A 57,298-nucleotide genomic window follows, 5' to 3' on the forward strand; every position below is an offset into this window, starting at 1 on the left:
GTACGCACATAGACATGGTCATGACCCATAAGCACAAGGTCAACGCCCGCTTCATCAAAAGCATTAGTCCAAGAAGCGACTGGATTAGCCATTCGATATCCGAATAACGATTTATGCAAAACCGCAACACGCCATTTGGTCGGATTTTGTTTGACGACAGATTTCATCCAATCTTGCTGCGCCTTGATTTGGGCGGAACTGCTCTGGTCTTGGTAATCCATCATAAGGAACAAGGTATCTCCGTATACAAAATAATAATTGCCTGCTCCGAATTGCGCCTTGTCCAAGCCCGCGACCATCCGTTCCGTACCGTCGCCTCCGCCATAGTAGGCAGCTCCGTTCTGGGGCGGATTATATCTTCCGAACAGATTTCTTAATGTCGGGTCTACCGGCGCCCAGCTGTTATTCGGCGCCCAGCTGTTGCCCGCACCATCGTATTCATGGTTGCCCGTCACCATGTATAGCGGTACATGTGAATAAGTGTCCGCATTGGCTTCAAAAAAGGCATCCCATTCCCAGGTATCGAAGCCATAGTTGACTTGATCGCCAGAGCTCAGGACAAACGAGGCGTTGGGAGATTCCATAAGCGCTTGCTGGAGTGCCTTTCTTGCATAATCCGTATACTGCTTCAAGGTTGCTTCATAGCTGGAGCCATTCTGTTGCGCATCGGTAATCCATACAAAATCAAAGGTATCCAGATCCTCGGCCAGTGTCGCAAAGCTGGCTGGCGATTGAATGCTGGTTACATTCGTTGCACCGTCTCCAACGCTGTACACATATTCCGTGTCCGGCTCAAGTACTCCCGTCTCCGCTTTGTGGCTTTGAACAGGCGCTACCGAATAAGCGGTTCCAGCTCCGTTATAGTTAGCATTTGCAATCGCTTGGGATAGATCGATCGTGGAGTTGGTTCCCACGACTACATCCGTAAACTTGCCGCCGTTACTGTCGAAATCCGACTTTTTCGCATAATAAAGCTGGGTCGTCTTGGTGCTGGGAGGAGTGACCCAGTTAAACCGGGCAATAAACTTGCCAGCATCCTGCTGGAACGAATCCAACAAAAAGGTCACGGATGCCGGCTCGATCCCGCCGCCTATAGGCTGTGTAATCGTCTCACCCGATTTGGCAATCGTAAAGGAATCAATGACGCGGAAAGGACCATCTGCGCCCGTCGCTTTATAGTAGGCTTTATAAATAATAGCATTGCTTGTCACTTCTACCTTGCTGTAGACGCCAGGGGAATAGATGGCTCCTCCGCCCGTCCCAGACTTGTTAATCCGGAGATCGTAAAAATAATCGTTCCACGATGTGTCGCGGGTATCCAAACTATATGCATAATTGTATACCGAGCCCCCGATTACATAAGTAGGCGCTTCACCAAATCCGGTATTCTGAATGCTGCCTGTACCGCCAGCTGAAGAAGTAGTCTTGAGCGTTGATCTGGCATAAGCATGCTCATGGCCGGACAGTACTAGGTCGATGCCGGCGTCCGTCAATCTTTTGCCGGATATGTTATCGACTTGATAGTGACTGGCGCCTGGATCATAAGGGGAAGCATGAATATTGACAATTTTCCATGCCTTAGGGGTCGCTGCCGCTTCTTCTGCCAAAAATTGATATTGAATATTGTTGTCTGCGGTAGAGACGTTGGAGTTAAGAGATATAATTAGCGCATCGCCATATTCAAAGGCATATACAGTGCCGTCGGCAGCCGGAGACAATCCGCTAGGCTGGCGCAAAGAAGAATAATTAAATCGCGCGTTATACTGTTCGAAATTCCGGTCGTAGGATGCTCCATCATGATTGCCCGGGGTTGCCATGATGGGCAATGAATCCAATAAATGTTGCGCTTCATCAAAAAAGAACTGCCAGTGGTCTGAAAAACTGGCATCTTCGACTACATCGCCATTGTGCAGGAGAAAAGCAGCATCGGGCTCGTTCGCCTTGATATAATCATACAAGAGCCCTGTATTGGCAAAGGAGCTTGGCGAGGTGCCTTGTGTGTCAGGACTCACGACAAAAGAGAAAGGTTTTTTCTCATTGTGGTCCGAAGGGGCGGTAAAGCTGGCAATCTCGCTATAACCGCTGGTTGCGTTTCCGACTTTATAATAGTATTGGTGATCAGGCGCTAGATCTCGAAGGATGACATTAAAGGCGTTAACCGCTTTAAAATTAACCAGCTTGCTGTCGGGTATGCTTCCTTCAGCAACGGGAACCTTCAGCGACGCATTTTTTTGTAAACCTCCCGCTAGATCGGGCGAGGTGCTATAGATAATTTCGGAAGTATTCACGGACGGATCCGTCACCCAGTTAATAGCCATTGCCGTCTTGCCTTCATCCGCTCCTCCAGCGATACTAATGGCAATTTGAGACGGAACAGATGCCGGCACAGCAGCTGACGCTGGTTGCAACGGTGTCCCGAGCCCAGTAACAGCCATTAGAACCGCCAGCATGGCCACTATTGCCCTTTGTGTCTTTCTTGATGCGATGTACATTTTCGTTTCTCCTCCTCTGAAAATGATAGGACCCTGTACATTATGATCATCGAATGTTAATTTTCACCCTTCTTTCTGTTATCAAAGTGATAACCAGATATTTATTAATTGTAATAGTAAATATATTCATGAAAAATAAATATAACAATGATTATCATTGTCGTATTATTATCTGTTTTTTTATTTATTTCATATGAAAAACAATGACGATATTCATGACTTTGTTCTGATGAAACAACTAAAATTCATCAGAAAGTCCCATCTCCTCCCTACAGCTCATAAAAATGCAAGGCCTTCCTCTGTCGCCATTCCTATTTTTGGCCGGGCACTCATCACTTCTTTTCATATTGTCTATTTACAAACCGACGGTCTGTATTTATAATTTGCGTATACATTTATTAACATGCCAATGGAGGGGTGACCTTGAAGCAAGAGGAGCGCAGGCAACAGACGATACGAAGACTAATGGACACGACCAAGGAATTAATCGCGGAAAAAGGATGCCATTCCATCACCATGCAGGACATTATGATGAAGTCCGGTTTAACCAAGGGCGCAATCTTTCATTATGTAAAGAGTAAAAATGAAATTTTTATCTGGGTGCTGCAGGAGCGTCTAGAGGAAACAAACGGCAGTTTTATGAATGAAGTTGAACATGGCCGCCGAAATTTCGACGATCCGATGCAGGAAATCAAAAAAAGCATCCTTGCCTACGAAAATCCGCAGGACATAACGAACAAAGTGCTGCTGTACTTGCTCGGAAAAGAAGATGACCCTATGGTCGCAGAAGCACTGAACCAGTACTACAACCGGTCCGTATATTTATCCAAGCTATGGATTGAAACAGGCCAGAAGCACGGAGTCATTCCTGAAACGGTTGATGCGGAGAAAACGGGTGATATGTTCACGCTGATGACACTCGGATTAAGAATCCGCTCTAGCATTCCGCAGGCAAAGGCGGCTTTTAAGGCCCAGGATTTATCGGAATTTATTCGCGATATTCTAAATGGCGGCGAACGGAGAAAGGGTGAGGAGCTATGAATTTGTGGTTAACTTTGCATTTGGTCGGTGTTTTGTTGATGGTTGGCAATATCATTACTGCAGCCTTTTGGAAAATTCGGGCCGATCTGACCAAGAATCCGTCTATCATTCATCAAGCTGCCAAGAATGTCATGATTGCTGATTATTCATTTACATTGCCCGGTCTTATCCTCATCATTATCTCAGGCGCTGTGATGGCTGGACATTCGGGCGTCTCGCTGCTGGGACTAAACTGGCTTACGCTTTCCCTTCTCCTATTCGCGATTTCCGGTATTATTTGGCTAGCCATACTCCTTCCGCTGCAGTTCAGAATGATCCGATTCAGTGCGGATAGTGTACGGGCAGGCGCCATTTCTGCGGCATATCGGCGAGCTTCCCGCCAGTGGGCTATCTACGGCGTCGCCGCTACTTTCTTGCCGCTTGTCATTCTTTACTTCATGGTGATGAAAGGTTTCTGAATGGTTTGTATGATGCATATTGTTTTTCTAGCCGCGAGCCTTGCCATTATGATATTCTATCTCCGCAATCGGCCTGTGCGGAAAGCAATTCAGCATAGGACATATTCTCCCTGATTACCGATTGATATTATACATGATTGCACTGTAAAGAAAATCCGCTAAATCCTCATTGCCGTATTGATTAAAGTAGTTTTTGAATCGCACATCGAATTTGTAGGTATTGGCAATGCAAGCAAGCAATTCTTCATCACACGTCATGAATTGCATTAGATTTGGTTTCCACTGCTCAATTAATCGCTGAACTTCATCGGAGGCAGGGTCCTGGTCTCCGCAAGACGCAATTTGTTTGAAAATGACCTCCATTGATTCAAAACGTGCCTCTTTCTCATCTGGTGATATACTTTCCAATGTTTCATTAAACTCTTTATACGTTTCTGTTTCGCCATAAATGAATCTCGCTTCATTTTCATATTGTTGCTTTAGTGGCAAAGCAGAAGTGCTGTTGAAGAGTTGCAATTGGCTAATATCTTTCCCCGAAACGTATTCTTCAAGTGCTGCCATGATAGACTCTAGTCTTTGTTTTCTCGATAATAAGGTTTGTCTCTGCTGCTTTAATATTTGTTCCTGTTCTTGTCTGGACAGCTTTACAATGTCCGCAATTTCTTTCAAGGAAAAATCCAATTCCTTCAAAAACAAAATAGTTTGAAGTTTTGCCAAACTGCTTCGATCATAGAGGCGGTAGCCTTTTTCCGTCAGATGTGTCGGTTTATATAAATGAATTCTATCGTAATAATGCAGGGTCCGACTTGTAATGCCTGTAATCTGAACAATATCTTTAACTGCTAATAATGGTTTCTTCATCCCAAAATCCTTTTACTTCGTCTAGTATTTGAGCGGCAGGTGTTATGGTGGCCTCAAAAATCGTTTTTCCTGTCTTTCTTAAATAATATTGGATTAAATAATATCCGCAAGCGTAGCCAGCGCTATAAGGCATATTGACCGGTTCAAAGCCTTGAAGTTTTGCGATCTCGTCACCGTAAAGATACGGAGCAAATTGATCAAATCCGGTTAATTGCAACTGCTCTCTGAGCACAGGCTTTATGCGCCTGTTAAGTGTTTCCGCGTTGGTTTTCGTTACCCAAGGACCGAGCCATTCTTCTCCAAACATAAATGTAGCATAGTTTTCAGCCAATCCTTCACTCACAATTAGCTCACCCAAATTAACAGTGTGATCCCACTGAATAAATTGATATCGCACATTATGGTTGCATTCATGCGCCAATGACGCCTTCATTCGAGGAATCGTGTACTCATTCGGCAAGAGTGTACCCCAGATAAACCCAGGAATGCCCCCAAATCCGCTATATCCTTCGTTTATAACTAAGGCACGGCTTCCGGGATTCCCTAGTTGAATGGTGAACAAATATTCGGATACGGGGAGACTAATTCCATGTTCTATAAATGGACGGAGGCTTTTTCTTACAGCATGCTCACACTCTAGCCAAAAAGCATCTGACGAAATCAACTCTATCTCAGGTGAAATCTGCCCGGTAATCTGCTCAGGGGAGCGATGCATTATACTATTAAACGTAACAACGTCAAAACCATTCGCCTCGTCAGCCCTAAAAGGAATTTGTTGAATTTCCCATTGTTTCATAAAAGGAGCCATCATTTCATTTCTGAACAATTCAAGCTTTTCCTCGGGCGAAGCTTGGGCAACCTTTTGATAAATTTGATCTGAACGCAATGTTGTTATGTTCATGTTCTCTCACTCCTAGTCATGTATTCATAGAGTGAATTATCGACTATGACCTAACGTCATAGTCAAGTACTTTGAATCAAATACTGAAAATAAAGTGCAAGGAACTCGATGCCTATAATTTCGTTATCGTATATTCACCATTCTCTATGTAAATAGAAAAAAGCCAGCAGGATAAAGACATCTCAACCTGCTGGCTTCAGAAAAAAGGTTCAAAAATAGGCTGTCAAAACTGATCCACTATTAAATTTTATAAGCTTTCATCGCTTTGCGGATTTCTTTCCAGCTTGGGCGCTTGCCGTACATCAGGACGCCTGTGCGGTAGATTTTGGCCGATACGTACACTGCGATGTAGATCGTCACCAGCAGCAATCCGATCGACAGGGCTGCCTCCCAGAAAGGAACATCTGTCAGGCCGAGACGCAGAATCATCACGAATGGCGAGAACAGCGGGATAAACGATGTTACTTTGACCAGCATGCTGTCTGGCGCGCTCAGGCTGAAGATTGCAATGTAGAAGCCGGCAAGCGAGATAATGGTCATAGGCATAGTCGCTTGGCCCAGGTCCTCTGTGCGGCTTACGATCGAGCCGACTGCTGCATACAGCGTCGCGAACAGGAAGAAGCCAGTCAGGAAGAAGATAATCGCATATGCGAGCAGAAGCGGATCAATCTTCGTCAGATCAATGTCAAGACCTGCAAGCGCGTCTTTGTTGTGCGGCAGCGATACGTTAGCCAGAATGACGATTATGAAGAATGACACCTGGCTCAAAACTACCGTGAACATACCGAAGATTTTGCCGAACATGCCCTTCAGCGGCGATACGCTTGTGATCAGAATCTCCATGACACGGGAGCTCTTCTCTGCCGTAATCTCCGACGCAATCAACTGGCCGGAAGTAATGATCGCCATGAACAGGAAGATGATGATGAAGTAGATCAGACCCATATTCACACCTTGCTCAGCCGGCGTTCTGCCGCCCTCAGCAGAGGAGATTTGCACTGCTGCGATATTGATCGGCGCATTCAGCTGCGCCACCTGCTCATCCGTCAGTCCTGCATCCTGCAGAATCGTGGCTTGGCGAATCAATTGGAGTGCGCCCGTCAAGTTCTCAGTCAGCGAGAACTCCATCATCTTCTCGGACTTGTAGCTCATCTCCGGATAGCCACTTGGCGTCATCGCGCCAAACTCCAGATAACCTTTAATATCATTGTCTTTAATCGCTTGCTTCAGCTGCTTCTCATTTTCTTCGCTGCTGCCTTTGTCAGGGTAAGCAATAAGCTTAAGCTTCGCATTCTCTTGCTGCTCGTAGAAAGCTTTCAGGCTGTCGCCAGTCGCTGTTCCTGCAGCCGCTTCAACATTCGTGGACTGAATGTAACCGATATTCGTCGCTTTATCTCCGCCCTTATCAAACTGGGAGATAATATAAGGGAGATTGACCCCGATACTTAAAATAACTGCAATAATAAGCGTCGTGATAAGAAATGCTTTGCCTCTAAATTTGTTGCGCGCTGTAAATCCTACTACTGTCCAGAAACTATTCATGGCGATCACCTACCGTTTTAATAAAGATTTCATTCAATGTTGGTTCCTTAATCTCGAAACGAGTGACAGTTGACTGAGCCATCGCATGGCGCAGGATCTCGCCGCCTACCGCTTCATTCTGGATACCGATTTCATAGCCGTACTCCTGAAGCTTTACGCCTGTTACACCGCTAATGCTCTCAAGACCTGTTACGTCGTTCTCTGTGGTCAAGATGACGCGTTCACGCGGATACTGCTTTTTGATTTCCTTGATGCTGCCCTTCACCACTGTATTCGAGCGGTGCAAGATCGTAATATTGCGGCATAGCTCCTCGACATGCTCCATGCGGTGCGTCGAGAACAGGATGCTCGTGCCGGAGTCTCTCAGCTCCTTGACCGTCGACTTCAGAAGCTCGACATTGACCGGGTCAAGTCCGCTGAACGCTTCGTCCATAATGATGATGCTCGGACGGTGATTGACGGCAGCGATGAACTGGATTTTTTGCTGATTGCCCTTCGACAGCTCTTCGACGCGCTTGTTGTAGTATTCCGGCACCTCGAATCTCTCCAGCCAATATTTCAAGTTCGTGTCTGCATCCTTGCGGGACATGCCGCGCAGCTGGGACAAGTAGATGATCTGATCGCTGACGCGAATTTTCGGATACAGGCCTCTCTCCTCTGGCAAATAGCCGAGGCGGCTAAGCTGCTCATTGCTGTAAGGCTTGCCGTTGTACTTGATCGATCCGCCATCCGGATAGATCAAGCCCAGTACCATACGCATGGTCGTTGTTTTGCCCGCGCCGTTCGCGCCCAGCAGACCGTAGATTTCACCTTCGCTTACTTCAAAGCTGATGTTGTTGACCGCCGTTTTCTCGCCATACTGCTTCATGACTTGTTCTACTACTAATGGTTTCATCTCGCTTTTCCCCTCGCTTCATGTACTCGTTTGCTTATTCCATCTTGCAGCAGCAATGTGCTCATAATTTCATCAAGCTCCAGCGCTTGCTTGCTTAAGATCGTAATGCCTTCCGTCTCGCACCACTGCTCCGCCTGGTAGGCTTCGCTGGTCGTAATTCGGAACGACTGGCCGCCGACTGATTCAATGCCGCATTGTCCCGGCATTCGCGAAGCCATCTGGCTAGTCAATCCTTCTCCCGAGACGAAGAAAGTAAACCAGCTGCTGAACAGCTCATCCTTCTCATAGACCCCAAGCACCCGGCCCTGTGCCATAAATACGATATAATCTGCCAGCCGCTTTACTTCCTCCACGATGTGGGAGGTCATCAGAATCGTTCGATCGCCTGGATCCATATAGCGGTGGAGAATCTCGATCATCGACTTCCAAGCCAGCGGATCAAGTCCGGAGGATGGTTCATCGAGAAGCAGCAAATCTGGTGCATGGGCCAAAGCAATCGCGAATTCGCACTTGCGCCGCATCCCCTTCGACATCTTCCCTAGGGGCAGATTATCATTGACCTGCAACGCGAGCAGCAGCTCCTGATAGCGGTTCACATCCCAGTTCTTGTACCAGCAGCTGTTGAATCTGGCTTTCTCGAACGCTTTTAGCTTGTCGTCATGCGGCAGTGATTCCTCCGGTAGATAGCCTATCCGCTGCTTGATAGGAGCATCATCTCCCGTACCGATGGGATGATCCAGCACCGTCACCGTTCCGTCCTGCGGCTTCTCCAGGTCCAGGATCATACGGAATAGCGTACTCTTGCCGCTGCCGTTCGGTCCAACGATCGCTGTAATGAATCCCTTCGGGATATCGAGAGTTATGGGCCCCATCTTGAAGTTCGGCTTGCGCTGCACGATATCCCTGAACTGAATCGCCTGCTCCTCTTGCCAGTCGCTCATGATGTATTCCCTCCTTGCCTGTAGTGTTTCTGAATCACTTCATTGAAGAGCTCTATCAATTCTTCTTCCGGACATTGCATTCGCTTGCCAGCCGTTACGGCTTGATCAAGTGCTTCGATCACCGCTGAGAGCCGGTGCCGGTCACGCTCTTGCTCGCCGACCTTCGCGACGTAGGTACCGGTGCCCTGCCTTGTCCGAAGCAGTCCCTCGCTCTCAAGATCGCTATATACTCGCTTTACCGTAATCACACTGCATTTGACCGTCTGAGCCAGCTCGCGGATCGAAGGCAGCAGCGTGCCTTCCTCCAGCTGGCCGCTTACAATCAATGCCCTTAGCTGGACTTCGATCTGATGATAGAGCGGCTCTGCACTTTGTTCATTAATCTGTATAGGCAGCCGCATCGCTTCACCCGCTTTCTCTATTAACTGATAAAGCTCCTTGTTCTCAGTTTCTTCTCCATTGCCTTCCGTATGCCCAAGAAAGATAATACTCCTAACAAAATCCCGATCAGCGACAGCCACCAGCCGCCTTGTGCAATAGTCTCGTAGCTTAGAAGCACCAGACTGTCTCTAGTGGTGTAAGAGTAAAACGCCATCACCGCAAGTAAAAGCAGCGAAATTACTGTACAGAACCAGAAGTACTTGATTCCCGAATATCCTGTCTCGAAGTAGAGATACATAATTCCGATTGCAATTGATATCCCGATCCAGAACAAGGCATACAAGACAAAGTCCATCAGTCTCATATTGGCACCCAGCGATCTGGCGAATAAGTAGTAAATTGTGAAAAAGACTATCTTAGCTATTAGGCCATTAGTGAGGTATAATACGATCCGTCCCAGTGCGATTTGCTTAATCGTTATAGGCATCGTACGCCATGCCGCCAGCTTTCTCGTAAAGGAATCCATCTTCCAATAGATTCCTGAATTCTGTGTAGACATTAATCCCAGCATCGGAAGAAGCGTGACCGTAATGAAATCCATGGCCCAGAATGCGAATGTACTATTGTCCTCTCTCGAATCAGCGAACATCGGTACAAGAAAAATGAGCAAGTAACCGATAAAGATGAGGGTGATAATGTGCTTCCACCTGATTCGTCTTAGTTCTTCCTTCGCCAGACACCAAGCTCCTTGCCATGTGTTCATCTGGCAGCCTCCCTTCGGCAACCGTATATACTTATTTTTCACTGTGTATACTGTGCTGTGTTTATATACTGTATATATCTATATACACAGTATATGCACACCTCGAATAGCTGTCAATACTTCCAGAACATTTTTTTTATCTTTTTTCCATGGGCATTTCCTCGCACAAAAAAAGCCATCCGTTCTTCACGAATGACTTTCTTCAACCGGTTACCCGAATATGGCTTCAAATAATGGTTTGGCGTCTGCTGCCGGGTACAGCACGTACAAGATCGAATAGACCGCTACGCCTGTGATGGCTGTAATAAACCAGATGATCGACGTCAATCTGCCGAGCCTGCGGTGCTTCTTGAACTTCTTCTTGTAGCCCAGTGTTATCGTCGTAATGCCGAATACTGCAGCCACAGTTGCAAGCACAATATGGAACAATAAGAATACAAGGTAATACGGCTTAAGTCCATCCGGACCATTGTAAGGCGTGCTCCCGATAATGAATGTTCTGGACGCGTAGATAATAAAGAACAAAATTGCGGCAACAGCAGCGTAGACCATTACCTTCTGATGCTGCTCCAGCTTCCGCTGAACCGCCAGCCGCCAGCCGAACGCCACAAGTGTGGCGCTTAGCACGATAAAGAATGTGCTGACTGTCGGCATGAGAATATTCAAGTCCATGTTAATCCTCTCCAGGTATAAAGATATAAGCGTGAGTTCAATCAGCCGTTAGGCAGTGCCGGGATTCGTGCCTGGCGTTCCCGGATTCGGCAACTCGTCATCTGCATGGTGCTCCCGCTTAAACCATTGCTTGAAGATGTATGCGAGAATGATGCCGTACATAAGCTCCTGTACCAGCTTCATTATAATGCCGCCTAGCTGCTGATCATCGACTACCCCAAGCGTATTGAAAAACTGAGGACCGCCGAACTGTGCTATCAGAGCGCTGCTATCGCTGCCTGGCATACAATAGCCCATCGCCGTCGCCCATACTTGCGGATCATTATACGTTGCGTACATGCCAGCAGGCGAGAAGATGATCAGTGCGCAAGCCGGCGTGAGCAATACGCCGTTGGCGAATACATACGCCATCTTTTTCACATGCGTCAGCCTGTTCCATTCCGGGACCGGGCTTGCAATCTGCCACCACATCATGAATGCCGTAATGAACAATGCCACATAATAAATACGATGTACGGTAAAGTTAGTCATGACGTAATCATGCACCATCGGAACATGATAGATCGAGAATAGCATATTGAACGCTACTAGCGTAACGATGGGATGCATAAGAAATCGAAGCTTCCTCCAGAAGCCAGAAGAAAACGCCGCTCGCCATATAAAAGCCGGAATTCCCAGCAAAATCATCGGCGGAACGATGAGATAAGAAACCGACATATTGACCATATGGAACGTAAACATCAAGTGACCAAGCAAATTGAAAGGGCCGCCATGACAGAGATAGACCAGCACGATCGCCGATACAAAAAGCGTCTTCTGCATTAAAGTCGCTGGGGCTGCCTCAGGATGGCGCTTCTCGCGCCATGGGCCGATCAGATAGAAGTAGAGGATGACTATCGCAGCCATCGCAAATAGAAACATAGGCGTCCACAACTCAGTGAAGGAGAAATACTTGTTTAAATCTAACACTAGAGGAGGCTCCTTTCTCATGCACTCAAGCATTTGTTACGAAAGAAGAGGGACCCAAACCGGGACCCTCCTCTGTTCAGTTGCATGTGGCGGTATCTGATTACCACCAAACCCAATATTCTGCCATGATCACGCAGGTAAATACGACGAATACACCAGACAGAATGCCGATTAACGCGTACTTATGACCACGGTCTTTCATGTGCATCCAGAACGCCATCTGTACGAATACTTGAAGAACAGCCGTTCCGAGAAGAATGATATAGATAAAGTCTTTGTTGATCTCGCCGCTAATTACAGTTGCGAATGCAATGAAGGTAAGCAGGATCGAGAAGATAAAAGCGACGATATGTTTCTTTGGACCTTCTACCTTGTGACGTTTGGTGTTTTGCTCCGTGGCGGGCTGATTGCTTGCCATACGTTAAACCACCTTTCCCATCAGGTATACAACCGTGAAGATGAATACCCATACAACGTCGATAAAGTGCCAGTACATACCAGCTACATATACTTTCGGTGCAGTAACGACTGTCAGTCCTTTTCTCATTAGCTGAATAATAAGCAGCGTAATCCACAGAATACCGAACAATACGTGCGCTCCGTGGAAGCCAACCAGCGTATAGAAAGAGGAGCTGAATGCGCTTGTAGTGAAGCCATGGCCTTCGTGTACATAGTGTACGAACTCGTAAATCTCAAGGCCAAGGAAGCCGAGGCCAAGCAATACGGTAACGATAAGCCAGTTGATCAAGCTTTTTACTTTTTGCTGATGCATCGCTTGAATCGCGAATACGCTCGTTAAGCTGGATGTCAGCAGGATTGCGGTAGCATAAGCTACCAGCTTCAGATCGAACAAATGATTGGCGGTCGGACCGTCAAGCACTTGATGACGGAGGGCAAGGAACGCTGCGAACAGCGTACCGAACAATACCGTCTCGCCGCCTAGGAACAGCCAGAAGCCGAGGACTTTATTGCGTCCCTCAAGGGTCGCCTTTTCCGGCTCATGAGGCAATTGGCCTTCTACATGCGTGTGCGCGCTCATGCTTTCCCCCCTAGATCCTTCAGAATTTCTTCTTCCTCGATATGGAAGCCATGATCGTCAATCACCGAACGGAGCAGCATACAGATTAGTGTAATGGCAAGACCCACGATTCCGATGAAGTGACCCATCGTCAAGCTCGTTCCGAGGAATTGACCCCAATCTGGCGAATACATGAAGCCGAAGCCTGCAATGAACAAGCCCATGCCCATGAAAAACGGCAGAATCGAAGGTGACGGCATATGAATCGGACCAACCGGCTCAGCAGGCGTCATGCCGCTGTGGCCGTCTTGCTTCTCTTTCCAATATGCGTCATAACCGCGTACAAGCGGAGTTTGTGCAAAGTTGTACTCTGGCGGCGGAGATGCAATCGTCCACTCCAGCGTACGTCCGTCTTCCCAAGGATCGTTCGCGACGCCTTTAGGTTTAACGCTAGTGATAACAATGTTCATCAAGAACATAACCGTACCAATACCCATCATTAGGGCACCAACTGTACTAATCATGTTCATTTCATTAAAGCCAAGTCCGTCCAGGTACTGCCAGATACGGCGCGGCATACCCATCAGACCAAGGAAATGCTGTACGAAGAACGTCAGGTGGAAGCCGATATAGAACATCCAGAACGTCCATTTGCCAAGCGTTTCATTCAGAATGCGGCCGAACATCTTCGGCCACCAGTAGTGCAGACCTGAGAACAGGCCAAGCACCAGACCGCCTACGATAACGTAGTGGAAATGCGCTACGACGAAATACGAGTCATGATACTGGAAGTCAGCCGGCGCTGCAGCAAGCATGACGCCTGTTACGCCGCCCATTACGAATGTAGGGATGAAGCCGACTGCGAACAGGTTCGCGGTCGTAAACTTGATGGAACCGCCCCACATCGTGAACAACCAGTTAAAGATTTTGATACCTGTCGGTACCGCGATCAGCATCGTTGCGATGGAGAACAGCGCGTTCGCTACCGGGCCAAGGCCCGCTGTGAACATGTGATGCGCCCATACCATGAAGCCCAAGAAGCCGATCAGGATTGTAGCGAATACCATGGAGCTGTATCCGAACAGGCGCTTGCGCGAGAACGTGCTGATAACTTCGGAAATGATACCGAAGGCAGGCAGGATGAGGATATAAACCTCAGGATGCCCGAAGATCCAGAAAATATGCTCCCACAGAACAGCGTTGCCGCCTGCGGATGGATCGAAGAAGTTCGCATCGAACAAACGGTCGAACATCAGTGCCGCCAAACCTACAGTAAGAGCAGGGAAAGCGAACAGGATCAATGCCGATGTAATGAAAACAGTCCATGTGAACATTGGCATACGCATGAATGTCATGCCTGGAGCACGCATGTTGATGATGGTAACAAGGAAGTTGATACCGCCGACAAGCGTACCGATACCGGCTATCTGCAAGCCCAGTACATAATAATCGACGCCATGGTCGCCGCTGTACGTTGTACCTGCAAGAGGCGCATAGGACGTCCAGCCTGCATCAGGCACATCGCCGACAATCCAGCTCACGTTCAGCAGGAGTCCGCCGAAGAGGAACGTCCAGAAGCCAAGCGAGTTCAGGAAAGGAAAGGCAACGTCGCGCGCGCCGATCTGAAGCGGAATGACCGCGTTCATTAATGCAAATATCAATGGCATCGCTGCCAAAAAGATCATGGTCGTACCGTGCATCGTAAGCAGTTCGTTGTATGTATCTGCCGACACGAATGTTCCTTGCGGCTTCCACAGCTGGATCCGGATCAGAATGGCTTCCAGACCGCCTACAAGGAAGAAAAAGCCCCCTGCAATCAAATACAAAATACCGATTTTTTTATGGTCAACCGTTGTCAGCCAGTCCATTATGCCGCTGTAACGTTTGACCGCATGCGCGTGTGCATGAGCCAAGGTAGGTACCTCCTTCAATCACTGATGATCGTATTATTCGTAATTAAGCGTTAACTCAGAAAGATACTTCGCAATACCTTCAAGCTCTTCTTCAGTCAGATCATATTGATTGACCATATTATTTCCTGGTTTAATACTTTCAGGGTCTTTGATCCACTTGTAAAGGTTGTTGTATACCGTATCTTCGTGGTCATACTTCTTATCATCAGCGTCCACATTCACCAGAATGCCGCCAACGCTCTCGCGGCTGCCGATGCCTGTAAGGTTAGGATATGCTGGTCCACCCATATCGCCCACAGCGTGGCAAGTCAGACATTTGCTTTCGAATGCAGCAGCAATGGCCGGGTCGCTTGGAAGCGCTACAGGTTCTTGCAGTGCGGCAGCCCAACGATCGAAGGCATCCGGGTTAACCGATTTTACTTTAAAGTCCATGAGGCCATGGGAAGGTCCGCACAACTCGGCGCATTTGCCCAAGTAAACGCCTTCTTTTGGCGCGGAGAAGTACATGAAGTTTACGTTACCGCCTGGGTTCGTATCGATCTTGCCTGCAAGTGACGGAATCCAGAACGAGTGAAGCACGTCAGCCGTCTTCGCTTCGATGGAAATCGTCTTGCCTGTTGGAATAACCAGCTCTTGAGCTGTCTTGATTCCAAGCTCAGGATACTCGAATTCCCACCAGTACTGGTGCGAGGTCACGATAACTTTAACCGCCTCTGGATCATCGCGATAGTCCTTGGCTAGATTGAAGACCGATTGTACCGTTGGCACGCCAAGGATAATAAGAAGGATGATTGGAATAACTGTCCAAATAATCTCCAGCTTATGGCTTCCTTCAACTTGCTTTGGAATCGTCTTGTCGCCAGGACGTCTGCGGAAACGGATAATTACGTACAAAGAAATTGCAAATACGACAACAATTACGAGACCCATGATGATAATTGCTGTCTTCATCAGCCCGAATTGCTCTTCCGCTACTGGACCCTGGGGATTCAGCGTGGACAAGTCTTCCCGTCCGCAAGCGGCTAGCACTAATACCATTAAGGCCATTAGCGGCGCAAGCCGTTTTACAAATTGCCACCGATTCATCATTAATCAACCCCACTTTTGACGTTTTCGCAGCTGCCTAATTTTCACGTGGCAAGCGGCTTTGCTGCGTGTTTCACAGATGTTTTGACAACTCCTGCAACTTAAATCACTTTATTAAATATAAAGTTGGGAACCCTATTTGTCAATGTTCCACAGAGAGTTCACAAATTGTTCTCAAAGCTGTCAAAAACGCATATTTTAGCCGTTTTTCAGCTCTTGCACTCGCCGTTTGGAGGCCGCAAAGCTTGTCGAATCGCCTAGCAGCAGCTTGCCTCATCCCTCCTACATTGTGCACCAAACCCATGGTCAATTATGTATGTCCCTTAAAACGTATATTTACTCCGCCCGAACCTACACTAAAGGCAAGTCAACTATACCTGAAACGGGGGTCCGCGATCGATGATCAAACGTATGGCCTTTATCCTGCTGACCGTTGCGGTCTTGACCGTAATGTCGGGCTGCAACTATGAGCAGCTTGTGCAGCAAAGCGATTACGACTACGGAAGCCGGAAGCCGGGCGATCCCAAGATGATTGGCGCCAAGGCGTACGGCAGCATGACGGGCAATGCCCATCAGCATGACAATGCCTTCTTCGAATACAGTTCCATTCTTTCCAATAAGGTGAGCTCGTTAAACGGGGTTGCCTCATCTATTGTGATGCTCACCGACAAAAACGCCTACGTCGCCCTGATGCTGGATTGGACAGCTGTAGGGACCAAAGGCTCAAGCGGCACAGAGGAGCAGAACAATACTGGCGCCAATACAGGCGTATACAATTTCGACAACGGCAGCCCCTATGGCAATGGCCGCGTTCTGGTATCGCCTTATAATTCCTACTTCTCCGTCAACGACCATAATGAATTGTCGCCAGAGCTGAAGCAAACAGCAGCCAAGCTGGTTCGGAATTATGTGCCTTCCGTCCAGGAAGTTCATATCTCGGCCAATATGGAGTTCGTCAATTACTTCAATGAATATGCGAAGGAAGCTTGGGGCGGCCGCTCGCTTACGCCATGGATTGATTCATTCAATACCGTCGTGAAATATCATTTTGCAGGCGGCAAGGTAATGCCGGAGCCGATTACCAATCCAGGGCAGCAGCAGTTCCTGCCAGACTCTAATCAAGTGCGCAGATAATTTTTTTCTTCTATAATATATGCGTTTTGTTTGCAAAGGCGGGCAGGCATCCGGCCATTCTGTCGCCGGATGCCTGCTCGTTTAATTCTCGGTGCCTTTCTTAAGCCGCATTGCTTCTATGCCCTGATTCAAATGAAACAGCGCCGACTCGTATGCCTTGCGGTCCTTCTCGCTTTGGGACAATTGCCCGAGCCGTCTTAGCTCCTCTTGAAGCTGACCAGTGAGTGATATGACCCGGTCCTTCGGCTTAGTGGCTGAAGGCTCAGGATATGTCCTGCCGTCAGCCGTCTGGAAGGTCACTTGTCCGTCGCTGTCCAGCTGCGCAAGGAATACATCCTCAAGCTTCAGCTTGTAACGCTTCAGCTCATGGTTCAGCCAATCCTCCGAATGTCCCGACAGCTGCAGCTCTTCCGGAATGACATGCCCGTCCATAATGATGGAATACGGCTGGCTCTCTTTGCTCATTGTCCATCCCAGCATAGCCGGCGTCAGCGGCTGATGCTCCTTCTTCAGTTGAACGTTCAGTTCTCCGCTGGACTCCATAACGGCAAATTCAACGTCTGCTACCCGGTATACGTCTTTCTGCCGCAGCTGCTCCAGCAGCTCATCCAGCGTGATGCGCTCCTTGCGCAGCTTTTTCTTGGACAGCTGCCCATTTTGAATCAATACGGTGCCTCTGCCGTCTACAACATTGCGAACCCCTCTACTCTTCAGCGTCCACAGCTCCATCGCAACCGAGACGCTTACCCATACAACCAACGACACAATACCCAAATACCAGAGATTGTCCAGATCAAGCGAAATATATGCGGCGATGTTACCGATTGAAATCCCCGTAATATATTCAAACAAGGACAACTCGGATATTTGACGCTTGCCAAGCACCTTCGTCATAATGAATAAGATAACGATAGACGCCAATGTGCGTAATACAATCTGCAGCCAATCTGGCATGTCGCATATCCCCTTTCCATCCATTAGCTTATCCAACAGGAGGAAAGTAATGCGCTTATTGCATTATTCAAACATTTATGCTATGATAATAAGAATGTTATATTTAACCCCTATATATCCCCAGTAAGATTCAATTTTACCCTCTGATTTTGATTTCTTGACTACAATTCCGGACTCATGTTTCACGAAGACGTAATTCTGATTCACACTGGCGCGGTCATTGGAGCCGCAAGGACGGAAGAGAGGTAGGGCTTCCGTTGTTTTGGGATACTACTAACACACAGCTTGGCTTACATGTTGTTTGCAATTTGCAAGGGGATGTCACGCGCCGCTTTATTAGAAGGCGGACCGGTTAAATATAAGAATTATAAGGGCTGCCTGGCCTGCGACGCTTTATCGTTGCTGGCAGGGCAGCCCTGTCCAATTCATAAGCTATTGCACCTTTACGGTAAACGGAACAATAAAGGTTTCACCTTGCCGCTGGAACTGGCCCCATATCCGGTACAGCCCTTCTGCCGGGAAGCTTGTCGCAAATTTGGCTTCAGGTCCGCTTCCGCGCTCGCTTGCAGGATGCACATGAAGATATTGCTCCAGATCCTCGCTAATGATCACCACATGGCCGATGGCTCCCAGATAAGGTTGAAGGTCTTTCAGTAAATCTCCAGTCTTCGGATGCCTGAACGTAAAGACCAGCTCCGATTCTCCCCCTGCTTCAAGGCTGGATACAGCAAGCTCGACAACCGCTTTATCCGTTGTCTTGATCCGCTCCTGATCCGCAATAATCCGCTCGAACTGTCCCTCGCCCCCTACTTGCAGCGAAGTAGATACCATGGCATGGGCGTAGCCAGCAGGCTGAAAATCTGCGAACAGCTTGTACTTTCCTCCTGCCGGAAGGACGATGTAATGTCTGAACAGCCCTTCCCCCGCATATTCGGGATGCACATGATCAAAGTAGCTCAGATCCTCGCTTACTATAATCAGGTGCAGCTTGCGTTCATGCGTATCCTCGAACTTCTGAAGCGGCTCGCCCTCCGCATCGGACAGCTGCAGGTCTATCGCAATCGCTTCTCCTGCCGCCGCTTCGCCAGGCTGAAAGCTCCATTCCGCATGCAGCTGCTCCACTTCTTCCTCGCCGCTATGATGGTTATGCTGATGCTCTGCCTCTTTTTCCGCAGATTGCCCGTCCCCTTCGGAAGCACCATGATGATGCTTATGCCCTTGGTGGGCCGGCAGCATTGATGAATGATTCGTATACGCCTCGCCATGAACGTAATCGGCACTGCCAAAGCCGAGCGTTCCCGCCAAAACAAAAGCGAGGACCGCCAAATACGATTGGCGATCCCTTACTATCCTTCTTATTGTCATAGGTAGTTTCATGCTCCCTTTAATTAAACAACATCGTAGCCTTGGTCTTCGATCGCTTCTTTGATCGCATCCAAGGTCAGCTTCGACTCATCGTATTCAACCGCAACGTTTTTGCTGGCCAGATCCACTTTGCCGCTTGCGCCTTTCTCCGCCAATGCTTTCTCAATGGAGCTGACACAATGTCCGCAGCTCATGCCTTCTACTTTCAATACTGTGTTTGCCATATCGATTACCCTCTTTCTTATTTCATTAATTTATTGATCGTCACCAGCAGCTCTTCCACAACCTCGTGCTCTCCCGCCTGAACCCTCTCGATCACGCAGCTCTTCAGATGGCCCTCTAGCAGCAGCTTGGCTACGCTTCCGAGTGCAGATTGGGCGGCAGCAATCTGAGTCAAGACATCGTCGCAGTAAGTGTCCTTCTCGATCATGCCCTTAATACCGCGAATCTGCCCTTCAATCCGATTAAGTCTGGACGTCAGGCCTTGCTTCATTTTATCGGAATGATGGCTCTTGCGCTCATCCCCATGGGAATGTCCACAGCCGTCTATTGCAATAGGCACATCGATCTCTTCCATCCATTATACCTCCATAGGGTATTTTTGCTACACCCTTATCATATCATACCCCCACAGGGTATGCAAATCTTTTTTCGCAAAGAAATGGTACTATGACAACCGTTCCGATTATGCTACGATCCAGATAATGGAGGAGACCTCCTCTAGTATGTGCATTCACGCTCAGTTGCAGTCGCTTAACCTTATGTTGACACGGGCTTAACAATGACAGGCTATATTCATTACAGGTTCGTATGACCAATTTCTAACATGAGAGGAAGTGCTCTTATTCAACAGACAATCAACTTTGCCCATCGGGGAGCAAGCGCTTATTGCCCGGAAAATACTATGGCCGCATTCCGCCGCGCAATCGAGCTGGGCGCTACCGGCATCGAGACTGACGTGCAGCGCACAAAGGATGGGCGTCTTGTTCTGATTCATGATGAATCGCTGAAGCGTACAACCGGAGACGCGCGGCTAGTCAAGGATGTTGATTATAGCGAGCTGTCAGCGCTGGATGCCGGCAGCTGGTTCTCTGACTCTTTTGCGGGCGAACGAATCCCCCTGCTGGAGGAACTGCTGGAGCTGGCGAAGGATACGGAGCTGGTTATTAATCTGGAGCTGAAAAACGGCGTAGTTCCTTACGAGGGAATTGAAGCTGAAGTGATCTCCATGGTTCAGGAATATGAACTAGGCGAGCGCATCATCCTATCCAGCTTCAATCACTATTCCCTTGTGCTCTGCAAGGAAATCGCTCCGGAAGTGAAAACCGGAATTCTCTATATGGAGGGACTATACCAGCCTTGGGAATATGCCAAGTCGATTAAGGCGAATGCCCTTCATGCTTACAAATATGCGGTACTGCCACAGTGGGTACAAGAAGCTGCAGGACATGGCATCGCTTATCATCCGTTCACGGTCAACGATGAGATAGAGCTGGAGCGGCTGCTTCGCTTTGGAGTATCGGGCATTATTACAGACTACCCGGACCGGCTGGATGCGATTATGAGACGGATCGAGAGGAGCTAACGCGGGATGAAAAAAACTTGGCTGCTTGGCTTAGGTTTTTTCAGCATTAGCATCACCTGGGCGTTATACAACGCATTTGTCCCTTTTTTCCTGGAAGAATACATTTCCAGCATCGCCTTGATCGGCTTTATGATGACGCTGGACAATTATTTCGCCATCTTCCTGCAGCCGATCATTGGCCGCAAGAGCGACCGGACGGATACGCGGTTCGGCAAGCGGATGCCATTCCTTCTTATTGGCATTCCGCTCGCTGCCGTATTCGGCGCGCTTATTCCATGGCACAACAGTCTGATCATGCTGGTTGGGTTCATGGTATTAATGAACTTATCCATGAGCTTGTACCGCTCGCCGACGGTTGCGCTTATGCCGGATATTACGCCCCAGCACAAGAGATCGCAAGCGAACGGCGTGATCAACTTTATGGGAGGAGTAGGGTCGGTGCTCGCTTTTGCAGGTGGCGCCTATCTGTATAAGCAGCACAGCTCGCTGCCGTTCATGACCGCTTCTCTATTATCCTTGCTTTGTCTAGTCATCTTGATCTGGGCCATTCGGGAGAAGCGAGACGCAATCTCCTACCAGCCGGCCGAGCCTGCCGGAAGAACCTCGTTCCGCGGAGAATGGAACCGGCCTACAGTTATGCTGCTTTTTGCGATCTTCTTTTGGTTTTTCTCGTACCAAGGAGTGGAGGCGCTCTTCTCTCTCTATGGCAAAAATCACTTGGGCATGACCAAGGAAGAAGCAGTCTTCTCGCTTGCCTTTTTCTCGCTCTCCTTTGTCATTGCAGCTATTCCCGCGGGACTGCTCGGCAAGAGGTTCGGCAAGAAGCTAATCATTATGATCGGAATTATTGGCCTCATCGCCACATTCGGACTCATTACATTCGTGGAATCCGTACTGGCTATGCGAATTATGCTTATTGTCGGGGGCATCTTCTGGGCCTGCATCAACATCAATTCCTATCCGTTCATCGTGGCGCTAGGCAAGGAAAGCAGCATCGGCACCCGCACAGGCATCTACTACATCGCGTCCTCTCTCGCGGCTGTCTCTTCTCCGCCGCTTATGGGAGCGCTTATCGATTGGTTCAGCTATTCGGCGCTGTTCTATATCGCTGCCATCGGCATGGTCTTTGCCCTGCTGTTCCTTCTTGGCGTGAAGGATGACGGGATAGCGAAGTCGCCTCAGCCTGAGACAACGGCAAACGCCATCTAACAAACAAGGGTTGCCTGGAATGGTCGTCGATGACCATTCCAGGCAACCCTTTAAGTTAGTGAATGCTGCTCTTGCTGAAGTTGCCGCCCATGACGTCGGATACATGCTCCACTGCGATGAACGCCTTCTCGTCAATAGCTTGTACAATTCCTTTCAGCTTAGCCAGCTCCAGACGAGATACCACGCAGTAGATGACCTTCGTATCTTCGCCGGAGTAACCGCCCGTCGCTTGCAGCAGCGTCGTGCTGCGGCCGAGGCGATCGACGATCGACTGGGAAATTTCATCGTATTCCTTCGATATAATCGTCACCGACTTCGATTCCTCCAGACCTTCTACCACAATGTCGATAACCTTTATCGCAATGTAGTAGGTGACCATTGAATACATGGCGGAGGACCATTCGAATACAAACCCCGCAACCAAAAAGATAATAACATTGAATAGCATGATGACCTGGCCTACAGCCATACGAAGCTTTTTCGAAATCAGAATCGATACAATCTCAATGCCGTCCAGCGCGCCTCCATAACGGATAACAAGACCTACGCCAGCGCCCAGAATCATCCCGCCGAACAATACGGCAAGCAGCTTGTCATCCGGGAAAGCTTCCACATGATGCAGCATCGCCGTGGTCAGCGACATGACCGTAATGCCATACAAGGTAGAGATGGCAAAGGTTTTGCCCAGTTGCTTATAACCCAATATAAGAAAAGGAACGTTGATAATGAACAAATACAAGCTCAGCGGCAGAGGCGTAAGGGCGGACAGCATAATCGACACGCCCGCGATGCCCCCGTCAATAATATCGAACGGAACCAGAAACAATTCCAACGCTACACCCATCATAACAGAGCCGATTGTAATAAATATAAAACGTTTCACAATCTCCGCCATGGATAATTTTTTATGCTCTTTGATACTCGCCACTGGTGGCGCACCTCCATATCCTCTTGCGGCCCGGTCGATCCCATTCGATATCGCTATGCCTTAAAGGCAATATTAATCGATGTATCCAGCTAAGCCTTTCTCCATAAAGTAGTCCATCTCGCATTCCAAAATCTCTTCTACCTGAGGCTCTTCGAGCCGCACATCGCGCTTGCTTACAATAAAATCCGTCAAGTCGTCAATATCGATGTCTACCTCGCCGTTCTTGTCGGCTTTGGCATTCCCGATATAGGCCTTCTCGTAACGCAGCACAAGTTCAATATCCTTCCGGTCAACCTTGATGCGTTCCGCTATATAGGCAATCAATTCCTGCTCATTCACCTGTTCGCTCATGTCCACCCTCTCCTATCAGAATCCTCTTACTACTTAACCATTTTTTTATTATACACCCGAAAAGGCCTATTGCGCACCCTCCAAGTCCCAATCAATTTCATCTTTTGCCACAGCCTTTCCCCCTTACAGCCTGCACCTTTTCCTGTAATCGAATACATAAAGCAAAAAACCTTCTGCGCCATATAGGCAGAAGAAGGTTCTTGATTACTGTATTAGGAAAGTAAGCTTAAAATATCCTTTTCGATCTTAGCCGGCTCATCCGCAGAGCCATACCGTTTCACCACTCGGCCGTCGCGATCGACCAAAAACTTCGTAAAGTTCCACTTGATAGCCTTTGAGCCGAAGACGCCGCGGGCTTCATTCGTCAGATGCTTGAACAGGGGATGCGCGTCGCTGCCGTTCACATTGATCTTGGAGTACAGCGGAAAGCTGACGCCAAAGTTGATCTCGCAGGTTTGCGCTACCTCGCTGTCGCTTCCCTTCTCCTGATTGCCGAACTGTGAGCTCGGGAAGCCGAGTACCGCAAAGCCCCGGTCCTGGTAATCATCATGCAGCTTCTGCAAGCCTTTGAACTGAGGGGCGAATCCGCAGCCCGTTGCCGTATTCACAATCAGCATGACCTTGCCCTCATAAGGAGCCAGTGTCTGCTGCTCGCCGCGAATAGTTTTCACTTCAAAATTATATATGGACATCTATTATTCCCTCCTGGCATCAATAACGATTATTTAATTAAATTGTATCCAATTTAATGGTCAGAGTCAATCCTTTCTTCGCTCGCATGAGAAAACCTTTATCGAGGCCTCTCAATGATGAGCGACCGCGTTTAGAGGTGGGTTTTATCGCCAAATAGAATTTCGGTTTCCGAATGCTCGAAAACTTATAATTCTATTGTGGTCAAAAAATCCCGACCGTAATGTCGGGATTTTCAATCTCATATGAACTATGAACGGTGACGAAAATTCATTATCGACTGAAAGCCGCGCCTGCAAGTCCTATCAGGACACCTAACACCGCGCCTGCCGCTACTTCCCCGGGCTGATGTCCCAGCGTCTCCTTGAGCTGCTTCTTGCGGCGTTTGTGGTAGATGCCGGGATGATGGCCTGCGAGCTTCTCGACATCGGCGTCCAGATCATTGACCTGAATCGCGATTTCGCCTGCATGCCTCCGAATATTCATCGCATCATACATGACAATGATGCCTAGCATGGATGCAATGGCGAACTCGGGCGTCCGCATCCCATGCTTGGCTGCCGTATAGGCAGCCAGCGCGGATACGCCGCTGGAATGGGAGCTCGGCATTCCGCCGGAGCCAGCAATCTTCCGCATATCCCACTTCCCCGTCTTGCGGTAATGCCATGGCAGCTTCAGAAGCTGGGCCGCTCCAACGGCGATAAGAGCTGTCGTCAATCCTCGGTTGGACATGATCGAATAACCTCCCGTTATAATGTCTTCGTCAGTGTGCCCTGAAGCGATTCCCGGCATTCGATAGCTGGCCTTGCTAATGCAAAAGGCTGCTCCATCAGGTACGAATACCTGGCAGAGCAGCCTTCACATGCTGGGCTATACTTATTTAAGAGCAGCTTCGATTTCTTTGGCCATGGAAGCTACAGAAATCAGACCGCCGCCGGACAGATACCAGAAGTCAGGATCAAGATACACGATATTGCCTTCTTTGTATGCTGTCGTATTTTTTACAAGGTCGTTTTCGACTGTTTCTTTTGCGCCAGCTTCGTCCGAGATTGCCGCATTGCGGTCTACGACGAACAGGTAATCCGGATTTTTCTCGGAAATGAATTCAAACGAAATTTCATCTCCATGCGTGCTTACTTTGATCGTTGGATCAACCGCGCCTACGCCAAAGACATCATGGATGATGCCGAAGCGCGAGCCTGGGCCATAAGCGCTGATCTTGCCTTCGTTCGACAGAATGATCAGGCCGTTTTTGCCGGAAGCTGTAGCTTTGTCATTTACTGCTTTCACAGTTGCGTCAATGTCTGCCAGCGCCGCTTCAGCCTCGGCTTGTTTGCCGAAGATTTCAGCCAGTGTATGCACGTTGGACTTGAACGATTCCATGTAGTTCGATGTATCTACGCCCATGTAGATCGTTGGTGCAATGTCGCTAAGCTCTTTATAAGCGTCGGATTGGCGTCCGGAAATAATAATCAGGTCAGGGGAAATGCCGTGAATCGTCTCGAAGTCTGGCTCTTTCAGGGAGCCGGCGTTCACATAGCGGGTATCCTTGTACTTCGCCAGGTATGCAGGCACGCCTGCTTGCGGAAGCGCCGCAACCTCAACGCCCAGCTTATCCAGCGTATCCAGTGTGCCGTAGTCGAATACGACAACCTTCGAAGGGTTAGCTTTTACCGTTGTTTCACCCAGTTGATGCTTAACTACAATATCAGAAGCCGGCGCTTCTGCCGATGGGGATGGAGACGGCGAGCTGGAAGCATTGCCTCCTGTGTTGTTGCCGCCGTTATTGCCTCCGCATGCAGCAAGCGCCATAGCGAATACGAGCACCATTGCGATTAGACCAAACCTTTTTTTCATCATCTTCACTCCTATTGTTTTTCTTTATTTGAAATAGACGCCAATCCGGTTGCCGTTCACCAGCTCGATCGGAATATCCATATCATAAATATGTTCGAGAACCTTGTTGTCGATAATGGCCTCTGTCGGCCCTTCCTTCACAATCTTGCCGTCCTTCAGCGCTACAATATAGTCGGAGTAGCAGGACGCGAAATTGATATCATGGATGACGATAATAACCGTCTTGCCCAGCTCCTCAGCCAGCCTGCGCAGCACCTTCATAATTTGGACCGAATGCTTCATGTCCAGATTGTTCAGCGGCTCGTCAAGCAGGATATATTCCGTATTCTGAGCGATAACCATGGCGATGAACGCTCGCTGATTCTGGCCGCCGCTTAGCTGGTCCAAATACTTGTGCTGCAGATCCGTCAGATCCATATAAGCGATCGCTTCGTCAACCTTCTCCCAATCTTCCTTCTTCAGCTTTCCTTGCGAATAAGGGAAACGGCCGAAGCTGACCAGCTCCCTTACGGTAAGCCGCAGATTGATTTGATTGGACTGCTTGAGGATCGAGATCTTTTTGGCAAGCTCCGTGCTTTTCCAATCCGAGATGTCCTTCCCGTCAATCAGCACTTTCCCGCTGTCCTTTTGAAGCAGCCGGCTGATCATGGCCAGCAGCGTGCTCTTCCCCGCCCCGTTCGGACCGATGAAGGAGGTGACGCTTCCCTGCCTGATCTTGAGCGATACTTTTTCGACTACCGGCTTGCCGGCATAGGATTTGGATACCTCTTGAACCTCAATCATGATTTACTCTCCCTTAGAAGCAGATATAAGAAGTATGCTCCGCCGATAAAGTTGATAATGACGCTGACCGTCGTCTCGAATGTGAAGACGCGCTCGACAATCAGCTGACCGCCGATAAGGGCAATAACGCTAATCAGCATCGTGCTAGGAATAAGAATGCTGTGCCGGTAAGTCTTCATGAACTGATAGCCAACATTGACGACTAATAGTCCAAGGAATGTAATCGGGCCAACCAGAGCTGTAGACACCGCAATCAGAATCGCAACGATCACCAGCAGGTTCATCACAACAAAGTTGTACGGAATGCCAAGGTTAACGGCATGTTCTTTGCCTAGCGACATGGCATCCAGATACTTCGAGAACCTCATGGCGTACAGGGCAACCACCGCCAAAATAATGACGGACAGCACCAGCAAGTCCGTATTCACATTATTGAAGCTGGCGAACATCTTTCCTTGCACAACCAGAAAGTCATTCGGATCTATCAGCACCTGCATGAAGGTCGTCATGCTGCCGAACATGGTTCCCATCACAAGTCCAACAAGCAGCAGGAAAAACAAATTTCGTCCTTCCCTTTTGAAAATAAGCTTATAGAGAACCGCCACAAACAGCAGCATAATCCCAACTGTAAAACCGAAGTTCATCATCTTGTTCGTGCTTGGCAGACTGACTGCACCGAAGAAGAAAATAACGAACGTCTGAATCAGCATGTATAGAGAATCCAGGCCGATCACGTTCGGAGTCAAAATCCGATTGTTCGTCATCGTCTGGAAAATCAGCGTTGCATAAGCGATAGCACCGCCTGTAAGCGCGATAGCCAGCACTTTCTTCACTCTGCGGTCAAGGGCATATTCCCAATTATGCGGCAGGTCCAAGAACAGAAAGGCGGCAATGACGCCAAGGGCCAGGACGGCGAGCATGGTAAGTTTAAGCTTCATAGGCTCTTCTCCTCATCAGCAGATACAGGAAAACGATACTTCCGATCACGCCGACAGTAAGCCCGATTGGTATTTCGTACGGATAAATAATGAGTCTGCCCACAATATCGCACACCAGCAAAAATACCGCCCCGAGCAAAGCTGTATGTATCAAGCTTTTCTTCAGGTTGTCGCCTACATAAAGCGTTACGATATTCGGAATGATGAGGCCGAGGAACGGAATAATACCGATCGTCAGAATGACCACAACCGAAACCAGCGCAACGATGATAAGACCAACGTTAACCACGAACTTATGATTGAGCCCCAGATTGACCGAAAACTCTTCCCCCATGCCCGCAATCGTAAATTTGTTGGCGTAGAGATAAGCAAAGATAAGAAGCGGAACGCTTATATACAACAGCTCGTAACGGCCTGTCATAATGGCCGAGGTGCTGCCCTGCAGCCAGGACGTCACATTCTGGATCATATCGTTCTTGTAAGCAAAAAAGGTCGTGATGGAGTTGATAATGCCGCCGAACATCAAGCCGACCAGCGGTATGAAGATCGTATCCTTGAATTTGATCCGGTCCAGAAACTTCATGAACACATAAGTCCCGGCCAGCGCAAAAGCAAACGCGATCAGCATCTTCTGCATGGTCGTCGCCGAGGCGAACACAAGCAGCGCCACCAAAATCCCGAGCTTTGCGGCATCGTCCGTGCCCGCTGTCGTTGGCGAGACGAACTTGTTGCGGCTAAGCTGCTGCATAATGAGGCCGGCGATACTCATGCTAACTCCTGCAATGAGAAGGCTGACCAGCCTTGGAATGCGGCTGATGGTAAGCACCTGCCACTGCCTATCCGTCATACTGAACAGATCCGTGATTGATAAATTTTCTGCTCCGATGAACAGCGATGTGACTGACAAGAGCACAAGCGCTGCGACTAACATCCATACTTTCATGCTACAGCCTCAGATCTGTTATACGTTAATGGATTAAAATGAGATATACCATATCATACCTAGTCATAAAAATAAGCCTCGATAATCTCCGCAACTCCTCGCGCGGTGATAATGATTATCATAAGCACAACGATATTATCCCATGCTCTCCACTCTGAGTCAATATTTTTGCCGATAATAATTCTCATTCTTAGCAAATCGGCCCCCTTATATGACAAAAACGTGAACGGGGCTGCATGATCTTTCCAGTTCCCTAATTGCCAGTTGCATGGCGCATGAGAACCGATGTTTAACGCCATTCTAACGAAGGAAGGAGGTGAATGCTCTTATGTCCACGTCCAAAAACCGCAGGGAAAACGCCTGGCACCAGCGCAAGCACAGACAGCGCCCTTCGCATGGGAAAGTGAAATCATTCGAGGAATTAAGCGAGGAAGGCACTTCATCCAAATCATAAACAAATCGCAAACAAAAAGGCGGGCTCGCTCACGGAAATCCGCAGCTTGCCCGCCTTATATATCCCGCCGCCGCTCAGCCTTTTAGGCGACGACCATCTTTACTTCTTCATACTTCTCGTCAAAGGAGATGCGTAGCTCCTTGTTCTCAACATACCAGACATTATCCTCTTCCATGTAAAAAAAGATGCCCTCAACCTGCTGGCTAAGCCCTGCGTTCCTCGGCTCATCCTTGGTGATGCCAAGCGACAATCCCGGGTGCACGCTGCCGCAGCCTCCCAGCCGTACGAAGATACGCAAACTATCCCCTTCGCTTAAATCCATCTGCTCTTTGTACCAACGTGCCGCATTCTGTTCAACAATCAGGTTCATCGCGTGCCAGCTCCTTTCATTCTGTCAGGATGCGCGAGGCATCCTTATTCCTCCATTATAACGCGAGATACTTGTCTTCATCACGCTACATTTTACGGAATAATGACGTTTGCTGGCAGCTAGTCGCGTGCAGGCGCCCGCTTGAGAAGCACAACAGAAGCCGCCAGCAAAGCTGCAATGGCGATCAGGGCCGTTATGACCGCCCACCACGACGCGGGCTCCATCTGAAGCCAGCCCGGACTTGTCGCAGCCTGATAGGCCAGTCCGGTCAGAGCTCCCGGGCTCCATGCCATATACTTCGGAATCAAGCCTGCAAGCACCGTCAGCAGAATGGCTGCACCCAGTGAAGTAAAAGCTGCACCTGCCGCGCTGCGAAGCGCTGTGCTGAACAGCAGCGTTACTGTCAATACAAATGAAAACCAGAGGCCATACAGGACAAAACTAAGCAGGAAAGGAACCACATCCACATACTCAATCAAAAGCCATGTATAGTACCATGCCGCCCCGTAACCAAGGAGCAACGATCCCCAGGAGAGCAGCATGATGCTCAGCCACTTGGACAAGATGTAAGAAGCATAGGACACAGGCTTGACCAGCACAAGAGCGGACGCTCCGCTATTCCGTTCGCCGGAGACAATGCCCATGCAAGCCAGCGCCAGAATCAGGATGCCCATCACTCCGAATTGGGACAGCGTATCTGCCAACACCTGCGACCCCATCGGAGCCGGAATTTCGATCACCGTGCCTTCAGGCATGTTGCCCGCCTTCTCGATAATAATAGGCATATAGTAGCTAAGCACAGGCTGCATGATGCCAAGAACAGCAAATACAATCGGCACCCATATCAGCTTGAAGCTTCTCAGCAGCTCCAGACATTCCTTGCCCAGCAGAGTCAGGAATACTGCTCCGCCTGAGCTTCTTGTAGCGGATCTGGGCGCTTCCGCTCCGCGGTGTGTTCCTCTGTAAACTTCATTCGCGCCGTTCATTCGCCCACCACCTTCATAAATAAATCCTCCAGCGACGAATAGCCAACTTCAAGGCGGCTGAACGGAACCGAATGCCTTGCCAGCTCCTCCAGCAGCGCTTGCCGCGCCTGATCCATATGAGCGGCGGTCAGATGAAGCCGGTTGCCGCGCAGCTCCGCTTCGCTTAGCCAGCTGTAACTCGCCTCACCGCTATTCGTTCTCTGTACGAATGCTCTCGCCCAGTCCATCCCTCGCGTATTGTCCTCATCCAGCTTCAGCTCAATAACCGGCTGGCGATGCTGGCTGCGGATGGATGCCAGCGAGCCCTGCAGCGCTACTTCTCCTGAGCGGATAATGACGACATCATCACACAGCTCTTCGGCATCATGGAGCACATGCGTAGAGAACAACACCGTCGTCTCCGACTTCAGCTCCTTAAGCAGGCGCAGCACCTCCCGGCGTCCAAGCGGGTCCAGCGCCGATACTGGCTCATCCATCACGAGCAGCTTCGGCTGATGGACGAGCGCCTGCGCCAAGCCGAGCCGCTGCTTCATACCGCCGGAATAGCCGCCAAGCTTCCGCTTCGCTGCATCCGCCAGTCCAACCCGCTCCAGAAGCTCCTTCGCGCGATTCTTCGCCTCGGATACGCCAAGCCCGCATAGCCGCCCGGCATAGACGACATATTCCATGCCGCTCATCCAATTATGGAAGGCGGGCGTTTGCGGCAGATAGCCGATCAAGGCACGCCGATCCTCGCCGGGAGCAAGCGACCGGAAGCTCACTTCGCCAGCAGTAGGAGCCAGCAGCCCGGTCAGCATGCGGATGGTGGTCGTCTTCCCCGCTCCATTGGGACCTAGAAGAGCAACGCATCTGCCCTCTTGTATGCTGAAATCGATCGATTTCACTGCTTTCATCGTACCGAAGGACTTGCTTAGTCCTTTAACTTCCATCAACTGAGCTGTCATTATGCTTGTCTCCTTCCGAACAGGAAGAAGGCGATCGGGCCAATCAATTGCCCGAATATGATGATAAGTACCCACATCAATTTGGGACCTCTTGTCTCTTCCGTCTTAACGCACAACACAAGTGCAATGATCATCAGTATGAGCTGAAGAATGATTAGCGGTACTAGAAGACCAACCATTTTTGATAATTCCAATGTCTCATTCATCGTACGCACCCCTTTATTTTTTGTTTCTGGCAGAGGACCTTAATTTGTCCCATACTCTCCATCTGACAGTCAGCCAGTAGAACAAGAGAGGGAACGGGCATTGGATCAATCCCCACAGCCCCCAAAACCACGGCATGCTGCCGCGCTTGCGCGCATCCAGGAAGAGCCAGGTTGATTGAGATAGCAGGATGAGGGCAATGAGCAGCCAGAACAGCACCGAATGCTTCAGTTGTTCTTCCATTGCTTTCGCCCCTTCCACACATGAGCAATACCGATGTATCCGACAGCGCTAACCGCAACCAGCGACTGCAGCGCCGCGAGCCAGATCCAATCCTGCTCCATAATCCAGAACATGCCCAGCAGAAGCATCGCCGCTACAAGCCAGAACAAGGCCAGGTCGCGCCACAGTCTTCGGCGCAGCGCCTGCTTATGGGAAGCTACGAACGACTCGAACGGCTCAAGCTCGGGCTCGCTTCGCTCGAATGCGGCGTCCATTCTCTGCAGCTCCGCGCCGATATGATCCTTGAACCATTGCTGATCCTCGTCATGAGCTTTGTTCTTCTTCATCGCCAGACAACTCCTTTCTGAGCTGTGTCATTCCTGCATGTATTCTTGACTTGACCGTCCCGACAGGGACATCTGCCATATCTGCAATCTCTTCCTGGGAATAACCGTAATAATACTTCAGCAATACGGCCATCCGCAGCTTTTCATCCAGCTTTCCTATAGCCTGCAGCGCTTCGGGCCAATCGTTCATCCGGCTGATCGTCTCATAACGGAGCGCTCTAAGCGCGCCTTCTTCCTCCACCCACTTGCGTTCTCGCGCGCTTCTTCTCCCCTTGTCGATCGCAAGTCTGGAAGCAATGGCGATTAGCCAGGTCGAAAATTTGGACTGTCCCCGGTATGTCCCGATTTTCTCGATCGCCTTCAGCATCGTGTCCTGCGTAATATCCTCCGCCCGGCTCTTATCCATCGTAAGCTTAAGGGTATATTGATAGAGGAAAGAATAGTGCCTGCGCAATAGCTCCGACAATGATCGGGTATCGCCTTTCACGGCTTGCTGTATCAGTCTGGTCTCATCGGTCACCGCGTGCACTCCCTTCTCACCTCCGCCCTTTAGTGATTAGACGACGAGGGTTTCAGATTCGTTCATTTGCTTTCAAAATAATTTTTTCCAAATCGGCAAAGCCCGTTGCATACAAAAAAAGCAACGGCGGACATGCAGCGCATATCGTATTCGCCATTGCTTGGATGATCGTGGATATCTATATTATTGGGCCTTGCTGCTGCGGCTATACCAGCTCCATACCGGCTGGACATCGTCTTGGTCCAATCCCGGCACCTTATAGCTGAACGGGCTGCCCAGCACTTGTACCGAGATTGCGGCGATTCCCTTCCGCCGCTGGGCGTCGGACCGCTTCACGGACATCGTGACAATGCGCGGCCGGCGCACATAATACGTGATGCGCTGCAGCGTACGCCTTCTTAAGGTGAGCTGGCCGTCCTGCAGCAGCATCCCCGCAGCCTTGTGGCAGCTGATCCGCCACCATAGCACAAGGGGAATTAATACTAGCGACCATGCTCCTATTGCGCCAAAGTAGACGATGCAAGCTCCCGCTAGTACAACCGCTATGAGCAGCGGAATACGGATGTAGTAGATCAACGCCTTCCGCGGCGACGGCGCAAGCTCCTTCGGTTCCGGCAGCTTGATGCCTGGTACGAACTGATCGATCAGCGCCTGAATCTCCGATACTTTGATGAAAGGATGCATCATCAGCTGCTCTTGCTTATCGGATGACACCACCTGCAGCTTCACTTCGCTGTAGCCCCATATCTGTCTGAGCCAGCTTTCGTTCACGATAACCGCCTGTACGTTTTTCGGATCGAACAGAATGCTCTTCTTCTCCAGCAGACCGTAACTAAGCGACAGCTGCTTGCCTTCCCGGCGCATCGTAAATCCGCTGTACTTCAAGATGTAGAGCAGGATCGACAATACCCATGCGAACAAGATAACAAATACGGCAAGCCCGACAATAAAGAGCGTATTCGACATTTGACTTACCGAGTCTTCGACGACCTGCTCGAAGAAGTGATCCGGAAGGATCAGATTCAGGAAGTCATCCGCGAACGAGTAAAGACCCGCAATAAACGCAATCGCAAGACCGAAGTTCAGCGACGTCGCAGCCGCTTGGAACAGCTTGCCTGCATCAAGAGTTACAGCTGGTCCCGCGTCTTCGTGGCGCTCTATGGAAGCAGGGGCCGACCCTGCTGGGCCGCTGCCGGAGTAGGACGATAAAGTGGCGGATTGCGCCGCAGTGTGCGCTTCTCCAGCTGCAGGTGCTGCAGCAGAAGAAGCTGTTGCAGCAGGTGCATTCAGCCCAGTCCCCTCAGAACCGCCAGCCGGTATGCCCGCTGTAGCGCCTTCGTTTTCCCTGGCGTTCTCCGCTCGAACAGCACCCGCTTCGGAATAGCTTCGCAACAGCTGCTTGATGCGGTTCGCCTCATCTTTGGACAATGTCTCCAGAATGCCGTCCGCCTTGTTGTTCCCGCCCGGCGTCTCAATCTTAAGCTGTACGACGCCAAGGATGCGCTGAATGAGCGGCTGCTCGATGTTGACCGAGTGAATCCGCGTATAATAGATCGTCTTCTCTTGCCGGAAGAACAGCCCCGATCGGATAATGATCCGGTCCTCTTCCAGCCAGAAGCCGAATTTCTTCCACGTCAGGAATGCCATAAGAGCCATAAGCAATAAAAAACCGCCTGCGCCGGCATACCAATACCAGCCCAGATTGGACCAGTCCGGCTTGCGGAGCAGCACAATGACGATTAACGGCAAGAAACCTTTTATAACAGATAATACGCCAAACAATATATAGGTAGGATGCAGCATGCGGCGATCATTCATCGGCTTCTTCCACCCTCGCCAATTGTCCGATTCTCCGCTTGAGCGATTCCGCTTCTTCCCTCTTCAGACCCACGATCTGATGTGTCGTCGCCGCAGTCACGACAGATACGGACGCCAGCCCATACTTTCTCATAAGCGGCCCGCTGCCAATCTCGACATGCTGCACGCGAACCATCGGCACAAGCACGTTGCTAAGAAAGATCAAGCCTTTCTCAATCTCCAGCTCTTCCTCGAACAGCTCATAGCGGAATCTGGCATACTTCACCGACGGAATGAGCCAGGTGAACATCACGAGCGACAACACCAATACTCCCGCGCTAATCCATACCGGGATCAGCGTCCAATCCTGCCATAAAGCAATAATCAGATATGCTGCGATCAGCAGCAAAAAGATGCCGTTGCCGATCAGCTCCGATATACGGTATACCTTCAAATAATCACGATGGAGCCTGTTCTTCAATTCACGATTCATCCTAATTCTTCCCTTCTTTAGTCCCCCTCCTATTACACCAATTTTCGATATTAACGTCAACCTATGCCTTTGTGTAGTTCAAGTAATCAAGTGACGTTCGTTGTGTGTAGTTAGTTGTGTGTAGTAGGCGGGGAATGATGCAGCCGGGTGTAACGGCGCTACAGGAGGGAATTCGGCAGTAATGATGATGCAACGGGGCGTGACGGCGCTACAGCTCTGAACTCGACAGTAATGATGATGCAACGGGGTGTGACGGCGCTACAGGTATGGAATCGGCTGAAATGATGATGCAACAGTGTGTGACGGCGCTACAGGAGGGAATTCGGCAGTAATGATGATGCAGCGGGGTGTGACGGCGCTACAGGTGGGAATTCGGCAGTAATGATGATGCAACGGGGCGTGACGGCGCTAAAGGTATGGAATTGGCTGAAATGATGATGCAACAGTGTGTGACGGTGCTACAGGTGGGAAGTCGGCTGAAATAATGATGCAACGAGGTGTGACGGCGCTACAGGTATGGAATTGGCTGAAATGATGATGCAACGGGGCGTGACGGCGCTACAGCTCTGAACTCGACAGTAATGATGATGCAACGGGGTGTGACGGCGCTACAGGTATGGAATCGGCTGAAATGATGATGCAACAGTGTGTGACGGCGCTACAGGAGGGAATTCGGCAGTAATGATGATGCAGCGGGGTGTGACGGCGCTACAGGTGGGAATTCGGCTGAAATAACGATGCAACGGGGTATGACGGCGCTACAGGAGGGAATTCGGCAGTAATGATGATGCAACGGGGTATGACGGCGCTACAGCTCTGAACTCAGCGGAAAAGGATAACGACCTGCAGATTTATTCTGCAAGCCGTATTCGGGCAAGCGTAGCCGCTGCTAATATGAGATCTCCAGTGGCATCAAAAGCATCAAACCTTCAACCGATAACCAGCTCCGCAACTCCCCTGATTTCCCATTCCAGCGGCTCCATGACATTGAACGCTCTGGGGTAAACCACTTTCGCGATTATGACCACGCCCGGGCCTCTTAGCTCCGCCTCATAATGATATGCGGGATTCCAGTAACGATAAGGAAACGTCTCTTCCGAGTTAATCACATCAAATACGAGCACCTGCACCGGATGGCGAAGAAATGAATTCGGCAGCGGCTTGCCGCTGGCGTCCAGTTGCAAATTGTGCTGCAAATATAATGCGGCCTCCGTGGAAGCCGCAGATTCGTCTATACGAACGATGCCTTCGCTAAGCGCAGATTTGTCCACTTGCTGTGCTGCCGCATGTGCCGCCCGGTTAATCGCGCGCTTGCCTTGGGACAGCGTCTTCATGGCCAGCTCTTCCTCTACCTGCATCATATGGACGGTAATCCATAGCGTCATCATAGCAACAATAAGCACTGCCTTGTACAAGGATGCGCCTCCTTCCTTTACGGAACATACTCGCTCATCCTCATGCCGAATGCGTTCATCCGCTCATCAGGCGCTAGTGGCTGAATGCCAATCAGCGAATCAATGACAAACAAATTCTCATACGGATAGCTGATCGAAAGCGAGATGCCTGTGCCTCTAGGAACGGGATTGTTGACATCCGTAGCCGATACGCCGGAAGTTGTCGCATACTGGTATCGCAGATCCTGTTCCCGCAGCCCGAAGCCAGCCAGCCTTCTTATGGAATCACGCTCCATAGCAGGACTGATATAGCCGTATGTACCGCTTGCGCCAACCTCCAGCAAATAATCGACCTCTTGCTGCAGCAGGGCTTGCCTTACAATAACCACATGCTTATAGATAGGGGAGAACATGATCCAACAGAGCATAGCCGCGAACAGAATAAACAATAGCAGCTGCTTCAAGGACTCATCCCCTTGATATATTCCCTCATCACCACGCCGGACCGGCTGACGCTCTCATTCAATCCGCCTTCCCCTTCCGCAACGGCCGTATAGACGACAACTGCTGTAATAATTAGAAGAAGAGTCATTAAAATGGCTCTCATACTCCTCGCCTCCCACGACATTCTGCATCCCATGCCATTATTGCGGCAGCAGCGTGCTGATTCTCGTATTGGCTGCATTGCCTTGCGATTGGATTTGGCTCTTCGTTCCCGTCGAATCCTGCGCGATTATCGCGTTGAACAGAATGACTACGACGACAAGCATCATGACCGTCATCAAAATATTGCGCATTCTAATCACCTCCTCCCGTTGATTCTTAACCTTTTATAAATAGCTGCCTCCTATCGCATTGATTCAAGGCCGATCATTTGCAGCTATCTCCTATCGCATTGCTCATCCCAATGACTGAAATAGCTTCTGCCCCTCCCTTACCCACGGATAGATAAAAACCTGAAAGGTATACAGAATCGGTATGCCTGCTATGATAAACAGCACGTAAGAAGTCGATTCCTTGCGGCTGTCCTTCGCAAGCTCCAGCTTTTCCTTATAATCCGATATCCGGATTCGGAGCAGCTCATAATACTGGCTGCTCTCATGCTGGCGGATCGCATCAATCGTCTCGACGAAGCTCATCCCGTCATCCGTGCCGATTCTCAGCTTGAAATGACGCAAAGCCAGGGCAGGGTCGTGATACCATTCAGCCAGCAGGCGCTCCATATCTCCCCGCATCGCTTTGGTATAAGGCATACACCTCATAAGCTTGGCATGGATGTTGAGGCTGGAATCGGCGAAATACAGCAATTGATTGCTGACGGCATAAATTTCCTTCGTAAATTGCAGGGATCTCATCTTATGCGCCGCATGCAGCCAAGTCCGATCGATCCATAGCGCACCCGCAAGCAACAGAGGCAATGCGATCAAAGCTTGGCACCAGATGGAGGCCAGATCATTCCTGAACACTGCGAGCAGCAAAGCCCCTATTCCCATCCCTATAATCATCGCAAGCTGGCGGAAGAGCATATACCAAGACGGGTCAATTGTTATGCCGCAGCCCGCAAGCAAAACCTCCCTCTGCCGATAAGCGGAATGCTCCCTCTTGATGCCGCATAAGCGAAGCAAGCGCTCGGGAGGCGAGGAGCCGCGCAGCTTCAGAAAGGAAAGCCTCTTCCATCTAAAAGAGCGCTCCGGCAATAGCTTAAGCAGCATATAGATTCCTGCTCCGGCAATAAAGAACTGTCCCAGCACGACCCCTGCGCCAAGCCATCCGGCAATCCAATTGTACATAGCCATCACCCTTACATTTTTTTACGAGAGAGCCATAAGCCCATAAGAAAGGAACCAAAAATAAGCAGCAGCGCATTCAGCAATATGTCGCGACCCTGCGGATCCTGCAAATAATAATAGTAGGCGTTCGCTTGGTTGTAACGCAGATTGATGCCAATGAATACGGCCAGGAACAGAATTGGCGTAAAGTTGGCTACCCGTATCTCAAGCAGCCGGTGCCGCTCCTGATCATTAGCCCGGCGCGCCTTTCTCATATCGGCCAGCAGTTCTCTCAAGCTCTCCGAAACCGGAACGCCCTCCGACAATGCAACGCGCAGTATCTGCACAAAATAGTCAGACCATAGATGTCCGAGCGAGGCCCCCAGTATCCGCAGACTTGCTTCGTCATCCCCTCTAACCGACAAATTGCGGTACAACTGCTCGAACACCGCCTGCATCGGGCCAAGCAGCCGTTTCTCTTCGATCGTTCGCTGCAAGGCAATGCGGATATGACTTTCTCCGGTAACCAGATAACATTGATAGAACAGCTCCACAGCAGGCAAAAAATCAAGCTGGGCGCCCAACCGCCGATGAATCAGCAAGCCCCTCAGCCAAATGTAAGGCGCAAGGCCAACAATCAATCCGAACAGCAGGGCACCCTTCACCGACTGAAAGAACATCCCGCCTGTTACGACACCCCACACTAGCAGCAAAGCGGATATCCCGAGAAACGCATCTGCCCTAAGTCTCATTCTTAGCGTCTCCAGCAGCTCTGCTGTATGGCTTCTTAGCCAGGCATACGATTGAAGCCGGTCCGTCAGCATACTGCGCATGCTGTACGGCGACTCGTAAGTTAACCGGCTCCGAAGCTGCCGCTTGCTCTCGGCCGTAGCCAGAAGCACGCGAATGACGATATAGAATAGAGCAAAGAGAAGCCCGCCTCCGGATAAAAGCAACCAGTTAGTCATCTGTCTCTCCCTTCCCAAGCCATACGCTCGCGCGTTCCGACGGCGGATTCGGATATTGCCAGTCATTCGTTGCCTCATCATAAATCGCCCAATCCCGTATATGCACCTCGCCGTTATACCAGCCGACCTCGCCTATGCGGGATACCACTCTGCGGCCGCCAATCAGCCTCATCTCAATGCCGAGCTCGGTGACATATTCCGCGATTCGCTTCGTGAGCCGTTCAGGATTCATGCTTCTGCCATCCAGCATGCACATATCGGTAATGGCCTCGGGCACATCCTCCAGCCGATTGGCATGAACGGTCGTCATGCTGCCGGTATGTCCCCGCGTACATGCCCGTACGTAGATGTTGGCATCTTCGTCCCTGATCTCTGCATGGATAATGCGCTGGGGCGACTGGCGCAAGGCCAGCTTGAAGGCTTGAGACGAACGATGGCTTTCGTCTTCCTCTGCCGCTTCGTATTCAATGATGTTTTTATGCGGAAAATCTCGCCCGAGCATCATCTCATACCGGCCTTCAATCGTGATAATCCGCTCCTCATCCGGCAGCTCGGCAATAAGCGCCTTCATCAGATTGGTCTTGCCAGAGTTGGTTGGCCCGATAATGACCAGATTGTATCTGGCCTTCAGTGCTGCGATCAGCATAAATGCCATTCGCTCACTTAGCGACTGATACGGCGCCTCCGTTAGAGCTTGAAGCCGAAAGCTGCGCACGGTATAGAAACGAATTGTCAACGTCGGGCTTGATGTGTAACCGAATCCCGTCATCGTCACGCGCGAGCCGTCCTGAAGCATGACCTCCGCCCACCGCTTGCGGGGATTAATCCGGTCGTTATTGTACAGCACCAGATTTTGCTGAATGCGCTCAACTTCACGAACACTGTCAAAGCTATGGGAAGATAACGCAGCCTCCCCGCCTCGCACTTCGTATATTCTCGTTCCAACCACCTGGAGCTCCTCCAGATCATCGCGGCTTGCCATTACCAGCTCCAGCACATTCAGTCCCACCACTTCCGCGAATAACGCTCCGGCAAGCGTCTCATAAGGATGCTTCCACCCCGGCAGCGTATGAATGCGAAGGCGAATAAGCCAATCCTCAATCATAGCCAGCACTTGCTCCCGTTCATGCGGGAATCCCAGTACAGCCCTGTTGAGCGTCTCGCTATACTTCCTGCGCTCCTCTTCCGTCATGCCTCTGGGCGCGCTCAGATAGGATCTGATTTCCTCGGCAAGCCGAACGAAATCCTCCGCTTCACGAGTCTCCCGTTCCAGAGCGGACTCTTCACGTGAAGTCGCTTCGCTCTGTATCCTAGCTGCAAATTCCACGATAGAGAATCGGTCCATTACTTTCTTCATGAGGAGCCAACTCCGTTCCGGTGCACATTCAGCCTGCGGTACCATGGCTGCCTGGCCATGGAAGGAAAGGCGCCGCGGACGCCATGACGCTCCAGCAGCTTCGTTGCCTGCTTCCTCATTGCTGCCTTCCCTGCGGAATCTGTACTCAGCCACTCGTCATAGCTGCCCTTGTCCAAGCTGGCAAACATGGATTCGTTCATTCTGAATTTCCCCATCGGAACGGCTCCCAGCTCCTTGCATATGTCGTTCATACGATAACCTCCCCTTCTCCATGGATAGTGAACAATGACGCAATCGTACTGGCTGGGCTGGACCTCAAAGAGCGGCGACACGCCCCCGATCCAGCGCCTGCCGTCCTCCTGAAAGTGCGATAGCGCAGGCGTCGTAACCAGCACCCGCGAGCCGGCTCGCCGGATGCCGCATATCGTGGCGGCATTATCCCAATATGCGCCGACATCCAGCACAACAAAGCCGTAAGCCTGCTCCGCTGCATCAAGCAGATGGTCGATCTCATCCGATCCGACGTACTCTGCCCCCTCCCGGTTCAAGTTGCCGAACAGGATATGCAGATTTCTTCGGCCGCCCAAAGTGTACGCTGCGCCGCGAAGCCTATTCGGCGTCAAGGACGCCGACCGCAGCTCAGGCTGAAGCCGATCGAGCGTCGAGCCTGGCGCATCCTCCCCCAAGAAGCGATGAAGCTTGGCGCTCTTGAGGTTGAGGCATAGATATCCGACCTCTATATCCGCGAGCTCTGCCAGCCTGTAGGCGGCCGCGAAAGCTGCCGTGGTCGTCCCGATATTAGGCGTCGTACCGATAAAGGCGGCAATGGGGGCCCTCCTATTCATCCCGCTCACGCCCTTCACCTTCTCGCTTCGCTTCTCGCGCGTTCTTCATCCGGTCATATGACTCCGGACTGTATGCGATTACAATCTTGACGCTTCCTCCCTTGCATAGCCGGTCAATCCGCAGCCATTGCGCTTCCGTCAGATTGAGGTTCACATATTCAATCATGGCATTGGCATCGCGCCTCGCCGCGTACATGCCCTCCATATTGCTCTCCACAAGCGACATCAGATGCGATTGCTTCAGGCTATCGACCTCTACATTGGCTGAGCTCTTCACCGATGCGACAATGACCGGCTCCGGGAAAATTCTCAAGGATTCCTCCTCGGCACCAGACGCATAAAGGGCCACACGGTCCCCTGCGCGAATCCCGTTCGAGACCGACCTTATGTACTCCCTTGGAATTTGAAAAGTCGACTCCCCTGTCCGCGGATGCAAATAATGCTCGTTCAGCTTCCAGGAAAGCAATGCCTCTCCTTTGCCGAGCGGCATAGCCGCTTCCATCCCCGATGCCGCATCTATCTTCGACACCATATCGAGCGTGTATGCCGCGACCGGCAGCCGCCGCAATTCCAGGTCCTCCCGTTCAATACGCTCGCCGGCTGCGATGAACCGATTGGGCACGACTACCGCAACCGTCTCCTGCTGCTCCAATTGATCGCGCTGCACCACATACAATCCGTACACCAGCGCGGCCGACAGCGCTGCCGCCGTCAGGCTTAGCCATAAGCTGCTACCCCTTCTCATCGCTCCCCCTCTTCCGAGCAACAAAAAAAAGAACGCATCCAGCAGCCGCTCCCGGCTACTGATTGCGTTCTTCGCATTAGATTGCTCTATCCATTAGACAAACAAGAATTTGAGCCTATAATAGCAAATACATCCTCAAATTGTCTACCCTTAATTTTCCGTCCATAACTATCAGTCGGGAAAAAAGCCGGTTTGCTGCCGCATCCGGACAGCCGGCCTATCCCTATTTTAAAAGTCGATCAAGCCAACGCTGATCAACAAAGCGTCGTCTACTTTGCGCATCGTCTCATCGTCCAGATGCGTGATTTTATCCGTCAGGCGCTGCTTATCGATTGTGCGGATCTGCTCCAGCAGTACGACCGAATCCCGGTCGAAGCCATGAGTTGCCGCATCCATCTCGACATGCGTGGGCAGCTTAGCTTTCTGGATTTGGGCCGTGATGGCGGCTACGATTACAGTTGGGCTGAATCGGTTGCCAATGTCATTTTGAATGACGAGAACGGGACGGACTCCGCCCTGCTCCGAGCCGACGACAGGTGACAAATCGGCAAAAAACACATCTCCGCGTTTTACGATCAAGCTCTACACCCCGCTTACGAGACGGCCTAACGTATGGTCGGCTTCTTCCTCCGCTTGAAACGCTTCCGAGGCCATATTCAGGTTGATTTTTGCCATTTCCATATATCCGCGCTGCATGGATTCACGGATCTGGCGTTTCTTGCGCTCCACCAAATACAGCTTCATGGCTTGCCGAATAAACTCGCTGCGATTGGAGTTCTCCTTGGCTACGATACCATCGACCTCCTCAAGCAATTGATCGGGCAAGCTGATCATGATCCTCTTCGTATTATGCACATTGGCCACCGAACTCGCACCCCCAAGACTTTTCCAAAAACCCCTAATACACATTATGACAAATTCTTGCCATTACTATACTTCATCATTAGTATGCCTATCGTATATCAAATATGCTGCATGCGGATTCTGCCCATAATAAGGCTGCTTAGATACATTCGATCTTCGCGGCCGCATTCCCTGCACAAAATGATAAATAATCCAATTGGAATAAATTCCAAGACGTTGCCCGCTTATATCAAGTGGTTGCTCGTCTTCACAACCGCTCCGCTCTCCGTATAGATCCGCGGGACGCGCGCGGCTAGCATGCACACAACCTCATAGTTGATCGTGCCCAGCTGATCCGCCACTTCCTCCGCTGTAATGGAGGCGTCTCCTTGCGATCCGATCAGCACGACCTCTTCTCCCGCTTCCACAGGAGCCGCACCCGGCTGATTCCGGACAGGGTCAAGCGCAATCATGCATTGATCCATGCAGATTGTGCCCAGAATCGGCGTCTTCACACCGCGTACCAGCCCATGCGCCTTGCCGCTCAGCATCCGGCTGTAGCCGTCTGCGTAACCGATCGGCAAAGTGCCAATGAGCTCATCCTTCTTCGTAACATACCGCGTGCCATAGCTGATTCCCCATCCCGGCGGCGCGGTCTTCGTCCAGACGATCTGCGTCTTCAGCGCAAGCACCGGCTTCAGCGCAACCCGATCCTTGTTCACTTCTTCGGAAGGGTACAAGCCGTACATGCCGATTCCGAGACGAACCATATCGCCTGCCCATTCCGGCGTATCGATGCCCGCGGCGCTATTGGCGGCATGCACGATCGGAATCGTCCAGCCTCGCTGCCTGACACCTTCAACTACGGCTTGAAAGCGCTCGTATTGAAGCTTCGTGTACGCCTTATCCGCTTCATCCGCCTTCGCATAATGCGTAAATAATCCTTCAACCTCAAGCCCGGGAGTGTTCAGCGACCGCCCGATAAAGGCAAGCGCCTCATCCCGTCCCAGCACGCCGAGACGTCCCATGCCGGAGTCGATCTTCACATGAACCTTCAGCTTGCGCCCATCCTTGCAGGGCGGCAATTGCCCTGCAGCCTCCCGTACATCCTCCCGGAACAGGCTGACTGCAATATGATGCTCGCGTGCGATGGCCAGCGCTTCCGCCGGCACGAACCCCAGCACAAGAATAGGCGACTGAATGCCGGCCCTGCGCAGTTGAAGCGCCTCGTCCAGAAACGCGACACCCAAAAAATCTACGCCGAAGCGTTCAGCCGCCTCTGCTATTTCGACCGCGCCGTGACCGTACGCGTTCGCCTTCACCGATGCCATCAGCTTGCATCCGGCCGGAATGGCTTTCCGTACTGCCTGTATGTTGTGCCGAAGCGCATCCAACGAGATCTCTGCCCATGTCGGGCGATAATACGATTCCAAGTCGCTCACCTTCTCCTCATTGCCAAAAACGAAACAGTCCGAGCAGCAAACATTAATAAAATAATGTTAAACGTTGCTGCTGGGACTGTCAATGAAATGAGCGCCAGAATTGGCTAGCACCTCTTGGAAATTCGTGAGCCGCTTGGCATACTGCAGGTTATTTCTCCATTTGTCCTTGCACCGATTGCGCAACCTTTCTCATCTCGACATCCGGCAGATCCGCGCTGGAGAGGCGGAACAGATTGCCTTGATACGTCCAGGTCAGCGTCTGCAGCGAGTTGTCTTCACTGGTCGTCAGCTCCCCTACCGTCGTGCCCAGATCGATCAGGACGCCCGGCACCAGCGATGTTGCGATATCCTTCGGCTGCGTCTGAATAATGGTGTAATTGTACTTGCCGTCATATCTTGTAATAATGCCCTTGTTGCCGCCGTAATCGATATCCATGCTGTCCTTGAATGCGACGCCTTCAGGGAGATAGGACGGCGCCAGCGCGAGGAATGGCAGAGAAGCAGTTCCTTCATTGCCTGTGGACGCGCTCTCGTCCGGGTTGCTTGCCTCTTCGTCGTCTGTCCCTTCCTTGTCAGGGCTTGCATTCTCTTCAGGCGCCGTTGCTTCGTCCGTATCCTTCTCCGGCGTCGTAATCGTCGGCTTATCGCCGCCGCTGCCCGTCTCGCCGGAGTTGTCCGTTGCCGGCGGCGTTGCAGCCATATTGGCTTGCGTCTCGAATACGCTCTTGTCGAATTTTTCGCCGAATTTGAACGTATCGAACTTCACGTCTACCATGACCGAAGCGTTCGTGTCGCTCACTTCCACTTGTACCGGGCTCAGGTCGTCTTTGTTCAGCCAAATTTTTTGACGGGCCAAGGAGCCGTTATTGTAATTCGCCATCACATCGAACACGTAAGCGTCGTCGTTGACGGCGAACTGTCTGGAGTTGTCTACAATAATGCTTTGAATGAGGGTCTGATACAGGTAGACCTGCCCCTGGTTTTGCGGCCAGTCGCTTTGGAAGCGGAATACCTTATTCAGCTTCGGCGTCAGTACGAACACGCCGTCGTCGTTGCGGAGCACGATTTGCGTAATGTCCTTTTCCTCGTTCGTCAGCTTGATGCGGTAATACGTCGGCTTCTGGTACGAAACCTCCACTTGATACTCCAGCGGCTGCTGGCCGGTATGAAGCGTCATCGTCCCGCTTCCCTGATAGCTCTCCATGCTGTTCACTACCTTGTCGAGCTCCTTCACCACGGACTCGGCGTCCTTCGTACCGCAAGCCGACAATAGTAGTGAGAAGCACACAATAATTGCCGCGGTCCATGTCATGCGACGCATGAAAATCATCCCCTCTGCACTCATAGTATTTTACTGGCTGATACCATGCTTATGAGGGGACTTGGACATTTATTCGGACAACGTTGACAAGCAGATAAGAATTTTTTTGTTGAGGGAAGCAATGTGCATGCAAGCATGGATGGCTGCTTGATTCTGCCGTCGCTAATTCTGTTCGCGCAAAAAAAAATAAACCGTACATCCCCGAGCTGCGCATTCCAATGTTAGACGGTTTCTAACAAGCAGAGGGCAGTTCATCTATGGGACGTGCGGTTTATTGCATTTGGCAGCGTGTCCGGGAGGCGCTATTTCGTATAAAATGCATCCTTAGACGTCGTTGAGATGCCGATTAATGGAAACAGATGCTGCTACAAGTCGTAGTAAGCGACTTTTCCTTTGCCCGCCGGACCGACCAGATTAGATTGTCCGGAGCCGTACACCTGCTGTCTTACACCGTCAATAGCAGGATCGACATATTGCAAAAACCAGGCTTCAAGTCCTGCGCGCATTTCCTCGAGCCTTTCCCGATGCACAGGCTCATCGATCAAATTGCGCTTCTCATCCGGATCATCCAGCAAGCAGTATAGCTCATGCGGTCCATAGGGATAACGGTGCACATATTTCCACTCCTTGCTGCGGATCATTCGCACCGGCCCATACTCATCAAAGATGACAACATGCGTATGCTCCGCCTTGTCTTCGCCAAGCAAGTATGGCAGGAAGCTTGAGCCTGGAAGCTTGTTATCGCCATGCGGCGGCAAGCCTGCATATTCTAGTATGGTCGGCATAAAATCATAGCCGCTGACGAGCTCATCATTAACAATGCCTTGCGGTATCCTGCCTGGATGCGAGAATATCGCCGGCACTTTCACCGAGGTATCATACATGTTCTGCGGGTAGGTTCCGTTGCCTTTTCCCCAAATGCCATGATGACCGCAGTTATAGCCGTTATCGCTCATAAAGCAAATCATCGTGTTCTCTCGCAAACCCATCTTCTCTATTTGGTCTAGAATGCGGCCTATGTTTTCATCCATTGCAGTAATTGCCGCAAAATATCCTTGCAGATTCGTATTGCGATCCTCCCAATAAGGCTCCGTTTTGATATGCCACGGGTGGATCGGATCCTGCGGACAAGATTCGAATGTGCTATCCGCGTAAGAGTCAACCAAATGCTGCGGATGGTTATTAATCCAAGGCGTATGCGGTGCAGTATAATGCACGCTCAAATAAAATGGCTGCTTCGCGCTTTGCTTGGCCAGGAAATCGATCGCATCGTCTGTAATCAGATCGGTTACATATCCAGGCTCATTCACGGGCTTACCGTCCCGTATCATCGGAGCGTTATAGTAGCTGCCTCCGCCGAATTGGTGAACATACCAATGACTGAACCCCTTTTGCGGATTTATGCTGTCGCCTAGATGCCATTTGCCGCTTATTGCGCATACATAGCCATGATCGGCAAGCATCTCCGTGTAGGCAGGCTGCCCCTGCAAATACTGGATCGCATTGTCGCCCATACTGCCCTCGCAAATCCAATCATGCACGCCATGCTGCGATGGGATGCGCCCTGTGAATAACGAGGCGCGCGCCGGGGAGCAAACAGGAGAGGTGCAGAAGAAATTCGAAAAACGAATTCCTTCTGCCGCCAGCCTGTCGAGGTTAGGCGTTCTAATATCGCTGTTGCCAGCGCAACCCATGGCCCAAGCACCCATATCATCGCACAATACAAAGATTATATTAGGTCTTGTATTCTCTCTAGTTGCCATACTCCACACTCCTTCCAATCCGCGGGGGCTATTTTTGCTGCGCTTCATAGGCTGCGTTAACTGCAGCCAATACTTTATCTCCGCCCTGCTCGCGCCATTTTTTGGACAGCTCAGCCAGACCTTTATCAATATCAACCTTCCCGGAGATCATGTCGAAGTAATATTGATTAGCCAGCTCGCTCAAAATGCCTTTTCCAAATACCCCGCCCATTTCGATTTCTTCAGGTGTTGTCACATTAACGAGATTCGGCACCAGATTGCTTGTAGCAATCTCTACGGATTCCTTGGCGCGGTCAGCTTGAGCCTCTGTATTAGGCAAGTAGTTTCTGGTAAGCGGCCATACTACGTTGCCCCATGCAAGCGGGTGAGACCAGCCGTTGGATGCAAAGTTGTCTTTTGCACGTTCTTCTTCATTGTAATTCACTTTGTCCCCATCCTTCGTATAATGGACGCCTTCAATACCAAGCTCCAGCAGCTCTCTGCCTTCAGGCGAAAGCATAAACTCCAAAAACTGTGCTGCCTTTTCAGGATCCTTTGCCTTCGTTGTAATAGCTGTAAACAGGCCGCCCTTAGGTTTTCCTACCATACCATGCTTGCCTTCCGGTCCTGCCGGCGGATTAATAAAGCCCAATTCACCTGCTGGCGTTAATTCCTTCAAGCTTTTTTCAAGACGATTAACATGGCGGAACAAATTAGCTACCATGAACCCCGCCTTGCTTTGGAAAAACTTTTGCTCGCGCTGCTGTGTATCATTAAGCAAAAACTCAGGATCGATCAGCTTCTCTTTCCACAGCTTCTGAATATATTCAACTCCCGATTTGAAAGCAGGATGCTCGAATACGGGAGCTACCTTGCCGTCATTGTCCAAAATCCAGTCTCCATATGGGAGACCATAAGCGTAGAATACAAAGTTAAAGGAGGTGTTAAAGCCATTTTCCTTGGTGCCTGTCAAACCATACGTATCCTTTTGGCCATTTTGATCCGGATCGCCGTTCGTAATCGCTTTTAGCGCTTCATAGAACTCGTCTAATGTCGTTGGAGGAGCAATGTTCAAGGTTTTCAGCCAATCCGCGCGATAAGTCATGCTTACATTCGATTTCTCCTCGATGAACGGATAGCCATAATAGTTGCCGTCAACTGCAGTCCAAGAAAATTGGCCCTCCAGCTTTTCTTTGACAGTCGGCATTTGCGGCAAGTAATCATTCAATGGGACAAGCAAGCCTTCTTCCATCCATTGGCTCAAAGATGAAGACGGGTATTGTGCTGTAACCAGGTCAGGAAAGTCCCCTGTAGCCATCGCTACATTGACTTTTTCGAAGCCGCCTTCCGGCACAAATTTAATTTCCAGTTCAATGCCTAGCCGCTTGTTGATTTCCGCAATAATGCGGTCGTCAGGCTGAATAGGCTTGGCTGCGGAATCACCTGGCGTTAAATAGACGATCTTTACCGGTTTTCCGCCTTCTCCGTCCGTTCCGGAGCTGGATTGCGGCGATTTTCCGCCGCTATTATTGGAACACCCTACAATCATGGCAACGATGAGAATGAGGCAAAGAATCGATACGAATCTGTTTTTATTGTTTTTTTTCATATAACTTCCCCCTCTGTTGTCAGATCTTATCCTGGCATGAAGCTATTCTTTTACTGCACCAAGCGTTGCGCCTTGTACGAAGTAACGTTGAAAAAATGGATAAATAAGCATGACAGGAATGGTAGACACCATAATCGATGCCATTTTTATAGATTGCCCCAATAGGAACGGGCTATCACCGCCGGATTGATACACGGCTTCATTATCAATTAACATCGCTCGCATAAACAATTGAAGCGGCCATACATCCTTGTCTGTGATATACATAACGGCTGTAAAAAATTCATTCCATTTGGCAACCGCATAAAAAAGCGATACTGTTGCAATTGCAGGCAATGAGAGCGGCAATACCACCCGCACTAAAATCCGGAAATCGCCGCAGCCGTCAATGCGTGCTGCTTCCTCCAGACTTTCCGGCACAGAAGCCATAAATGACCGCATAATGATGAGATTATAGGTTTGCACCATTAGCGGCATAATGAGCGCCCACACCGTATTCATCATGCCAAGCTGCTTCACCACGAGGTATGTGGGGATAATGCCCCCGCTGAACATCATCGTAAATACAATTAAAAACATGATCGCTCTGCCGCCGGGCAAGTAGCTCTTGGACAGCACATACGCTGCGAGTGTGGTCACAATCATACTCAGGATGGTGCCTGCTACCGTAACAAAAATACTGACACCGTACGAGCTCCAAAGCTGCTTCATTCCAACAATATACTCATAAGCTTCAAATGTAACCGTTTTCGGAAATAAGTGTACGCTGGATTGCATGCTTTCGCTTATTGGGGTAATGGACACAATTAATGAGTCCCAGAAAGGAAACAGCGTCAATAATGTAATCAAACCAAGAAAAGTATAATTGCATGCCTGAAATAGTTTTGCGCCTAATCCAGAGTTGTCCATGATCTGTTGTCCTCCTTGCGCTAATTAGCCGCGTCCTAAGCTTCTAATTAGAAAATGCCTTGATCGCCTTTCATACGGGCAAGCTGATTGGCTATTATGAGCAGTACAAAGTTAATAATCGACTTAAACAGTCCAAGCGCTGCCGCTAAGCTGAACTTGCCGTCTGCCAATCCCGTCCGGTATACGTAGGTGTCTATAATATCAGCTACGCGATATACGCCAGAATGATACAATACAAAGATTTGTTCAAAACCGGCCTCCATCAGACCTCCGATACGCAAAATAAGCAAAATAATAATCGTTGTGCGGATACTCGGCAAGGTCACATGCCAGATGCGCTGCATCCGGTTAGCGCCATCCATCCAGGCCGCTTCATAAAGGGAAGGATTTACGCCTGCCAGAGCCGCCATATAGATAATGGTGTTCCAGCCAAATTCCTTCCAGATCATAGAGCCTACTAATGTAGAACGGAAATAGGATTCATCACTTAAAAACCCTATGCTTGATCCGCCGAGCGAGCGTATCACCTGGTTGACGATGCCCGAGTCCGTCGACAGCAAATTAATAAGCAACCCGCCCATGATGACCCATGAAATAAAGTGAGGCAAATAAATAATCGTTTGAACCGTTCTCTTAAATGCCATCTTGCGAACTTCATTAAGAAGAAGGGCGACAATCAATGGCAACGGGAAACCAAATAACAGTCTATACAAGCTAATGACAATCGTGTTCCAGAATACTTCCCAAAACTTGTCTAGCTGGAGCAGCGTCTCGAAATGCTTAAGACCTACCCAGGGGCTGCCATTGATCCCTTTTATAATGCTGAATTGTTTGAAAGCAATCGTTGCGCCGTACATCGGATAGTAATGAAAAATGATATAATAGGCGATTGCCGGAAGCAGCATCAGATACAAATTACGATAACGCAACACTCGTCTGATGCCTTCCATTCTGCTGCTCTTTACCTGCGCGCTTATTCTTGATGTAGGGGCTTCCAAATGGGTGAGCCTCCTTTCTTTTTTGGTTTGTGAAAGCACTTTCATCATACGGCGCATATCGTTTTTTCAACAAGAATCAATCGCTACGATTAGGCTTAATCTATAGGAATGGAGCGGTATCATTTGATCAGAATAGCTTCATTTATTACAATTTAACCCCGATCAGGCCTTCAGCCTTCGTCATTTTTTATAGAAGAGAAAAAAAACGCCTGACGGCGTTTAAAGCTTAGGATTGTCGAATTTTTCAAAAGAGGCATTTATAGCCGTTTTTCAATTTCTTTATTGCGATACTCAGTCGGTGTCATGCCCGTTAATTTCTTAAGGGTCCGATTCAAGCTTTGTTTATTGCTAAAACCGGACAATTCTGCAACTTCGTTAATGTTGCAGTCCGTTTCCGTTAACAAGCGGCAAGCTTCTTTAAAGCGAATTTCTGTTAAATAATCAATAAACGTCATGCCCGTCGCATCCTTAAACAGCTTGGATACGTAATTGCTGTTCATATAGATCATATCCGATACAAGCTGCAGACTAAGCGGCTCTTGATAATGCTCCCGAATATAGGCAACGAGCTTCATCATCACCTCAGAATGCTTCGAGCTGCTTCTGGATTCGAGGCTTCTGGAGATGCCCTCCATAATGCGCAGCAGGTAGCTGCTGATTTCCTCCGTCGTCCGCAGCTTCATAAATTCATAATGCCAGGAGCTGCTTTCAATTTCCTCTTCAGGCAGCGAAAGCTCGATGCGAACTTTAACTAAGGCATTGAAAAGATGCGACAATATCACATGTTTCAAATACATGCCGGATTGCTCGTCCTGCTGCACCTGCTCCAGTATAATCGCTTTGGTGGCTACCGCTTTATCAAAATTGCCCGATTTCAATTCGCCGGTCAGACGCTCGATATATTGCTGGTAATTAATAAAAGAGTTGCGGTTGGCACGATTCACATTGAGATCATGGATCGATAAAATGCTGCCCATCCCCGAAACCTTCTCATAATTCAACACTTCCACAGCTTCCTCGTAAGAGAGATGGATATCCGTCAGCCGCTCGTATTTGCCGCCTATTCCAACCGTGATGAATTCAAGCCATTCGATATCCTCAGCAGCCTGCTGCTGTATTTTGGCGGCAAAGCGCTTCATTTCCTCCACTTGCCGTTCTTCGCTTTGCCAATCCTCATGATGCAAAATAAGCACATCATGCTTATGATAAGCGCTTATATAGGCCCCTTTGTATGTCTCCGCAATCAACTGCTCGCAAATCGTTCTAATCTGGAAATAAATCCAGTTTTTCATCTTCTCATCCACTTGAATCGCATTATGACCGGTTACTAGATGAACCCTTAAAACAAGCACAATATAATTGGCTTCGCCCAAATCCATATGGTAATAACGCAGTTGATCTCTCGTTTCGGCTTCATCTGACAATTTGCCCGACAACAAATTCGTGAGCAAATGATCGCGCAGCAGCAGCTCCTGGCTTTGAAATTTTTGACGGAAAGTTGTATTTTCCAACTGAATAGCATCGATAGAAGTGCGAATGTAACTGAATTCGTCCTGATGCTTCTGCCGTCCTTCCGTATTTATGGCCAGTGCTTGCACCATGCTGCGGATCGGTCGATAATGGCGATTGGATATAATAAAAGCGAGCAGAAGCCCAACGATGAGCCCGGTAGCCGAAATAATAAGGGTCATAATAATAACATCATAGGAGCGCTTAAATAAATCGTTATAAGGATTAAGCGTTACGTATATCCAATCATTAAACGGCGAACGCAAATACGTAATGAACATATCCATCCCATCGATATTTTGCACAAAATATCCGTTCTTTTCATTGCTGAATGCCGACATATCTACCCAATCAAAGCGATCCAGCAGCACACTTTTATCTTTATAAGACAGCACTTCCCCATCACTGTTCAAAATAGCCACATTGCCAAGTTTTCTATTATTGGTGTTCACTACGGCATTATAAAGAACATCTTCCTTCAAGTTGATCATTAATACGCCAAGCTTCTTTTGATTGCGCAGCGGCGTGCTGACCATATAACTAATAAAGTGCTCCTCGCCGTTATCACGCGAAACTAGCCGGGTAGCTTCCCAGGAAGAAGTAAGCTTGGATTGAAGAAAGCGCTCTAATGTTTCCCGATTGGAAAATTCATTCAAGCCGGTGATGCCCGAGCTGGATATAAGCTTTTTATTATTTGCGCTATACAGATATATGGAATGAATATAATTGGAAGAAGTCAGCCTTGTCTCAAACGTTTGAGAGGTTTCAAGCAAAAAACGATATTCGTCTTCCAGATTCCAAGGCAGCACGGCAGATTTAAGAACGCTTGAATTCAAGCTGAGCGAAGTGGTCATCTGCTGTACTTCATGCAAGGACTGATCTACGATTTTGCTTGTTTGCAGCAGCAGCTCGTTATTGGCTCCAACGATCTCATCTTTCAACAGATTGGACGTATAGTGATACAATAATAATGCCAGCAAGCTTATACTGACGATAATGACGACTGCAAGCTGAAGCAGTAAGCGCAAGTAGACCGATTTCTTCATGCCTTTCCCCCCGATGTCTAAAACACTGCGTAACAAGGTGACTGCCGCCGTCCTGATGGCGGTCAGCTAGAATTGAATGCGCTTTCATGATGGCTGATAATTCTTATATAATAACAAAAAACTTGCTTATTCAGCACTATTTTTAAGTGCTAAGTAAACAAGTTTTTTATTTCCAATTTATTCGCCGCGCTGCATGAATATTTCGCTGCTGAATTGATCCGCTTATTTATAATAAGAAGTGTTCAAAGGCACAAAGACGGCTCCGTCTTCTTTGATTTTAAAATGGACAAACAGCGAGCTTACTCCGCCAATATCGGCTTCGATGGTGACAAGTCCGTCTGCGGTTTTGATTACCTTCGTCTGCTTCAAGATAATATCGTTATCGCTATCCTTGATTTCGATATCCTCCAGATCCTCGCCGACAGCCGCTATTTGGAGATACAGCTTTTGATGCTCTTTTTTCGGATACAGCATGAAGCTGCCGCTGCGGTTGCCAGGTCCGTTATTGAAATACGCTTCCTTGTAATTGATGCCTTTATAAGTCGTTTGAGCAGGGTCTTTGGTATGGTACATATCATCAAAGCCCTTTGCGATCGCAGTTCCATCCACTTTTTCGCCTAAGATGATTGTTTTTGTGGCAGTATCATAATCAACTGCTATCCCCAGAGCGTCGGAAATCGCTCGAATCGGAAAATAATTGGAGTTGTTATAATTAATCGGCACGATGGCATTCTGATTCGCATCTCTCAGTTGAATTGGCTTGCCGTCTACCTTCACTTTAATTTCCGGATTCAGGAATGCCTTAATCTCTTGCATCTTGGTTGCTGCTAATGCCCCGGTTCCCATGCTTACCAGCATGGCTGCGCTGATGACAGCAGCAAAAACGCTCTTCTTCAAACTTTTCACGCTCCCATTTCGTTAGTTAAAAGCCCCCCATAGAATACCTAATCTTTAACAGGGATACAAGAGACTTTTGGTATATTTTTCATTTTGGACAATCGTGAATTGTCGTAAGTGCGCAGCACACAGCACAAAAAGACTCTCGACGAATGAGAGCCTTTTTGTGATTATCTATAATGCATAAGTCCGTTTTTAAAGCGTTACACGCTCTCCAGCTCCGCAAGCCGCTCCTCATACTGATTCAGCAGCTTATGGAGATTGCGGGTGCTGGCTTCGAGACCGCCTTTCCGGTTGCGGACCAGCCATAGGCGGTCGAACTCCGCTATGATGGAAGCAAGCTCGCTGTGAAGCTTGCGCAGCCATGCGAGCTCCGCAGCGGCGTCCGGCAGCTCCAGGCCGAAGATGAAGCGATGCAAGCCGGAGCCGTGTTCGATTATGGAGAGCGCATGCGCAAGCTCTTGCGAGACACTCTCAGCGTCTCCCGACTTTAGCTGCAGCTCGCCAATCGCTTCCTTCTGCTCCTTCAGCCATGCCAGCATATCGTCATACCGGTAATCCAGCTGGAACGGAATGCCCCGGCCGCCGATCTCCACGAGCAGCTTAATGATCATATCCGTCTCCGACAGCAGCTTCTCCTTCGTCGACAGCCCGCGGTTCAGCAGATGGTTCGTATAAGTCATATTCTCCAGCGTGCTGTTCTCCAGATTGATGTAACGTCCAAGCTCAAGAATCAGCTTGCCCGCATGCCCCGAGTCATCCTGCAGCATGCAATCCGCCACATACCGCTCCATCTGCTCGTGCTGCTCCAGATTGGCTTCCGTCTGCCAGCCCGTCCCTGCGGCATAAGCGTAAGCCGGATAGCTCATGACAAGCGGCTGCCAATGGCCGGAATCGCCCCAATCCGTCACGATCATGCCGGCTGCTCCATAGGTCTTGCCGCTGCGGGCTGCATCGGCGATATTGGCCAGCATATTGTCCGTCCGTCCCGTAACGGCAGACCAGGTGCTGGTGCCCGGGCAGACGTAATACGGCACGCCGTGGCGCTGGAGCAGCTTCCCGTTCGTCTCGAACGAGGTGTGGCTTTCATAGTTCCAATCCAGCACGGTAACATCCTTCGGAAGCAGCGGAATAACCTCCTCATGCTTCGTCAGAATATCGCCCCACATCAATGTGCGTTTGCCGTGGCTGCGAATAATCTCGAATACCTGCTCCGCATAATCCATATACAACTTGCCCACTCCGACCTCTTGGGCGCGCTCCTTGCTTTGCCCAGTGCCTAGACCGAAAGGCTCATCCATATTCACATTGACATAGCCGGAGGTAAAATGCGGCAGCAGCTCGCCGAACATCGCGCGCACCAGCTCAATTGAACCGCCATCCAGCGGATTAAGCGTAAGCGGCGGCAGCTTGATTCCGACTGGCGTTTCCTGTCCGCCTGGATGCTCCGCCAGCTCGGCGAACTCCGGCTTGGCCAGCCAAGGACCCATATGGCCGAGGCAATTCTGATTCGGCACCAGGTCGATGAACCGTTCCTTCGCATAGGCATCCAGCTGGCGGAACTCCTCGCCGCTAATCGGCGTCGCCTCCGGGAAGGAATCCCGGAACGTCTCGTAGTCGAAGCAGAAGCCTTCCATATAGAGCTGCAAATGATTCATTTTGAGCTCGGACATCCGGTCGATCAAGGCATACAGCGTCTCCATCTTCGGTATCTTGTTGCGGCCAATATCCAGCATGAGTCCACGGACCGGGAAGTCCGGCTCATCCTCGATGCGGTAGCTCGTCCAGGCAAGTCCTCGCCGGGCAATCAGTTGCTCCAGTGTTACGACTGCATAATGCAAGCCTTCAGGGTCGCTGTAGCCAATCTCAAGCCGCTCGCCATTCCATTCCGCCGTGTAGCCTTGGGCATGAAGCTCCGGGCGGCATACTATATGCAGAGCTGTCGCTGTCACGGAGCCGTTCGGCTCCGCTCCCTCAGTATCGCCTGCACTCCCTTGCCAGCGGGCTGCCGCTGCTTCAAGCCTCTCCTTCACGCGCACGGCGGATGCCGCTTGCATCGCCTCTTCGCTCAAGCGCTCAAGCGCGAAGAGGGCCGAGAAGGCACCGCTCCCTTCCCGCAGCTCCAGACTGCGGGGCTGCGGGTATAACGGAAATAGGGATGTATTCATCTGTTCAGCCTCCTGTCCCATTGTTGATTCAGTTGCTCTCTTCCGCATTCAAGCCCTTGATCACTTCCGCCAGCTTCGCTTCCGTGAACTTGCCGCCGCTGAAGGAAATCAGTCCGCGAAGCGGCATGTGCGCCATGAACGCTTGCAGCATCTCCTTATGCTCCTCCATGGCTGCTCCGGCAAACGGAAGAACGCTCATGAACTGCTGGACAAACGCTTTGCCCTTCTCCGACTTCATCAGATCCGACACAGTGGAGTTGCGGTGATAGACCAGCGGCTGCGGAGTTGTGGAGCGGACGGTCACTCGCTTCGACAGCACGATCTCCCTTGACGACTTGCCGATCAGAATATCGAACGCTCCAGTCTCTACTCTCCAGTCTCCAGCGTCGGCATCATAGTAGGCGAAGCTCCGCTTATCCAGCTCGAACGAGACTGTCCTCGACTCTCCTGGAGCCAGCTCGACCTTGTCGAAGCCCTTCAACTCTTTGTCGGGCCGAATCACTTCTGTCTCCACATCGCGCACATACAGCTGCACGATTTCCTTGCCCGCCACAGAGCCGGTATTGCGCACCTTGACCCTCACGGTCAGCTTCTCCGCATCGGTCAGCTCATGCTTGTCGACGGCAAGCTCGCTATATTCGAACGTCGTATAGCTAAGCCCGTGTCCGAACGGGAACAGCGTCTCGATAGCCTTCTTGTCATAGTAGCGGTAGCCCACGAATATCCCTT

The 57,298-nt window shown here is 50.0% G+C and carries 62 protein-coding genes (2 of these 62 only partly in view); 6 read left to right on the plus strand and 56 right to left on the minus strand.

Annotated elements, in window-relative coordinates; genetic code table 11:
* On the minus strand, nt 1-2,492 hold the start of the coding sequence (locus D3P09_RS13735) for an S-layer homology domain-containing protein (RefSeq protein WP_120110966.1). The gene continues 3,103 nt to the left of window position 1, outside the view; 2,492 of the gene's 5,595 nt are visible here — the first part of the coding sequence; it begins with the start codon at nt 2,490-2,492; the stop codon falls past the left edge of the window.
* 423 nt (nt 2,493-2,915) lie between these two features.
* On the opposite strand from D3P09_RS13735, the gene D3P09_RS13740 reads away from it, so the two are divergent.
* A complete protein-coding gene (locus D3P09_RS13740; RefSeq protein ID WP_120110968.1) occupies nt 2,916-3,533 on the plus strand; it encodes a TetR/AcrR family transcriptional regulator in 618 nt (205 codons plus the stop codon).
* Complete coding sequence (locus D3P09_RS13745; protein WP_120110970.1) at nt 3,530-3,991, plus strand: DUF2269 family protein; 462 nt, start codon at nt 3,530-3,532, stop codon at nt 3,989-3,991. Before D3P09_RS13740 ends, D3P09_RS13745 begins: the two co-directional genes overlap by 4 nt.
* A gap of 114 nt (nt 3,992-4,105) precedes the next feature.
* Here the strand turns inward: D3P09_RS13745 and D3P09_RS13750 are convergent, their stop codons facing one another.
* The 13 genes from D3P09_RS13750 to coxB all read right to left on the minus strand — a co-directional run bounded on the left by D3P09_RS13750 (nt 4,106) and on the right by coxB (nt 15,936).
* Entirely contained in the window at nt 4,106-4,852 is a 747-nt protein-coding gene (locus D3P09_RS13750) for a MerR family transcriptional regulator (RefSeq protein ID WP_120110972.1), read from the minus strand.
* Nucleotides 4,827-5,753, minus strand: coding sequence for a DUF2268 domain-containing putative Zn-dependent protease (locus D3P09_RS13755; RefSeq protein WP_120110975.1), 927 nt, complete (start codon nt 5,751-5,753; stop codon nt 4,827-4,829). The genes D3P09_RS13750 and D3P09_RS13755 overlap by 26 nt, the downstream gene beginning before the upstream one ends.
* Before the next feature lie 240 nt (nt 5,754-5,993).
* Nucleotides 5,994-7,295 carry an ABC transporter permease gene (locus D3P09_RS13760; RefSeq protein ID WP_120110979.1) on the minus strand — a complete coding sequence of 434 codons (1,302 nt, stop codon included), beginning with the start codon at nt 7,293-7,295 and terminating at the stop codon, nt 5,994-5,996.
* A complete protein-coding gene (locus D3P09_RS13765) occupies nt 7,288-8,190 on the minus strand; it encodes an ABC transporter ATP-binding protein (RefSeq protein ID WP_120110982.1) in 903 nt (300 codons plus the stop codon). The genes D3P09_RS13760 and D3P09_RS13765 overlap by 8 nt, the downstream gene beginning before the upstream one ends.
* On the minus strand, nt 8,187-9,131 hold the full coding sequence (locus D3P09_RS13770) for an ABC transporter ATP-binding protein (RefSeq protein WP_120110984.1): 945 nt from the start codon (nt 9,129-9,131) through the stop codon (nt 8,187-8,189). Before D3P09_RS13770 ends, D3P09_RS13765 begins: the two co-directional genes overlap by 4 nt.
* The gene (locus D3P09_RS13775) at nt 9,128-9,532 is read right to left on the minus strand and encodes a GntR family transcriptional regulator (RefSeq protein ID WP_120110987.1); all 405 of its coding nucleotides are present in this window, start codon (nt 9,530-9,532) and stop codon (nt 9,128-9,130) included. The genes D3P09_RS13770 and D3P09_RS13775 overlap by 4 nt, the downstream gene beginning before the upstream one ends.
* Nucleotides 9,533-9,552: 20 nt before the next feature.
* Nucleotides 9,553-10,275, minus strand: coding sequence for a hypothetical protein (locus D3P09_RS13780; protein WP_120110990.1), 723 nt, complete (start codon nt 10,273-10,275; stop codon nt 9,553-9,555).
* Between the two features lie 210 nt (nt 10,276-10,485).
* Complete coding sequence (locus D3P09_RS13785) at nt 10,486-10,947, minus strand: DUF420 domain-containing protein (RefSeq protein WP_120110993.1); 462 nt, start codon at nt 10,945-10,947, stop codon at nt 10,486-10,488.
* A gap of 48 nt (nt 10,948-10,995) precedes the next feature.
* Nucleotides 10,996-11,916, minus strand: a complete 921-nt coding sequence (ctaG, locus tag D3P09_RS13790) for a cytochrome c oxidase assembly factor CtaG (RefSeq protein WP_120110996.1) — start codon at nt 11,914-11,916, stop codon at nt 10,996-10,998.
* A gap of 100 nt (nt 11,917-12,016) precedes the next feature.
* A complete protein-coding gene (locus D3P09_RS13795) occupies nt 12,017-12,334 on the minus strand; it encodes a cytochrome C oxidase subunit IV family protein (protein ID WP_120110998.1) in 318 nt (105 codons plus the stop codon).
* Between the two features lie 3 nt (nt 12,335-12,337).
* On the minus strand, nt 12,338-12,955 hold the full coding sequence (locus D3P09_RS13800; protein WP_120111001.1) for a cytochrome (ubi)quinol oxidase subunit III: 618 nt from the start codon (nt 12,953-12,955) through the stop codon (nt 12,338-12,340).
* Nucleotides 12,952-14,802 carry a cytochrome c oxidase subunit I gene (ctaD, locus tag D3P09_RS13805; protein WP_120112428.1) on the minus strand — a complete coding sequence of 617 codons (1,851 nt, stop codon included), beginning with the start codon at nt 14,800-14,802 and terminating at the stop codon, nt 12,952-12,954. Before ctaD ends, D3P09_RS13800 begins: the two co-directional genes overlap by 4 nt.
* Nucleotides 14,803-14,880: 78 nt before the next feature.
* Nucleotides 14,881-15,936, minus strand: coding sequence for a cytochrome c oxidase subunit II (coxB, locus tag D3P09_RS13810; RefSeq protein ID WP_120111004.1), 1,056 nt, complete (start codon nt 15,934-15,936; stop codon nt 14,881-14,883).
* A 396-nt stretch (nt 15,937-16,332) separates the two neighbouring features.
* On the opposite strand from coxB, the gene D3P09_RS13815 reads away from it, so the two are divergent.
* On the plus strand, nt 16,333-17,067 hold the full coding sequence (locus D3P09_RS13815) for a hypothetical protein (protein ID WP_120111007.1): 735 nt from the start codon (nt 16,333-16,335) through the stop codon (nt 17,065-17,067).
* 81 nt (nt 17,068-17,148) lie between these two features.
* On the opposite strand, the gene D3P09_RS13820 is transcribed toward D3P09_RS13815, so the two are convergent.
* The 4 genes from D3P09_RS13820 to D3P09_RS13835 all read right to left on the minus strand — a co-directional run bounded on the left by D3P09_RS13820 (nt 17,149) and on the right by D3P09_RS13835 (nt 19,963).
* Nucleotides 17,149-18,021 carry a DUF421 domain-containing protein gene (locus tag D3P09_RS13820; protein WP_120111009.1) on the minus strand — a complete coding sequence of 291 codons (873 nt, stop codon included), beginning with the start codon at nt 18,019-18,021 and terminating at the stop codon, nt 17,149-17,151.
* 432 nt (nt 18,022-18,453) lie between these two features.
* Nucleotides 18,454-19,386 carry a hypothetical protein gene (locus D3P09_RS13825; RefSeq protein WP_133305006.1) on the minus strand — a complete coding sequence of 311 codons (933 nt, stop codon included), beginning with the start codon at nt 19,384-19,386 and terminating at the stop codon, nt 18,454-18,456.
* A gap of 23 nt (nt 19,387-19,409) precedes the next feature.
* Entirely contained in the window at nt 19,410-19,610 is a 201-nt protein-coding gene (locus D3P09_RS13830) for a copper ion binding protein (protein ID WP_120111015.1), read from the minus strand.
* 17 nt (nt 19,611-19,627) lie between these two features.
* A complete protein-coding gene (locus tag D3P09_RS13835; protein ID WP_120111018.1) occupies nt 19,628-19,963 on the minus strand; it encodes a metal-sensitive transcriptional regulator in 336 nt (111 codons plus the stop codon).
* A 267-nt stretch (nt 19,964-20,230) separates the two neighbouring features.
* On the opposite strand from D3P09_RS13835, the gene D3P09_RS13840 reads away from it, so the two are divergent.
* Both D3P09_RS13840 and D3P09_RS13845 read left to right on the plus strand, forming a co-directional pair.
* Nucleotides 20,231-20,971: a glycerophosphodiester phosphodiesterase gene (locus D3P09_RS13840; protein WP_120112430.1), complete on the plus strand. Its 741-nt coding sequence runs from the start codon at nt 20,231-20,233 to the stop codon at nt 20,969-20,971.
* 6 nt (nt 20,972-20,977) lie between these two features.
* Entirely contained in the window at nt 20,978-22,180 is a 1,203-nt protein-coding gene (locus D3P09_RS13845; protein WP_120111021.1) for an SLC45 family MFS transporter, read from the plus strand.
* Nucleotides 22,181-22,235: 55 nt separating this feature from the next.
* Here the strand turns inward: D3P09_RS13845 and D3P09_RS13850 are convergent, their stop codons facing one another.
* From D3P09_RS13850 to D3P09_RS13885, 8 genes are all read right to left on the minus strand, one after another.
* Nucleotides 22,236-23,075 carry a YitT family protein gene (locus D3P09_RS13850; RefSeq protein ID WP_120112431.1) on the minus strand — a complete coding sequence of 280 codons (840 nt, stop codon included), beginning with the start codon at nt 23,073-23,075 and terminating at the stop codon, nt 22,236-22,238.
* Nucleotides 23,076-23,180: 105 nt separating this feature from the next.
* Nucleotides 23,181-23,459, minus strand: a complete 279-nt coding sequence (locus D3P09_RS13855) for a hypothetical protein (protein ID WP_120111023.1) — start codon at nt 23,457-23,459, stop codon at nt 23,181-23,183.
* Between the two features lie 212 nt (nt 23,460-23,671).
* Nucleotides 23,672-24,151, minus strand: coding sequence for a glutathione peroxidase (locus D3P09_RS13860; RefSeq protein ID WP_120111026.1), 480 nt, complete (start codon nt 24,149-24,151; stop codon nt 23,672-23,674).
* 271 nt (nt 24,152-24,422) lie between these two features.
* Nucleotides 24,423-24,881 carry a divergent PAP2 family protein gene (locus D3P09_RS13865; protein ID WP_120111029.1) on the minus strand — a complete coding sequence of 153 codons (459 nt, stop codon included), beginning with the start codon at nt 24,879-24,881 and terminating at the stop codon, nt 24,423-24,425.
* A gap of 144 nt (nt 24,882-25,025) precedes the next feature.
* A complete protein-coding gene (locus D3P09_RS13870) occupies nt 25,026-26,006 on the minus strand; it encodes a siderophore ABC transporter substrate-binding protein (protein WP_120111032.1) in 981 nt (326 codons plus the stop codon).
* 24 nt (nt 26,007-26,030) lie between these two features.
* The gene (locus D3P09_RS13875; protein WP_120111035.1) at nt 26,031-26,789 is read right to left on the minus strand and encodes an iron ABC transporter ATP-binding protein; all 759 of its coding nucleotides are present in this window, start codon (nt 26,787-26,789) and stop codon (nt 26,031-26,033) included.
* A complete protein-coding gene (locus tag D3P09_RS13880) occupies nt 26,786-27,727 on the minus strand; it encodes an iron chelate uptake ABC transporter family permease subunit (protein ID WP_120111037.1) in 942 nt (313 codons plus the stop codon). The genes D3P09_RS13875 and D3P09_RS13880 overlap by 4 nt, the downstream gene beginning before the upstream one ends.
* Nucleotides 27,717-28,670, minus strand: a complete 954-nt coding sequence (locus tag D3P09_RS13885) for an ABC transporter permease (RefSeq protein WP_120111040.1) — start codon at nt 28,668-28,670, stop codon at nt 27,717-27,719. The genes D3P09_RS13880 and D3P09_RS13885 overlap by 11 nt, the downstream gene beginning before the upstream one ends.
* Nucleotides 28,671-28,998: 328 nt before the next feature.
* Between D3P09_RS13885 and D3P09_RS28120 the strand changes: the two genes are divergently transcribed.
* Nucleotides 28,999-29,124, plus strand: a complete 126-nt coding sequence (locus D3P09_RS28120; protein ID WP_243644168.1) for a DUF6254 family protein — start codon at nt 28,999-29,001, stop codon at nt 29,122-29,124.
* An 82-nt stretch (nt 29,125-29,206) separates the two neighbouring features.
* Here D3P09_RS28120 and D3P09_RS13890 read toward each other — a convergent pair whose 3' ends face one another.
* The 30 genes from D3P09_RS13890 to D3P09_RS14025 all read right to left on the minus strand — a co-directional run.
* Nucleotides 29,207-29,494 (minus strand): HesB/YadR/YfhF family protein, encoded by a 288-nt coding sequence (locus tag D3P09_RS13890; RefSeq protein ID WP_120111043.1) that lies wholly within the window; start codon nt 29,492-29,494, stop codon nt 29,207-29,209.
* Nucleotides 29,495-29,613: 119 nt separating this feature from the next.
* The gene (locus tag D3P09_RS13895; protein ID WP_120111045.1) at nt 29,614-30,480 is read right to left on the minus strand and encodes an ABC transporter permease; all 867 of its coding nucleotides are present in this window, start codon (nt 30,478-30,480) and stop codon (nt 29,614-29,616) included.
* Nucleotides 30,477-31,424, minus strand: a complete 948-nt coding sequence (locus tag D3P09_RS13900) for an ABC transporter ATP-binding protein (RefSeq protein WP_120111047.1) — start codon at nt 31,422-31,424, stop codon at nt 30,477-30,479. The genes D3P09_RS13895 and D3P09_RS13900 overlap by 4 nt, the downstream gene beginning before the upstream one ends.
* Nucleotides 31,424-31,630: a PLD nuclease N-terminal domain-containing protein gene (locus D3P09_RS13905; RefSeq protein ID WP_120111049.1), complete on the minus strand. Its 207-nt coding sequence runs from the start codon at nt 31,628-31,630 to the stop codon at nt 31,424-31,426. The genes D3P09_RS13900 and D3P09_RS13905 overlap by 1 nt, the downstream gene beginning before the upstream one ends.
* A 13-nt stretch (nt 31,631-31,643) precedes the next feature.
* Nucleotides 31,644-31,871, minus strand: a complete 228-nt coding sequence (locus tag D3P09_RS13910; RefSeq protein WP_120111052.1) for a sigmaY antisigma factor component — start codon at nt 31,869-31,871, stop codon at nt 31,644-31,646.
* Nucleotides 31,856-32,197 (minus strand): YxlC family protein, encoded by a 342-nt coding sequence (locus D3P09_RS13915; protein WP_120111055.1) that lies wholly within the window; start codon nt 32,195-32,197, stop codon nt 31,856-31,858. Before D3P09_RS13915 ends, D3P09_RS13910 begins: the two co-directional genes overlap by 16 nt.
* Nucleotides 32,175-32,717 (minus strand): RNA polymerase sigma factor SigY, encoded by a 543-nt coding sequence (gene sigY, locus D3P09_RS13920; RefSeq protein WP_120112434.1) that lies wholly within the window; start codon nt 32,715-32,717, stop codon nt 32,175-32,177. Before sigY ends, D3P09_RS13915 begins: the two co-directional genes overlap by 23 nt.
* Nucleotides 32,718-32,900: 183 nt before the next feature.
* On the minus strand, nt 32,901-34,535 hold the full coding sequence (locus D3P09_RS13925; RefSeq protein WP_120111057.1) for a PH domain-containing protein: 1,635 nt from the start codon (nt 34,533-34,535) through the stop codon (nt 32,901-32,903).
* Nucleotides 34,528-35,007 (minus strand): PH domain-containing protein, encoded by a 480-nt coding sequence (locus tag D3P09_RS13930; RefSeq protein ID WP_120111059.1) that lies wholly within the window; start codon nt 35,005-35,007, stop codon nt 34,528-34,530. Before D3P09_RS13930 ends, D3P09_RS13925 begins: the two co-directional genes overlap by 8 nt.
* A 929-nt stretch (nt 35,008-35,936) precedes the next feature.
* Nucleotides 35,937-36,422 (minus strand): hypothetical protein, encoded by a 486-nt coding sequence (locus D3P09_RS13935; RefSeq protein WP_120111062.1) that lies wholly within the window; start codon nt 36,420-36,422, stop codon nt 35,937-35,939.
* A 17-nt stretch (nt 36,423-36,439) separates the two neighbouring features.
* Nucleotides 36,440-36,865 carry a hypothetical protein gene (locus D3P09_RS13940; protein WP_120111065.1) on the minus strand — a complete coding sequence of 142 codons (426 nt, stop codon included), beginning with the start codon at nt 36,863-36,865 and terminating at the stop codon, nt 36,440-36,442.
* Nucleotides 36,862-37,008, minus strand: a complete 147-nt coding sequence (locus D3P09_RS27680; protein ID WP_165867438.1) for a hypothetical protein — start codon at nt 37,006-37,008, stop codon at nt 36,862-36,864. Before D3P09_RS27680 ends, D3P09_RS13940 begins: the two co-directional genes overlap by 4 nt.
* Nucleotides 37,009-37,045: 37 nt before the next feature.
* The gene (locus D3P09_RS27685) at nt 37,046-37,198 is read right to left on the minus strand and encodes a hypothetical protein (protein ID WP_165867439.1); all 153 of its coding nucleotides are present in this window, start codon (nt 37,196-37,198) and stop codon (nt 37,046-37,048) included.
* Nucleotides 37,199-37,300: 102 nt separating this feature from the next.
* Nucleotides 37,301-38,191: a hypothetical protein gene (locus D3P09_RS13945; RefSeq protein ID WP_243644172.1), complete on the minus strand. Its 891-nt coding sequence runs from the start codon at nt 38,189-38,191 to the stop codon at nt 37,301-37,303.
* An 11-nt stretch (nt 38,192-38,202) separates the two neighbouring features.
* Entirely contained in the window at nt 38,203-39,138 is a 936-nt protein-coding gene (locus D3P09_RS13950; RefSeq protein ID WP_120111067.1) for a type II secretion system F family protein, read from the minus strand.
* Nucleotides 39,131-40,495 carry an ATPase, T2SS/T4P/T4SS family gene (locus tag D3P09_RS13955; RefSeq protein WP_120111070.1) on the minus strand — a complete coding sequence of 455 codons (1,365 nt, stop codon included), beginning with the start codon at nt 40,493-40,495 and terminating at the stop codon, nt 39,131-39,133. The genes D3P09_RS13950 and D3P09_RS13955 overlap by 8 nt, the downstream gene beginning before the upstream one ends.
* A complete protein-coding gene (locus D3P09_RS13960; protein WP_120112438.1) occupies nt 40,492-41,340 on the minus strand; it encodes a P-loop NTPase family protein in 849 nt (282 codons plus the stop codon). Before D3P09_RS13960 ends, D3P09_RS13955 begins: the two co-directional genes overlap by 4 nt.
* Nucleotides 41,333-42,085, minus strand: coding sequence for an SAF domain-containing protein (locus D3P09_RS13965; protein ID WP_120111073.1), 753 nt, complete (start codon nt 42,083-42,085; stop codon nt 41,333-41,335). The genes D3P09_RS13960 and D3P09_RS13965 overlap by 8 nt, the downstream gene beginning before the upstream one ends.
* Before the next feature lie 228 nt (nt 42,086-42,313).
* Nucleotides 42,314-42,664: a type II toxin-antitoxin system PemK/MazF family toxin gene (locus D3P09_RS13970; protein WP_087569551.1), complete on the minus strand. Its 351-nt coding sequence runs from the start codon at nt 42,662-42,664 to the stop codon at nt 42,314-42,316.
* A gap of 3 nt (nt 42,665-42,667) precedes the next feature.
* Nucleotides 42,668-42,949, minus strand: coding sequence for a CopG family ribbon-helix-helix protein (locus D3P09_RS13975; RefSeq protein ID WP_116048851.1), 282 nt, complete (start codon nt 42,947-42,949; stop codon nt 42,668-42,670).
* Nucleotides 42,950-43,173: 224 nt separating this feature from the next.
* On the minus strand, nt 43,174-44,361 hold the full coding sequence (gene alr / locus D3P09_RS13980) for an alanine racemase (RefSeq protein ID WP_120111075.1): 1,188 nt from the start codon (nt 44,359-44,361) through the stop codon (nt 43,174-43,176).
* Nucleotides 44,362-44,518: 157 nt separating this feature from the next.
* Entirely contained in the window at nt 44,519-45,691 is a 1,173-nt protein-coding gene (locus tag D3P09_RS13985; protein WP_120111078.1) for a LolA family protein, read from the minus strand.
* 365 nt (nt 45,692-46,056) lie between these two features.
* Entirely contained in the window at nt 46,057-47,454 is a 1,398-nt protein-coding gene (locus tag D3P09_RS13990) for a sulfatase family protein (RefSeq protein ID WP_120111082.1), read from the minus strand.
* A 28-nt stretch (nt 47,455-47,482) separates the two neighbouring features.
* Complete coding sequence (locus tag D3P09_RS13995) at nt 47,483-49,042, minus strand: extracellular solute-binding protein (protein ID WP_120111086.1); 1,560 nt, start codon at nt 49,040-49,042, stop codon at nt 47,483-47,485.
* 42 nt (nt 49,043-49,084) lie between these two features.
* Nucleotides 49,085-49,753 carry a carbohydrate ABC transporter permease gene (locus D3P09_RS14000; protein ID WP_243644174.1) on the minus strand — a complete coding sequence of 223 codons (669 nt, stop codon included), beginning with the start codon at nt 49,751-49,753 and terminating at the stop codon, nt 49,085-49,087.
* Between the two features lie 245 nt (nt 49,754-49,998).
* Nucleotides 49,999-50,949 (minus strand): ABC transporter permease, encoded by a 951-nt coding sequence (locus D3P09_RS14005; RefSeq protein ID WP_341538290.1) that lies wholly within the window; start codon nt 50,947-50,949, stop codon nt 49,999-50,001.
* Between the two features lie 257 nt (nt 50,950-51,206).
* Nucleotides 51,207-53,504, minus strand: a complete 2,298-nt coding sequence (locus D3P09_RS14010; protein WP_120111091.1) for a helix-turn-helix domain-containing protein — start codon at nt 53,502-53,504, stop codon at nt 51,207-51,209.
* 222 nt (nt 53,505-53,726) lie between these two features.
* Nucleotides 53,727-54,401, minus strand: a complete 675-nt coding sequence (locus tag D3P09_RS14015) for a hypothetical protein (RefSeq protein WP_120111094.1) — start codon at nt 54,399-54,401, stop codon at nt 53,727-53,729.
* Between the two features lie 203 nt (nt 54,402-54,604).
* On the minus strand, nt 54,605-56,569 hold the full coding sequence (locus tag D3P09_RS14020) for a beta-N-acetylhexosaminidase (RefSeq protein WP_165867441.1): 1,965 nt from the start codon (nt 56,567-56,569) through the stop codon (nt 54,605-54,607).
* Between the two features lie 28 nt (nt 56,570-56,597).
* On the minus strand, nt 56,598-57,298 hold the 3' portion of the coding sequence (locus tag D3P09_RS14025; RefSeq protein ID WP_120111098.1) for a beta-glucosidase family protein. It continues 1,576 nt past the right edge of the window; 701 of the gene's 2,277 nt are visible here — the last part of the coding sequence; the start codon falls outside the window, past its right edge; its stop codon occupies nt 56,598-56,600.

Source organism: Paenibacillus pinisoli, assembly GCF_003605435.1.
In the GTDB taxonomy this organism is placed as follows: domain Bacteria; phylum Bacillota; class Bacilli; order Paenibacillales; family Paenibacillaceae; genus Pristimantibacillus; species Pristimantibacillus pinisoli.

Excerpts from the sequence above, each read along its gene's own strand:
- D3P09_RS13745 (WP_120110970.1), top strand. The coding sequence starts at position 3,530 with ATGAATTTGTGGTTAACTTTGCATTTGGTCGGTGTTTTGTTGATGGTT.
- D3P09_RS13750 (WP_120110972.1), bottom strand. The coding sequence starts at position 4,852 with ATGAAGAAACCATTATTAGCAGTTAAAGATATTGTTCAGATTACAGGC.
- D3P09_RS13755 (WP_120110975.1), bottom strand. The coding sequence starts at position 5,753 with ATGAACATAACAACATTGCGTTCAGATCAAATTTATCAAAAGGTTGCC.
- D3P09_RS13760 (WP_120110979.1), bottom strand. The coding sequence starts at position 7,295 with ATGAATAGTTTCTGGACAGTAGTAGGATTTACAGCGCGCAACAAATTT.
- D3P09_RS13765 (WP_120110982.1), bottom strand. The coding sequence starts at position 8,190 with ATGAAACCATTAGTAGTAGAACAAGTCATGAAGCAGTATGGCGAGAAA.
- D3P09_RS13770 (WP_120110984.1), bottom strand. The coding sequence starts at position 9,131 with ATGAGCGACTGGCAAGAGGAGCAGGCGATTCAGTTCAGGGATATCGTG.
- D3P09_RS13775 (WP_120110987.1), bottom strand. The coding sequence starts at position 9,532 with ATGCGGCTGCCTATACAGATTAATGAACAAAGTGCAGAGCCGCTCTAT.
- D3P09_RS13780 (WP_120110990.1), bottom strand. The coding sequence starts at position 10,275 with ATGAACACATGGCAAGGAGCTTGGTGTCTGGCGAAGGAAGAACTAAGA.
- D3P09_RS13785 (WP_120110993.1), bottom strand. The coding sequence starts at position 10,947 with ATGGACTTGAATATTCTCATGCCGACAGTCAGCACATTCTTTATCGTG.
- D3P09_RS13795 (WP_120110998.1), bottom strand. The coding sequence starts at position 12,334 with ATGGCAAGCAATCAGCCCGCCACGGAGCAAAACACCAAACGTCACAAG.
- D3P09_RS13800 (WP_120111001.1), bottom strand. The coding sequence starts at position 12,955 with ATGAGCGCGCACACGCATGTAGAAGGCCAATTGCCTCATGAGCCGGAA.
- ctaD (WP_120112428.1), bottom strand. The coding sequence starts at position 14,802 with ATGGACTGGCTGACAACGGTTGACCATAAAAAAATCGGTATTTTGTAT.
- coxB (WP_120111004.1), bottom strand. The coding sequence starts at position 15,936 with ATGATGAATCGGTGGCAATTTGTAAAACGGCTTGCGCCGCTAATGGCC.
- D3P09_RS13815 (WP_120111007.1), top strand. The coding sequence starts at position 16,333 with ATGATCAAACGTATGGCCTTTATCCTGCTGACCGTTGCGGTCTTGACC.
- D3P09_RS13820 (WP_120111009.1), bottom strand. The coding sequence starts at position 18,021 with ATGCCAGATTGGCTGCAGATTGTATTACGCACATTGGCGTCTATCGTT.
- D3P09_RS13825 (WP_133305006.1), bottom strand. The coding sequence starts at position 19,386 with ATGACAATAAGAAGGATAGTAAGGGATCGCCAATCGTATTTGGCGGTC.
- D3P09_RS13830 (WP_120111015.1), bottom strand. The coding sequence starts at position 19,610 with ATGGCAAACACAGTATTGAAAGTAGAAGGCATGAGCTGCGGACATTGT.
- D3P09_RS13835 (WP_120111018.1), bottom strand. The coding sequence starts at position 19,963 with ATGGAAGAGATCGATGTGCCTATTGCAATAGACGGCTGTGGACATTCC.
- D3P09_RS13845 (WP_120111021.1), top strand. The coding sequence starts at position 20,978 with ATGAAAAAAACTTGGCTGCTTGGCTTAGGTTTTTTCAGCATTAGCATC.
- D3P09_RS13850 (WP_120112431.1), bottom strand. The coding sequence starts at position 23,075 with ATGGCGGAGATTGTGAAACGTTTTATATTTATTACAATCGGCTCTGTT.
- D3P09_RS13855 (WP_120111023.1), bottom strand. The coding sequence starts at position 23,459 with ATGAGCGAACAGGTGAATGAGCAGGAATTGATTGCCTATATAGCGGAA.
- D3P09_RS13860 (WP_120111026.1), bottom strand. The coding sequence starts at position 24,151 with ATGTCCATATATAATTTTGAAGTGAAAACTATTCGCGGCGAGCAGCAG.
- D3P09_RS13865 (WP_120111029.1), bottom strand. The coding sequence starts at position 24,881 with ATGTCCAACCGAGGATTGACGACAGCTCTTATCGCCGTTGGAGCGGCC.
- D3P09_RS13870 (WP_120111032.1), bottom strand. The coding sequence starts at position 26,006 with ATGAAAAAAAGGTTTGGTCTAATCGCAATGGTGCTCGTATTCGCTATG.
- D3P09_RS13875 (WP_120111035.1), bottom strand. The coding sequence starts at position 26,789 with ATGATTGAGGTTCAAGAGGTATCCAAATCCTATGCCGGCAAGCCGGTA.
- D3P09_RS13880 (WP_120111037.1), bottom strand. The coding sequence starts at position 27,727 with ATGAAGCTTAAACTTACCATGCTCGCCGTCCTGGCCCTTGGCGTCATT.
- D3P09_RS13885 (WP_120111040.1), bottom strand. The coding sequence starts at position 28,670 with ATGAAAGTATGGATGTTAGTCGCAGCGCTTGTGCTCTTGTCAGTCACA.
- D3P09_RS28120 (WP_243644168.1), top strand. The coding sequence starts at position 28,999 with ATGTCCACGTCCAAAAACCGCAGGGAAAACGCCTGGCACCAGCGCAAG.
- D3P09_RS13890 (WP_120111043.1), bottom strand. The coding sequence starts at position 29,494 with ATGAACCTGATTGTTGAACAGAATGCGGCACGTTGGTACAAAGAGCAG.
- D3P09_RS13895 (WP_120111045.1), bottom strand. The coding sequence starts at position 30,480 with ATGAACGGCGCGAATGAAGTTTACAGAGGAACACACCGCGGAGCGGAA.
- D3P09_RS13900 (WP_120111047.1), bottom strand. The coding sequence starts at position 31,424 with ATGACAGCTCAGTTGATGGAAGTTAAAGGACTAAGCAAGTCCTTCGGT.
- D3P09_RS13905 (WP_120111049.1), bottom strand. The coding sequence starts at position 31,630 with ATGAATGAGACATTGGAATTATCAAAAATGGTTGGTCTTCTAGTACCG.
- D3P09_RS13910 (WP_120111052.1), bottom strand. The coding sequence starts at position 31,871 with ATGGAAGAACAACTGAAGCATTCGGTGCTGTTCTGGCTGCTCATTGCC.
- D3P09_RS13915 (WP_120111055.1), bottom strand. The coding sequence starts at position 32,197 with ATGAAGAAGAACAAAGCTCATGACGAGGATCAGCAATGGTTCAAGGAT.
- D3P09_RS13925 (WP_120111057.1), bottom strand. The coding sequence starts at position 34,535 with ATGAATGATCGCCGCATGCTGCATCCTACCTATATATTGTTTGGCGTA.
- D3P09_RS13930 (WP_120111059.1), bottom strand. The coding sequence starts at position 35,007 with ATGAATCGTGAATTGAAGAACAGGCTCCATCGTGATTATTTGAAGGTA.
- D3P09_RS27680 (WP_165867438.1), bottom strand. The coding sequence starts at position 37,008 with ATGAGAGCCATTTTAATGACTCTTCTTCTAATTATTACAGCAGTTGTC.
- D3P09_RS27685 (WP_165867439.1), bottom strand. The coding sequence starts at position 37,198 with ATGCGCAATATTTTGATGACGGTCATGATGCTTGTCGTCGTAGTCATT.
- D3P09_RS13945 (WP_243644172.1), bottom strand. The coding sequence starts at position 38,191 with ATGTACAATTGGATTGCCGGATGGCTTGGCGCAGGGGTCGTGCTGGGA.
- D3P09_RS13950 (WP_120111067.1), bottom strand. The coding sequence starts at position 39,138 with ATGACTAACTGGTTGCTTTTATCCGGAGGCGGGCTTCTCTTTGCTCTA.
- D3P09_RS13955 (WP_120111070.1), bottom strand. The coding sequence starts at position 40,495 with ATGAAGAAAGTAATGGACCGATTCTCTATCGTGGAATTTGCAGCTAGG.
- D3P09_RS13960 (WP_120112438.1), bottom strand. The coding sequence starts at position 41,340 with ATGAATAGGAGGGCCCCCATTGCCGCCTTTATCGGTACGACGCCTAAT.
- D3P09_RS13965 (WP_120111073.1), bottom strand. The coding sequence starts at position 42,085 with ATGAGAAGGGGTAGCAGCTTATGGCTAAGCCTGACGGCGGCAGCGCTG.
- D3P09_RS13985 (WP_120111078.1), bottom strand. The coding sequence starts at position 45,691 with ATGCGTCGCATGACATGGACCGCGGCAATTATTGTGTGCTTCTCACTA.
- D3P09_RS13990 (WP_120111082.1), bottom strand. The coding sequence starts at position 47,454 with ATGGCAACTAGAGAGAATACAAGACCTAATATAATCTTTGTATTGTGC.
- D3P09_RS13995 (WP_120111086.1), bottom strand. The coding sequence starts at position 49,042 with ATGAAAAAAAACAATAAAAACAGATTCGTATCGATTCTTTGCCTCATT.
- D3P09_RS14000 (WP_243644174.1), bottom strand. The coding sequence starts at position 49,753 with ATGAAGCAGCTTTGGAGCTCGTACGGTGTCAGTATTTTTGTTACGGTA.
- D3P09_RS14010 (WP_120111091.1), bottom strand. The coding sequence starts at position 53,504 with ATGAAGAAATCGGTCTACTTGCGCTTACTGCTTCAGCTTGCAGTCGTC.
- D3P09_RS14020 (WP_165867441.1), bottom strand. The coding sequence starts at position 56,569 with ATGAATACATCCCTATTTCCGTTATACCCGCAGCCCCGCAGTCTGGAG.